The sequence below is a fragment of the Mannheimia bovis genome (assembly GCF_014541205.1).
GTDB classification, from domain to species: domain Bacteria; phylum Pseudomonadota; class Gammaproteobacteria; order Enterobacterales; family Pasteurellaceae; genus Mannheimia; species Mannheimia bovis.
Genome location: NZ_CP061280.1, coordinates 1,777,473 through 1,834,072, shown reverse-complemented (window position 1 = coordinate 1,834,072; position 56,600 = coordinate 1,777,473). Strand labels below are relative to the sequence as shown.

The window sequence follows — 56,600 nt, the reverse complement described above, 5'->3', positions numbered from 1 at the left end:
CCGGATATGTGTACGCCGATTGCACATACAATGGCATACCCAAATCGTATTCACGCCGGTGTGCCGCCGTTGGATTTCTTTAAACTAAAAGAGCTGACTTTTATTGAGCCGGATTTTGCTCGTTATCCGAACTTAAAATTAGCGATTGAGGCTTTTGCCGAGGGGCAGTATGCCACAACAGCAATGAATGCCGCCAATGAAATTGCGGTTGAAGCCTTTTTAAACGAGCAAATTCGTTTTACCGATATTGTAAATGTAAACCGCACCGTGGTGGAAAATATTGCTCCAATCCAAGTGAAAGAAATTGCAGATGTATTGCATATTGATAAGCTCGCCAGAGAATTAGCAAAACAAGCGGTTCTCCAACTCTAATTAGAAAAATGCCTACAAATTTGTAGGCATTTTTTTATCGCTTAGTTTTACATTTTAGTTTGCTTTTTTACTAATAGTTACCCCTGTAAATCCAAAAATTAAGGTGAGGATTAAGCAGAGATAACAAAAGAATGCATAAGGTAAATAGTCTAATACCGGTACATTGAGGACACTGCTGATAAACACACCACACACACTCCAAGGCACTAATGGGTTGATTACCGTACCGGCATCTTCAATAGTGCGAGATAAATTTTTAAGATCTAAACCTAAACGCTCGTAAGTTGAACGGAAGGTATTTCCTGATAATAATAAACTTAAATATTGCTCGCCGATCAAGACGTTAATACCAACTGCGGTACTTGCCACCACAAAAGTAACACGCCCGGTGTTGGTTAAGAAGCCACTAATCCCTTTCAGTAGAGCAGGTAAAATACCTAAAATTTGTAATAAGCCACCTAAACTTAAGGCTAATAACACAATAGTAATCGTAAAGAACATACTATTAATTCCGCCACGAGAGACTAATGATGCTACTTCGCCTAAATCTACACCTTCAACAGGTTTATAACCAGTAAAGAAATAATTGCCTAATTGTTCAAGGGTAGGCGAACTGTGAATATAGGTAATAATCAGGGAGAGCGTTACCGTAGTAACAATAATATAAATGGAATTAACACGCTTAATAGCCATTAAAATTAAAGTAACAAAAGGTAACAAAGAGTAGCCGTGTATTAACCCTGTTTCTTGTAAATTAGTTTTTAAACTTTCAATATTTGCTAAGTTTTGTGCATCGGCAGGTTCGGTTAAAAACCAAAGTAGTAATGCCGTTAAAATCCACGCCGGAATAGTGGTATAAAGCATATTGCGGATATGGGCAAACATATCAATACCTACAACAGAAGCAGCAATGGTGGTAGTGTCTGAAAGTGGGGATGTTTTATCACCAAAAAATGCTCCAGAAACAACCGCACCCGCTACAATGGCAGGATTAGCCCCAAATGCTGAAGCCATACCAATAAAGGCAACACCGATAGTGGCAGTTGTGGTTAAGCTACTGCCTAAAGCAATACCTACCACAGAACTTAAGGCAAAAGCAGAGATGTAAAATAACTCGGGTGAAATAACACTTAGACCATAATACATTAAGGTAGGAATTGCCCCAGACATCATCAATGCGGAAACTAATAATCCGATAAAAAAGAACAAGTAAACTGCACCGATACCGGACATCAGCCCATTTGCCATACCTTCTTGCATATTTTTAAACGGAATTTTATTGAGCAATCCGAAAAGTAACAGAATGACAATAACCGCCAAAATCGAAATTTGTGGCACCCAGCCAAGCCCAATCATCGTAAAACCTAAGATAAAGACTGTTAAAAGTGAAAGTATGATAGCAGTCATCGGTTTTAATTTAAGTAGGTAGTTATTCATTTATACTCCTATATTTATTATTCTTTATGAAAGTGAGCCATTATAGACTAATTTTGTTCATCTAAGTAGTGTGCTCCCAAACTCTTCTCATTGAGCATATTTTTTACCACTAATTGAGCTGTTTTTAGTGCATTGTAAACCTCAATGCCTTGATATGGAGCGTGATAAATTGGGTCGAATTGTTGTTCCAAACAATTTAATTCATTGAGTAGAAGTTGAAGATTGCTTCGAGTGCGGTAAACATTCGCATATAACGCCATTTTCTCTCGAATAGTGGAAAGCACTTGGCTCGCGGTTAGTTCCAGATTAGCATTTGAGTTAGCAAGCTGATTTAATGCTTGTTCTGCCATTGCAAGCGGTGAAATTTCGGTATTTTTTTGTAAATTACCCTGTTTTAGCGAACGGGTAATTTCTGCTACCGCACGTTTGGCAAACACCAAACCACCGCCGACAGAATTTCCGCCCATACGGTTTGCTCCCTCAATGCAATGAGCAATTTCGCCAATCGCAAATAAGCCTTTCACTGCACTTTCTCCCCACTCATTAATTTGAATGCCACCGTTGCAGCTGTGAGCAAAAGGTTTAATCGCAATGCTATCTTTGACTAAATCAATTCCCACTTCATTTTTCAGCCAATTCAAATAAACGGTGTAAAATTCTTCCGTGTCTTCATAGAGTTTCGGGCTGTATTTGAGATAAATACCTTTTCCATTGGGATTTTCCAGTAAATACTTCATCATCACTAAGTCAAATTCCACACACTCAAAATCCAAGCTGAACGGAGCATAGTGGCTTCGTTCAAGCATCATCTTGCTAAATTGCGTTTGGCTTAAATGAGGGAATAAATTATTGCCTTGAGCATCAGTAATTTCTGTTACATATTTCAACGTATGTTCGCCAAATAAGACTTTATATTTTGGTTCGACAAAAGCAGGAATGAATTGGATAAATGCAAGATTGACTAAAGTCGCTCCGGCTTGCTTCGCAACAGAATGGAGCGAGCCTATTACATCAGCAGGGTAGAGGTTATCTTTATAAAGCCCGGCAATCCCACCTGCAGCTAAAATGATGTGATTGGTTTTGCAAAAAATATAAGAAATTTGACCGCTTGTAACGACTGAAAATACCGTCCCTTGTACTTGATTATTGTCTGTTACAATATGTAAAAGGGTAGCATTTTCATAGAAAGAAATCTGCTGCTCTTGTAAAATTTGTTTTGCTTGTAGGGCAGCCTCTCGCCAATCTTTAATTAAATAAATCGGGCGAGCATATTTAGCAAAGCAAGCCGGACGGTTGTCGTTCCGCTTCCAAGCCTTAAAACCAATGCGATCTAATAACTCAATGGCTTTAGGTGAATCTTCAATATAAGCCTGTACTACATTAGGGTTGATTTTGCCTTTGCCGATATGTTCAATATCTTCTCTAAAAAGGGCTTGATCATTTTCATCACCTGTAACCTGAATGCCTAAGGTTGCTTTCAGGGGAAAATAACTTGCACCGGAACCAATGGTAGATTTGCCAATCAGTAACGGATTTAAGCCTTTGCTCTTTGCCTCAACAGCCGCAGAAAGCCCTGCAATGCCAGAGCCGACAATGAGTAAATCTGTATCTATTGTTTGGGTAATTTTGATCATATAAATAAAAACAAGCGGTAAAATTTTCGTCAAATTTTACCGCTTGTAGGACTAAAAGTACAATTACAATAATGATGGAGCTGCGTCTAACAGAATGCGGGTGTATTCATCTTGTGGGCTATCGAAGACTTGTGAGGCTTCACCTTGCTCGATGATTTTACCGCCATTCATTACCACAATGCGGTCAGACACTTGACGAACAGTTTGCAAATCGTGAGAGATAAACACCATTGCAAGGTTTAACTCTTTTTTCAGATCGGCAAGTAAGTTCAGAACTTGAGCTCGAACGGATACATCCAGTGCGGAAGTCGGCTCATCTGCTACTATCAAATTTGGATTAAGAGCCAATGCACGAGCGATTGCCACACGCTGTTTTTGACCACCTGATAAACGAGTTGGCTCAACTAAGGCAGCAGAGCGAGGTAAACCTACACGGTTTAAGAGTTCGTAAACTCTTTTTTCACGCTCGCTTGGCTCTAACACATTGTGGATATCCATCGGATCTTTCAAGATATCCAGTACACGCATACGAGGGTTAAGGGCGGTTGCCGGATCTTGGAAGATAACTGATACTTGGCGACCAAACTGCTTACGGGCTTCAGCACTGCCATATTTCATCTGTAAGCCGTTGAATTTTACCGTACCTGAAGTTGGTTTTTGTAAGCCGATGATGACGCTTGCTAATGTTGATTTACCACAACCGGATTGCCCTACAATGCCGACTGTTTCACCAGCGTGAATATCTAAACTCACGCCATTTACCGCACGGAATTTTTTCGGGTTGAATAGTGTTCCATCGCGGGAGCGAAACTCGACAACAATATCTTTCAGCTCAATAATCGGCTGCTCTTTAATGGGTTTCATACTCATAGTTTAGCTCCCTGATTTTCTTCTAAGTGAGATGCCCAAACGTGTTGTGGGTGTTCTCCAGTTGGAACAAGTTTCAACTGTTGTTTCGGATTCGCATCAGGACGCAATGAGCGGCTGGCGAAACGGTCGCCGTCTGCAAAGTCAAACGGAGAAGGCACACTGCCCGGAATTTGATATAAGCGTTCTGCACGGCATTCGGTTGAAAGTACTGAACCTAATAAGCCTCGTGTATATTCGTGCGTTGGGTGTTTTAGTAAATCGCTGGTTGGCGATGCTTCTACTACTTGACCTGCATACATTACCGTGATGTGATGAGCAATTTGAGCAACCAAGGCTAAATCGTGGCTCACAAACACCATTGCAAAGCCGAGTTTTTCACGCAATTCGTTAAGCAATTTAATTACTTCTGCTTGAACAGTTACGTCTAATGCAGTGGTTGGTTCATCCGCAATTAATAGTTTTGGTTCACGAGCTAATGCCATTGCAATTAACACACGCTGACGCTGACCACCTGAAAGCTCGTGTGGGTAACGGTTGAGTGTTTTTTCAGGATCAAGATGTACCCATTTGAGTAATGTCTCTGCCGATTGTTTACCGCCACGACTGATCAACTGCTCCATTTGCTCACGAATACGCATTGATGGGTTTAAGGCACTTAATGCATCTTGATAAATCATCGAGATTTCGTGACCACGAAGATCATTTAATTTATCTGTTTTTAATAAATCGTATTGATTACCTGCACGGTCAGTAAACAGAATTTCCCCGGTGATTTTGGCTGTTTTTGGTAATAAGCCCATAATTGAGAAGGCAGAAATTGATTTACCACAACCTGATTCACCTACTAAGCCCATTGTTTCGCCTTCGTGTACGGTAAAGCTGATGTTATCCACCAATGGTGTTTCACCATAACGATTTGGGAAGCGGATAGATAAGTTTTTCACTTGCAAAATCGGTTTTGCATTCGGGTTAAGTTGCATACGGTCTGTACGCACTGCTTCTGCTTGATTTAATTTCAGTAAGTAGCGTTTTAATGCTAAACCTTCAGCCATTGCTTCTTGAACATCAGTTGAAAGCGGTTTTGATACATCGCTTTTCGCTGCTGTCGGGCTTTTCTTGGTTTTTGGATTTGCTAACGCATCAGTTAAACCTTCAGAAAGAATATTTAACGATAATACCGTTAAGAGTACGCATAAACCTGAGAAGGTAGTTGCCCACCAGAAGCCGCTTAATACTAAATTACGACCTTCAGATAAGATATTACCCCAAGAAGGATGTGGCGGCTGAACCCCTGCACCTAAGAAAGAAAGTGATGCTTCAAGAATAATTGCATCAGCAACCATTACTGTTGCGAACACTAAAACAGGTGCTGCGGTATTACGCACAACGTGTTTTAATAAGATATAAGTACGGCTACCACCAATTACACGCTCAGCACGCACGTAGTCTTCTTCCCATTGTGAAACTACGTTTGCACGTACCACACGAGCTAACTGTGGTGTGTAAACAATCGCAATTGTTAAGATAATAATCGGTGAAGAGTTACCGAAAGTAGCTAATAATACAGCAGCAAGTGCAATGCCCGGGAATGCCATTAGAATATCCATCAGACGCATAATCACTTCGTTACCGAATTTATCAGCCGTTGCAGCTGTTGCACCTAAAATACTACCAAATACAATCGCACAAGCTACCGCACCTAAGCCGATAAAGAGTGAGGTTCTAGCTCCGTAAACGATTCGAGAGAAAATATCACGTCCTAAACGGTCTGTACCGAACCAATATTCTGAACCCGGAGCTTGCACAGGGCGTAGGGTTTGTAGTGGATCATAAGGTGCAACCAATGGTGCGAAAATTGCCACAAGAGCCATAAAAATCAAGAAGATTAAGGCAATTTTGGAGGCGGTTGATAATGCTTTGAATCTTGCCCCGCCAGAAGCAAGTCTGTCTGCTAATCCTTGACGAAACATTATAGACTCCGAATTTTAGGGTTAATAATCAGATAAAGAATATCAACGATGATGTTCACTAATACGAAAGTTAATGCAATCGTTAGTACCACGCCTTGCACTAAGTTTAAGTCTACATTGGTAATACCGTTGAAAATTAATTTACCCATTCCCGGTAAGTCGAAAATCTGTTCGATAACGACCGCACCACCGAGTAAGTAACCGACACGTAAGCCGAGAACTGTTACCGGTGTAATTAACGCATTACGCAATACATTACGGCGAATAACAGTTGAATATGGTACGCCGTTACCAATTGCTGTACGTACATAGTCTTTGTCCATTTCTTCAACCATTGCTGTACGTACTACACGGATAAGTGATGCACAAACCGGAATAGCCAATGCAAGTGATGGCAGAATCATTGAGATAGCCCACTCTTTCGGACTTTCACTAAATGGCACATAACCACCGGACGGTAACCAATCCAGTTCAAGTGAGAAGTATTGAATTAATAAAATACCGAGCCAGAAAGACGGTGTTGCAACCGCAGCAACCGAGAACAGACGAATAATTTGGTCTGCCAAACGATCACGATGAAGTGCTGCAAATACCCCTAATGTGAATGAGATGATTGCTGCTAAAATTACACCGATAAAAGTTAATTGCAATGTAATTGGGAAGGCTTTAGCAATCATTGATGAAATCGGTAATTCAGGTGGCGTAGTTACCCCTAAATCTAATACGAGAAGGTTTCCGAGAAAACGGAAGTATTGAACCAATAATGGATCATTTAACCCACGTTGCTCACGCCATAAATGTTTAGCCTCATCACTGGCTGCATCACCTAATGCAACCGTTGCGGCATCACCCGGCGTGAATTGCAAAATAATAAAAACTAATGCTGTTACCCCGAGGATCATAATAGGCAATGCCAATAAACGGCGGAATAACAGGCGAAGTACAATTTCCATTTTTATCTCCGACTATAAAACATTAGTGGAAGGTCGAGTGCGAATACACTTGGTTGATTTGTAATAGTGCGTAAAACGCACTCTATGCTATATAGAAAACACGGAAAACTTGGGAATAAATCGAAAGTTGCAAGCGGTCGGTTTCAGTCGATTTTTTGCAAAATTTTCCTAAAAAACCGACCGCTTGTTTAGCCGTGTATCAAGGCTTATTTGCGTCCAACACCTAAGAATGACATACCTGTAGTTGGTAATGGTTGGAAGTCAGTTAATGCTTTATCATCCCACGCAGTTGGTAATTTACGATGGATTAGTGGGTAGAGCGGAACTTGTTCAGCGATAATGTTGAACACTTTAGACCATTCAGCTTTTGCATCACTATGAGATTTCGCAGCAACTGCAGCATCCAAGAGTTTTTGCACTTCTGCGTACTCTGGTGTATCAGACCAACGATAGCGGTTTTTCGCCCAACCGTCACCACGATAGAACCAACTTAATAATAAGTCAACGTCATTACCGAATACAGAAGGGTCGCCCGGTGCTACAACAACTTTGAAGTTACCTGATGCGATAAATTCACCGTATAACGCACTAGATTGTAAGTGGCGTAAAGTTACTTTCACACCCGGAATTGCATTCCAAGATTCAAGAATTAATGGTGCACATTCTTTAACCCAAGAAGTATCTGTTGCCAGTAACTCAAACTCTAGTTTATCTACACCGGCTTCTTTGAGTAATGCCGCTGCTTTTTCTTTATCGAAATCATACTGAGTTGATGCTTTCACATAGTCAGGGTGAGTTTCTTGTAAGTAAGATGTTGCTGCACGAGCATTTCCTAAGAACACCACATCAATCATTTTTTGTGTATCTAATGCATAGTGGAATGCTTGACGCACTTTAACATTGTTAAATGGAGCTTCAGCACAGTTAAACATTAAGAATAGTAAGCCGAATGACTGAACAGATTCAACAGATTGTCTTTTTGATTTTAAGCGTTGAATATCAAGATATGGCACAGATTCAATAGCTTGAACACGTTTAGACTCTTGTGCAGTTACGCGAGCTGCATCATCTGATAAGAGTGACCAAATCATTTTCTCTGCTTTTGGTGGGTAAATACCGTTATAAGCGGTGTTTGCTTCAAAGACGATCTTGTCATCTTTTACCGCAGACACGAATTTATATGGACCTGAACCTACCGGGGTAGCATCAAATGCACTTTCGCCTACAGCTTCAACAACGTGTTTTGGTACAATTCTGATGATAGTTAAACGTTCGGTAAATAACGCAAACGGGTATTTAAGTTTGAATTCAATTACTTTGTCATCAACTGCTTTCACACTTTCAATAAATGGTACGAAACCTGCGAATAGAGATTTGTTCTCCGGGTTTAATACACGCTCAAAAGAGAAAACAACATCCGCACTTGTAACCGGTTTACCATCGTGGAATACCGCACCATCACGCAGTGTTACACGGTAGGTTACATCGTCTAATTTTTCTGGCATTTTTGCTGCTAAACCTAAGTATGGCTCGCGAGTGGCTGGGTGTAAGTCCACGAGTCCTTCAAAAATATGCAGGTTTGCCGCCATTGGTGTTGCACCGGTGGTACGCAAGGGATCGAACCCTGTGGAAAGAGAGTAAGAAATACCCGCTTCAATCACAGAGCCTTTTGCAGGAGCTGTTGCCGCTGCTGCCGGTGCTGAGAATGTGCCTAATGTACTACTGAATGCAAAACCTGCACCCACACCAGCCATCAATTTCATAAAACCACGACGAGATTCGTTGTGTTCAAAATGTTTTGTCATAGTAAGCTCCTTAAGGTCGCTATATTGGATAGTTGGTTTTTAATATGAAGTGAATTTATCAAAACATATTAATTTTTTGAAACGAAACCATCATATCATTAACAACAAAGTGGTAAAGCGGTAATTTTTGAATTTGTGATCTAGTTCACGAAAAAATCTTTGCTTCCCAGCTTGCCTGCTTTTCGTTATCATCTAACACTTTTAAAAACGATACGAAATATTCACAGTGCAACTGATTTTACCTCCTTTAAGCCTTTATATCCATATCCCTTGGTGTGTGCAAAAATGCCCCTATTGTGATTTTAACTCACACGCTCAAAAGGGGATTATTCCTGAACAAGAGTATATCGACCACCTACTTGCAGATTTATCTCAAGATTTAACCGCTTACCAAGCAGCAATCGGTGATCGTAAATTACACTCCATTTTTATTGGCGGCGGTACGCCAAGCCTGTTTTCGGCAGAAGGCATTGCTTATTTACTCAAAGAAGTAGAAAAGCGAATTCCTTTTGAGCCGAATATTGAAATTACGTTGGAAGCTAACCCGGGAACAGCTGAGGTAGAGCGATTTATCGGCTATGCCCAAGGAGGCGTTACCCGTATTTCAATGGGTATTCAAAGTTTTGAGCCGGAAAAGCTACTAAAACTGGGGAGAATTCACGATGCTGACGAGGCAAAACAAGCGGTCAAATTTGCTCAAAATTCTGCAAAATCGGGCTTGCAAAGTTTCAATATTGATTTAATGCACGGTTTGCCGAATCAATCGGTCAAGCAAGCCTTGGCGGATTTAGAAACCGGCATTTCGCTCAATCCACCGCATTTATCGTGGTATCAGCTCACCATTGAGCCAAATACAATGTTTTACTACCGCAAGCCAACCTTGCCCGATGATGATGAATTATGGGATATTTTCGAGCAAGGACACCAACTTTTAACGGCGGCAGGCTATGAGCAATACGAAACTTCCGCCTATGCAAAAAAAGGCTACCAGTGTCGCCATAATCTCAATTACTGGCGGTTTGGCGATTATTTGGCAATAGGCTGTGGGGCTCACGGTAAAATTTCTTACCCAACAGGCGAAATTTACCGCTTTAGCAAAACCAAACACCCAAAAGGTTATATGCGAGGAGAGTATCGTTATAGCCAAGATTTGATTGAGCTAGAAGATCGCCCGTTTGAGTTTTTTATGAACCGCTTTAGATTGCTTGAAGCCACGCCAAAACAAGAGTTTGAATGGTTTACAGGATTAGATCGGGAAATCGTCCGACCAACAATGGATTGGGCGTTAAGCCAAAATTATATTTCCGAAACCCCGACCCATTGGCAAATTACTCAACACGGCAAGCTCTTTTTAAATGAATTGCTGGAAGGATTTTTAGAATAATTTGCAAAAAAATACCCAGAATCGACCGCTTGTAGTAGAATACAAGCGGTTATTTTTTATGGAAAAATTACAAATGAATATCTTAAAAGTTGGCGATAAAGCTCCTCAATTTACCCTTCAAAATCAGGCTGATGAAGCGGTTTCACTTTCCCAATTTACAGGCAAAAAAGTGCTAGTTTATTTTTACCCGAAAGCCTTAACTCCGGGTTGTACTACACAGGCGTGTGGGTTGCGTGATAGTAAATCAGAACTTGATGAACTCAACGTAGTCGTGCTTGGAATTAGTCCTGATCTACCGAAAAAACTGGCTCAATTTGTCGAGAAAAAAGAGCTTAATTTCACTTTGTTATCAGACCCAGACCACCAAGTGGCAGAGGCTTTTGGTGTATGGGGCGAGAAAAAGTTTTTAGGCAAAACCTATGATGGGATTCACCGCATTAGCTTTTTAATCAATGAACAAGGCGTGATTGAGCAGGTGTTTGATAAATTCAAAACAAGCGAGCATCACCAAATGATCGTGGATTATGTGCGGGGGCACTAATGGGCAAAAAAGCGATTTTTTTAGACCGTGATGGCACGCTTAATATTGACCACGGTTATGTGCATAAAATTGATGATTTTCAGTTTATTGAAGGTGTGGGAAAAACGCTCAAGCAGTTGCAAGACAAGGGCTATCTGTTGGTGTTAGTTACTAACCAATCGGGCATCGCTCGAGGTTATTTCAGCGAAGATCAATTTATGCAATTAACCGAGTGGATGGATTGGTCGCTTGATGAAGATTATGGCGTGGTGTTAGACGGCATTTATTACTGTCCGCATCACCCCGAAGGCAAAGGCGAGTACCGTGAAGATTGCGATTGCCGTAAGCCCAAAGCAGGAATGTTTACCCAAGCGATTAAAGATTTAAACATCGACCCTGCTCAATCTTATATGGTGGGCGATAAATTAGAAGATCTCCTTGCTGCTGAGAACGCAGGTGTGAAAATCAAAGTATTAGTAAGAACAGGCAAACAAGTAACCGCAGAGGGTGAAGCTAAAGCTGATTTAGTACTAGACAGCCTTGTTGATTTAGTGAGATATATTAAGTAAAAAATAAAATGAATTACAACGACAAATCTCTTTCCGCCCTCAAACTCGGGCAAAAAACAGAATATAAAAGCGAATACGATCCGACTTTACTGCAAGCGGTGCCACGCAAACTTAACCGTGACGGTTTAGGTATTACTGAAAGCCAGCCATTTAACCAGGGTGCAGATATTTGGACCTGCTACGAACTCTCGTGGCTGAATCAAAACGGCTTACCACAAGTGGCGATAGCAGATGTGGCGGTGGATTTCCAAAGTGAAAATCTGATTGAATCGAAAAGTTTTAAGCTCTATTTAAACAGCTTTAATCAGACGAAATTCAGCTCAATGGAAGAGGTTGAAAAGACGATCCAAACTGATCTCTCAAACTGTGCAAGCGGTCAAGTTTCAGTAAAAATTTACAAATTAGACCATTACACCCAACAGCCGATTGTGGATTTTGCAGGCGAATGTATTGATGAGCAAGATATTCAAATCGATAGCTATGCTTTTTCTACCCATTATTTGGAAAATGTGGCAAGTGGCGAGGTGGTAGAAGAAACATTAGTTAGCCATTTGCTGAAATCCAACTGCTTAATCACTTCTCAGCCGGACTGGGGCAGTGTGCAAATTCGTTATCAAGGCAAGAAATTAGATCGTGAAAAGCTGTTACGTTATCTCGTTTCTTTCCGTGAACACAACGAATTTCACGAACAATGCGTAGAACGAATTTTCTGTGATCTCATGCAATTTGCCCAACCTGAAAAATTAACCGTTTACGCACGCTACACCAGACGAGGCGGATTAGATATTAATCCGTTCAGATCAAATTTTGAAGACGTGCCTGAAAACTTAAGAATGGCAAGGCAATGATGAAAGATTACTATATCGGCGTAATGTCCGGCACCAGCCTTGATGGCGTGGATATCGCCTTATTAGATTTTGCAAAAAATCCGCCCAAAATGACCGCTTGCGATTTCACCCCAATGCCTGAAGATTTACGTTCAGATATTTCTGCCTTGCTGAAAACAGGCGAAACAAGCCTGCAGAAGCTAGGCGAGATCGATCACTGTTTGGGCTTGTTGTATGCCGATAGCATTAATGCTTTTTTAGCGAAAAATCAGCTTAAAGCGGAAGAGATTACAGCCATAGGTTGCCACGGGCAGACTGTATGGCATTCGCCGAATTCGATTTATCCGTTTACGACCCAAATTGGCGATATGAATTTAGTGGCTGCCAAAACAGGTATTACCACGATTGCTGATTTCCGCCGAAAAGATATGGCAGTTGGCGGTCAGGGGGCTCCGCTTGTGCCGGCTTTTCATCAAGCAATTTTTAGCGAGACTAACCGCTTAACGGTTGTGTTGAATATTGGCGGTATCAGTAATATTTCCGTATTGCAACCTAACCATCCAACCATCGGTTACGATGTGGGGGCGGGCAATACCTTGATGGATAGTTGGATCGAGCAACATCAAGGCAAGCGTTATGATAAAAATGCACAATGGGCGATGTCTGGTGAAGTAAATCAAGATTTATTGGCGGAATTATTAAACGAGCCGTTTTTTGCTAAAGCTCCGCCAAAAAGCACAGGGCGAGAGCTATTTAACTTGAGCTGGCTTGCAAAAAAATTAGAAAATTTCACCGCTTGCAAGTCTGAAGATGTGCAACGTACTTTGGCAGAATTTACTGCTCAGAGCATTGCCAATGAATTAGCGAAATTAGAGAGTGATTTACCTAGTTTACTCCTCGTTTGTGGCGGAGGTACAAGAAATCCATTATTAATGGAAAGATTATCCTCACTTTTGCCAAATTGGCGAGTGGCAACGACAACCGAGTTTGGCTTGGATATTGATTATGTCGAAGCTGCAGCATTTGCTTGGCTGGCTTATCAACGAATGCATAGTTTACCAAGTAATATGCCAAGTGTAACAGGGGCAAAAAAATCGGCAAGTTTAGGGGTGATTTACCCGGCGGAATAACGAGAAAAATGACAGAAAAGAATTTACTCAATGCCTTAGGGCAGATGATCACAGAGCAGCGTAATCCAAACTCAATGAATATTGATGAACTTTCTGCATTAGAGATTGTGCAGATTATCAATAATGAAGACAAGCAAGTGCCTATTGCAGTAGAAAAATGCTTACCGCAAATTGCTTTAGCAGTAGAAAAAATCGTGGTTGCCTTTCAGCAAGGTGGACGATTGGTTTATGTGGGAGCTGGAACGAGCGGGCGTTTAGGTGTACTAGATGCTTCAGAATGCCCTCCAACCTATGGTGTCAAACCTGAAATGGTCGTGGGCTTAATTGCCGGTGGTGAGAGGGCTTTACGTTTCCCGATCGAAGGTGCTGAAGATAACCGAGTGCAAGGCAAACTAGACTTACAAGCGGTCAATTTTTCGCAAAAAGATGTATTAGTCGGTATTGCAGCAAGTGGCAGAACACCGTATGTACTAGGAGCAATGGAATATGCTAATTCACTTGGTGCAACAACAGTTTCGATTGCCAGCAACCCTCATTCGGCGATGGCACAAATTGCGGATATTGCGATTGATACGGTTGTAGGGGCGGAAGTGCTAACAGGCTCAAGCCGTATGAAATCAGGTACTGCACAGAAATTGGTGCTGAATATGCTGACAACAACCTCTATGATTTTGATCGGCAAATGTTACCAAAATTTAATGGTGGACGTGCAAGCTACTAATGAAAAATTAAAAGCCCGAGCTATCCGTATTGTTATGCAAGCGACTGAATGTGAGCAAGAATTGGCTGAAAGTACGCTAAAAGTAGCAGAAAATAACGCCAAATTGGCGATTATGATGATTTTAGGGGGATTGGATAAGCAAGCCGCTGAGGTGTTATTGGCACAAAATCAAGGCAGATTGCAACAAGCACTACAAGTCTAAAAGTAGGGACGCACACAGCGTCCCTACAGGTAAGAAAACATTAAACAAATAAATTGCGGTGTTTCACTAATTCTTCTTTCGTTAAACTAAACACGCCTAATCCGCCGTGTTCAAATTCAAGCCAGTTAAACGGTACAGTTGGGAATTGTTCGATTAAATGTACCATACTGTTGCCTACTTCACATACCAAAACGCCGTTATCGTTTAGATAATCTGCTGCTTCTGCGAGAATACGTTTGGTTAAATCTAATCCATCTTCTCCGGAGCCTAATGCCAATTCAGGCTCGTGATGAAATTCTTCCGGCATATCACCTAAGTCTTCGGCATCCACATAAGGTGGGTTGGTCACAATCAAATCATATTTATCTTGTGGAATATCATTAAATAAATCTGAGCTAATCGGGAAAACTCGGTGCGAAACTTGGTGACGCTCAATATTGATTTGAGCTACATCCAACGCATCAAGCGATAAATCTACTGCATCGACTTCCGCATCAGGAAAACGTTCTGCACAAGCAATTGCAATGCAACCGCTGCCGGTGCACATATCTAAAATACGGCGAGGTTCGTTCTTAATAATGCCTTTAAAGCCCTTTTTAATCAGCTCACCGATTGGGGAGCGTGGCACAATGACACGCTCGTCTACATAATATTCACTTCCACAGAACCAAGCCGAATGAGTTAAATAAGCCACAGGTTTACGAGAACCTAAACGCTCGCAAATTAAATGGATAACACGTTCTTTTTCCGCTCGTGTTAATCGGGAAGAGTAAAGTGCTTCCGGCACATCAAAAGGCAGATAAAGCCCGGCTAATACTAATTGTTGGGCTTCGTCCCACGCGTTGTCATAACCGTGCCCGTAGTAAAGATCGGAAGCATTGAAATAGCTATACGCCCAACGCATCATATCTTGAATGGTGGCTAAATCATTCACAACGGGCAGGGCTGCAATTTCATCAAGAAGTTCGATATTATATTTAAACATTTTTAGTGCCTTTTGCATAATTATAGAATTGCTGTTTTATACCATATTTTGCTTTGTGTTAGAATGTAAAAATTATAGAGAAGGAAAAGATTATGTCAGAGAATATGTTAGAAGACGAATTTGCATTATTTAGAGAAGCGGCTAAAGGCACGAAAAAAATAACACAAAATACTTATGTACCCAAATCAGAACCTCGTAAAAAATTACAGGAACTGCGAGAGCTAAAAGAAAAAGCGGATATTGAGTTCTATTTTTCCGATGAATACGAACCGTTGCTCAAAGAAGAAAATGAAAAAGTGAAATATCTGCGAGAAGATGTTGATCCTTACATTTTAAAGCAACTCAGACGAGGTGATTTTCAGCCGGAACTGTTTTTAGATTTACACGGTTTAAGCCGAGAAAAAGCGAAAAAAGAGTTAGCTGCGTTGATTTTGGCTTGCGAGCGAGAGAAAGTTTATTGTGCCAGCATTATGACAGGTTTTGGCACTCGCACATTGAAAGATCAAATTCCTCGTTGGCTTGTACAACACCCCAAAATTATGGCATTGCACCAAGCTCCAAAAGAATGGGGCGGTGATGCCTCGATTTTAATTTTGGTGGAACAGCCTGAAAATCCGGAAAAGATGTTTGGAAGGTGATTTTTCTTATAAAGTGGTAGGGGCAGATTGTCAATTTGCCCCTATGGCTTTTGAGAGTTAGTAAGATTTAGCCTTACGGAGCTAAAAACTCCACAATCTTTCCAATCGCCATATCCATTAATTTGGGGTTGGAGAAAGCGTGATCTGCCCCTTCAACTGCAACCAGCTCAATTACGTTATTTTCGGCAAATTGTTGCGAAACCCTTAAGGGGACCATTTCATCTTCTGTGCCGTGCAAAATGAAAATCTGATCGGCTACTTCCAAATAATCATTTTGAAAAATATCGGCTGCTGCCAGCTCGTCAAAGAAGGCTTTGCTGATTTTCATTTGACGATCAAATCCCCACAAAATTTCCCTGCCTTTTGTCAATTTTTGCTGCTCTTCCTCACTCATTCGGTTCATCAATGAATGATAAATTTGTACCGCCGGGGCTCTTAATGCGATTTTACGAAACGGATTGCCCTGTTCTGCAATATATTTTAATGTCAAATACCCACCGAAACTTGTGCCGTAAGCATAGATATTTTTCGCATTTAGTGTGTTTTTGGCGTAATCGATCACGAGTTGCAAATAGGTTTGGCACTCGGCAACCGATAATTTTTTCCGAGCATCAGCTCCGTGGCAAGGGAAGTCAAAGGCAATTGCCGCATAACCTTTATATTTTGAACTCAAACGCTCGCCAAATTTAGTGTTCGACTTTAAATCTTTTGATGAGCCAAAACCGTGTAAAATGAGCACTACATTTTCGATGTTATGTAGCTCTTTTTCATAAAAGAGCTTGCAACGAATGCTAAAACCTTGTTCGTTAATATCAAAGAGCTTTTCCATATTTATTCAATCTTGTATAGCTTGTATGGAATTATTTTAGCATTTTTCTCTTGCAAGCGGTTGGTTCTTACTACTTTTTTGCAAATTTTCAGCAAAATTTACCCGCTTGCTACTAGCGAAAAATTGAACATATTTATAGAATACAGCCTTCATTTTTAAAAGGAGAAAACAAAAGTGTTACAACTCATTTTAGCTATTTTATGTAGCGTTACGGTAGGCGTATTGATTAAATATGCTCGCCAAAAAGGAATTCGGATCGATCAAAGCATCGCAGTAAACTATATCGTAACGACTACGATGACATTCTTGTTACTTAAACCTGATTTTCAAGGGCAATCTATTACCGAAATTATGGCCACAAATCCGTCTGCCTATATTTTTGTGATTTTAAGCATCACCTTGCCGACTATTTTCTTAGTGCAAGCCAAAGCACTAGAATTTGCCGGCATTATTCGCACCGATGCGGCACAGCGTTTATCGCTATTTCTGCCGATTTTGGCAGCGTTCACCATTTTTGGCGAGCAAGTAACCAATAATAAATTAATCGCACTTCTGCTTGCGTTTGTGGCGTTAGGCTGCTTACTGTGGAAAGGCAATCAAGGCATGGAAAAAGGGGGCAAAATTGCGATTATCAGCCTTGCCTTGGTTTGGATCGGCTATGGCGTGAACGATATTTTATTTAAACAAATCGCAAAATCCGGCTCAGCGTTCCCGGTTACACTTGCTATTGCCTTTATCGGTGCCGGCTGTTTTATGTTTATCTACTTACTGCTAAAACGCACCCAATGGCACGTTCCCAGCGTTTTAACCGGCTTATTATTAGGTGTGCTGAATTTCGGTAATATTTTATTCTACATTCAAGCCCACCAAGCAATGAAAGACGACCCAACGCTGGTCTTCACGGGAATGAACTTAGGGGTTATCTGTCTCGGTACTTTCGTGGGGGCATTCTTCTTTAAAGAAAAAATCCACCGTGTCAATTATTTAGGCGTGGCGATTGCAATTGTGGCGATTATTTGCTTGTTTTATTGGCGGTAATTTTTTATTTTGGGGCGAACATCGGTTCGCCCTTAATTTTATCTCAAAATAGTGTAAAATTTTGAACAAATTTAACCGCTTGTAAGTCTTATAGACATATATTTCAAAAGAGAAAAAGAATGAAACTGAAAGCCTTATCTGTATTTGTTATCTCTAGCATTTTTGCATCTCAAACATTTGCAAATACCACAGAAAAATCATCAGATCCTGCTCCTTTCTTTAACAAAACCAACTCAGGTTATGATTTAACCTTTAGCAACCAAAACGCTCGTTCTATTGAAGCAGAAGTGAATGGTGAGAAAATCCAATTCCGTGCTTTGGAGCGAATTGTCTATGTGAACAATCCGATTGATCCTGAATATCAAACTATCAATCTTTATGTGCCTGAAGCCTATTATAATGAAGGTGAAATTAATGGTTATAAAGCAGATACCGCACCGATTTTCTTGTCAAACTCGATAGGTGGTTATATGCCTGCTAAAGCTGCAGACTATGATAAAAAAGGGCGTGATGGTTCACCAAGTTCAATTTTAGTTGCTTTATCAAAAGGCTATGTGGTGGCAAGTGTTGGGGCTCGTGGGCGTACGCTACAAAAAGACGGAAAATTTATCGGTAAAGCTCCGGCTGCAATTATCGATTTAAAATCAGCAGTGCGTTATCTCCACGCTAATGATGAAAAAATGCCGGGTGATGCCAATAAAATTATCGCAAACGGTACCAGTGCGGGAGGGGCGTTATCTGCCTTGTTAGGGGCTTCAGCCGATCATTTTGATTATGAGCCTTATTTCAATGAAATTGGAGCATTAAAAGCAAGTGATAAGATCTTTGCTGTTTCGGCTTATGCACCTATTACTAATCTTGAAAATGCAGACATAGCGTATGAGTGGCAATTTAATGGCGTGAATGAATTTAGCCGTATTGATATGAGTAAATTGAATGCTCAAGAATTTAATGACCGCTCAAAACCAAAACCTAAAATTGAAGGAGCGTTAAATGAGGCTGAAATTAAGCTCTCCAACGAATTGGCTGAACGTTTCCCAATCTATCTAAACAGCTTAAATTTGATAGATGAAGCAGGTAATTCATTAACCCTTGATCCAAAAGGTAACGGTTCTTTTAAAGATTATCTAGCCAATGTTATTAAGCATTCTGCAAATAAAGCCTATGGTCAATTAGCGGAAAATAGTGAGGAACAAAAATCCTTTCAAGAAATTAGCTGGTTATCTTTTGAAAAGGGTAAAATCAGCAATGTAGATTGGTTCGGCTATGTGTTTTCAGATAAACGAATGAAATCACCACCTGCGTTTGATGCGTTGAATGCGACTTCTGGAGAAAATAATTTATTTGGTACAGTAACAGAAAACAATCGCCATTTCACGCTTTATAGTGCAGAACGTTCATCAAATCAGAGCATCAACTTAGCCGATCCGCAAATAGTGAAACGAATGAACCCAATGTATTATTTGGATAATCCAAATGCGGCAGAGCATTGGCGAATTCGAGTGGGTACGGCGGATCGTGATACCTCTCTCGCCATTTCAGCTATTCTAGCGATTAAACTACAAATGGCAGGTAAAAACGTGAACTATGAAACCCCGTGGGGTGTGCCACATTCAGGCGATTATGACTTAGAAGAGCTATTCCAATGGGTTGATGAAATCGTCAAAGGCAAACCATAAAAAATAGAGTAGAATAAGCAGATCGAAAGATCTGCTTTTTTATGGATTGAAGATTATGCAAGTTAAAAAATTTAGTCAAAAATATGTAAATTGGGTATTAAGACTAGGGCGATTAAGAGCCTCTTTACTCGGTTTTTTTGTGGTCGCTGTTTCCGCAATTTTAATTCAAAGTGGATTAACCTATCTATTTATAGGCAGAGTAGTTGTGGTGGATATCTTACGTTCCATCGCATTTGGCTTAATTTCTGCCCCTTTTGTGCTCTACTTTTTTACACTTTTAGTCGAAAAGTTGGAGCGTTCTCGTTTACGCTTAGAAAAAGCAGTAAAAGATCTGGAAGAGCTTCGAGAGCAAGATGCTTATCTCCACGCTAAATTAGAGAAAAACAACCGTGATAAAACGATCTTAATGGCAACTATTAGCCACGAATTACGCACGCCGCTGAATGGAATTATCGGCTTAAGCCAAATTTTGCTTGATGAACAACAAAGCGAAAAGCAGCAAGAATATCTCAAAACCATCAATATGAGTGCAACGGCATTGGCTCATATTTTTGGCGATATTATCGACTTAGAAAAAATTGACAGTAGCCGCATTGAGTTGTTTAGAAAAGAGGTTGAATTTGAGCAATTACTTCAAGATATCGCCAATTTCGGCAACTTTATGGCAGGCAATAAAAATATTGATTTTAAATTAACATATCCACCGAATTTACCTAAATATATTTATACAGACTATGCACGTCTAAGCCAAATTTTATGGAATTTAATCAGCAATGCAGTGAAGTTTACCCCAACAAGCGGTCAAATTTTGCTGGAAATTTGCCAATTAGAGAAAGAGCAATTTAGTTTTAGTGTGGCGGACTCGGGTATTGGTATTCCCGAAAAAGATCAACGCAAAATTTTCGATATGTTCTACCAAGCCGAAAACTCAAAAGAGAAAAAAGCACAAGGGAGCGGCATTGGTTTATCCGTCTCAAAACGTATTGCGAAACTGATGGGCGGCGATTTAACGGTGAGAAGCCAAGAAAATCAAGGCTCAACCTTCACTCTCACCATTCACGCAGAAAGTACAGAAACCAAACCTGAATTAGACATTCAAAAGCACGGATTAAAAGTGCTTTTAGTTGAAGATATTGAAATGAATGTGGTAGTGGCTCAAGCGATGTTAGAAAAAGTCGGTTGCGAGGTTGATGTCGCAATGACGGGAGAAGAAGCATTTAGATGCTTTAATCAAAATAGCTACGACTTAATTTTGTTAGATATTCAATTGCCTGATATGACAGGTTTTGATATTGCACAAACGCTAAGAAACCGCTATGAAAACGAGGAAATTGACTATTTACCGCTACTTATCGCTTTAACGGCGAATGTCATTCAAAGCCAAAAGGATTACCAAGCACAGGGTATGGACGATGTACTTCGCAAGCCGCTTTCTTTAGAAGCCTTAGTGAATTGTCTAAATCACTATTTTGACAATGACTTTTTACAAAAAAATGAACAAAAACAACCGCTTGTAGCTAATAATTCTGATGATTTACCTTATAACCTCACAATACTCAATGAATTAATTGAAGTAATGGGGAAAGAGAATGTCCTTGCCAATATGGATTTATTTGCAGACTTAATGCCAACTTATTTAGAAAATTTACAACATTATTTAACCGATTGGCAAATAATAAACTCTCCCGAAAACCGTAAATTAATAGTGGAAGAAGCTCATAAAATCAAAGGAGCGTTAGCATCGGTTGGGTTACACCAGCTACAACAAATTGCTCAACTTGCTCAATCAGATAATGGCGTGCAGTGGGAGCAAAATATTGCACAATGGGTAAAAATTATTCATTCAAAATGGCAGACAGATTTACGATTAGCTAAGGAATATGTAGGGGGGCACTAAGTGCGTCCCTACGCTACCATTTCTTTATTTTCGGATTAACAAATTCAATTCCTTTATCTTGATAGGCTATGCCTTCCAATTGCAGTAGAAAACGTTTATTTGGCAAGCCACCACCAAAACCTGTTAATGCTTCATTTTTTCCTAATACACGGTGGCAAGGCACTAAAATCGAAATTGGGTTTCGTCCAACTGCTCCGCCAACAGCTCGCATTGCATTCGGTTTACCTAATTTTTGGGCAATTTCACCGTAGGTTGTGGTTTCACCGTAAGGAATTTCACGCAAAATTTCCCACACAGATTGTTGAAATTCCGTGCCTTGTGGAGCAAGAAAATCTAACTGTTGAAAAGGGATTTTTTCCCCTGCGAAATAGCGGTCTAAAATCTCTTTTGTTTTGCAAAAAATTTCTAAAATTGCACCGCTTGTAGAGTTCGCTTTTGTAAATTGTTCAACAGAAGTTGTGCGTTGCTCTTGTTCAAATTCAATATAAACTAAGCCTTCGCTTTGGGCGAGTAAAAGCAATCTACCCACAGGGCTTTGATAATAATCGTAGTAAATTTGTGATTTCATTTTGTATCGATAATAAAAAAGAGGTGTAATTTAGTTTACACCTCTTTTCACATTAATTCATTAAATTAGAATTTATAGTTTAGGTTTAAGCCGTAAAGGTTTGCACGAGCTTTGCTTTTAAATGTAGCTAAACCATCTTCGCTAAATGTTAAGTGACTACCACGAAGGTGTGAATAACCAACATCTGCAGATAAATTAGGTGTGAAACGCACGGTAGCACCTAAAGAATACCAAGCACGATCTGTGTCTGGAATAGAGATTGATGGGTGAGTTACACTTGCACTTTCATCAAATGCGACACCTGTACGCAATGTTAGCATTTCATTTACATCATAAGATAAACCTAATGCTAAACGTTGTGAATCGTTGAAGTTCTCTGTTTTGTGCAATAGGCGATTACCTTGCATATCATAAGCATCTAGACTGTTGAATTTGCTCCAGTCGGTACGTTTGTAGCTGTACTGTGCCGCAAGTTTATCGGTTAGTTTGTGGTAACCTGACACTTCCCAGAATGCCGGTAGGCGTAATCTTAGTGTACCATCAATCTCTGCACCGCTGGTAATGGTATCTACCATCTTAGGAATAACTACAGGAACGGTATTAGAATATTTACCTTTAAATTTAAGATCAACTTCAGAGTGGTAAGCAAAACCTAAACGGTTTCTTTCATTGATATTATAAACCAAGCCAACATTCCAACCCAATGCCCATTTATCGCCTTTAAGTTTATGGATTGTTGAACTTGCATTGGTATTTTGAATGCCATTAACCAAACGTTCTAATTGAGCAGAATTCGTGATGGTTTGGTTTAAATTTTGAGATTTTAATAAACCGTTTACTTGAGCTAATACTTGTGTTTTTTGAGCTTCAAGAGCGGTATTACCTGCTGCAATACCTGCCTCAAGAGCTTTTAAGCCTTGAATTGCACTTTGTACTTGTACTTTCTTGTCTCCCAAAAATTGTTTAGCTGGAGCAAAACGTGCCGCACCGGCACCTAAGAAACGTTCTAATTCTGCTTTTGCGTGTACTGCATTCAAACCTGCACCTAATACAAAACCATAACCTAAATCATAAGCGGCACTAAAATTAACATTCACAGCACTTAATGATGTGCGACCACCTAAGAAACCGGCAGAATAGTTAGGGTCAAATTCAGATTTCAAACCATAATTTACATTTACGCCACCACCAAGAGAAAGACGATCATTGATAGGTGAAACAATGTAAGCATTTGGAACAATAGCGGTAGGAATAACATTTTTATGTGAGGCATCTGTACCTGTAGCGTTAAGTTTTCCTTCAATATTTACATCAGCATCAACCAAAATACCACCGGCAGAAATTTCAGTTTTTTTGAATAATGTCATTAAGGCAGGATTGGTTGCAACGACAGAAGCGTTATCCGCTACAGCAGCATCACCTGCGTAAGCTCTACCTAAACCGGATGTTGAAACTTCAGCTAATTGGAAAGCAGCTGCGTGAGCAGCACCTGCTGAACAAAGTGTAACTAATGATGCAAGTAATGTTTTTGAAAAAATTTTCATAATAAGTCTCTTAATAATATGAAAAATAGTTAATTTTAATAATGAATTACGATTGTTAAAAGTATAACGTATTGATTTTAGAGACCAAGGCATATGCTATCAATAAAATTTTACGAAATTTCAACTGTTCCGATCAGTTTAGAGACAATAGTGATGAAATTATGTAGTCTGTTCGACAGTTTATTTGGTATTTTTGTCTATTTTTTCGTATAATTAAGCTCATTATTTTTCATTTTTTAATATATAAAACCTTTCACACTAATTAGTACTAAATGATTGACTAAATTGGTGGGGTATATCAAAATTTACATATTACTCCAGAGATTTTCTGGATAAATTATGAGGATATTTTATGAAACTTACCTCAAAAGGGCGTTATGCAGTAACAGCGATTATAGATATTGCCTTACACGGTAAATCAGAGCCTGTGAGTTTAGCGGATATTTCAGATCGTCAAGCGATTTCTCTTTCTTATTTAGAGCAGCTTTTTGCACAGCTTCGCCGTGATGGTATTGTGCAGAGCGTTCGCGGTCCGGGTGGTGGTTATCAATTAGGTAAAAAGCCGGAAGAGATTAGTGTAGGAATGATTATTTCTGCGGTAAATGAAAATATTGATGTTACCAAATGTAAGGGTAGCGGTAACTGCCGTAAAGATTCTCAATGTTTAACGCATTCTTTGTGGGAGCGATTAGAAGAACAAATTGAGCAGTTTTTAGGGACAATTTCAGTGGCAGATTTAGCCGCAGAACACGCTGATCACGATTGTGAAAAAGAGCATTGTCACGAACATCCTCATCATCACTAATTGCAAAATTTTTAATAAAAACAACCGCTTGTGAGTTGTTTTAACTAGGAGTAACAATGAAATTACCAATTTATTTGGACTATGCAGCAACCACACCAATGGACGAACGTGTTGCGAAAAAAATGATGGAATATATGACCAAAGACGGTATCTTTGGTAATCCGGCTTCTCGCTCTCACAAATTTGGTTGGGAAGCAGAAGAAGCGGTTGATGTCGCTCGTAACCAAATTGCTGACTTAATCGGTGCAGACAGCCGTGAAATCGTTTTCACCTCTGGTGCAACCGAGTCTGATAACCTTGCAATTAAAGGTGCTGCACACTTCTATCAAACAAAAGGTAAACACATCATCACAGTTAAAACTGAACACAAAGCAGTATTAGATACTTGCCGTCAGTTAGAGCGTGAAGGTTTTGAAGTGACTTATTTAGATCCTGAAGAAGATGGTTTATTAGATTTAGCAAAATTTGAAGCTGCAATTCGTCCGGATACCATTTTAGTGTCAGTAATGCACGTAAATAACGAAATGGGCGTAATTCAACCAATTAAAGAGATCGGTGCAATCTGCCGTGCGAAAAAAATCATTTTCCACGTAGATGCAACACAGTCTGTTGGTAAAATTGAAGTGAATGTACAAGACTTAAATGTTGATTTAATGTCTTTCTCAAGCCACAAATTATACGGCCCAAAAGGTATCGGCGGTTTATATGTTTGCCGTAAACCACGTGTTCGCTTAGAAGCGATCATTCATGGTGGTGGGCACGAGCGTGGTATGCGTTCAGGCACATTACCTGTTCACCAAATCGTAGGTATGGGCGAAGCATACCGTATTGCGAAAGAGGAAATGGCAAGCGAAATGGCTCGTTTAACCGTATTGCGTGATCGTTTATACAACGGCTTCAAAGATATCGAAGAAGTGTATGTAAACGGCTCAATGGAAGAAGGCAAACGTGTAGGTTCAAACTTAAACATCAGCTTTAACTTTGTTGAAGGTGAGTCATTAATGATGTCATTACGTGATATCGCAGTATCATCAGGCTCAGCTTGTACTTCTGCAAGTTTAGAGCCATCTTATGTATTGCGTGCTATCGGTCGTGATGATGAATTAGCTCACAGCTCAATCCGTTTCACATTAGGTCGTTGGACAACAGAAGAAGAGATCGATCACACTATCGAAATCGTGAAAAAAGCGATTGTGAAATTGCGTGAACTTTCTCCACTTTGGGAAATGTTTAAAGAAGGTATTGATTTAAGCACAATCGAGTGGAATCACCATTAATTCAGAAAAATTTTGCTATGTGCTTGCTGTGTTATTTTGTTTCGCCGTGTATTTGCACTGTCTTCAACGAAACGCCTTGCAATCACAGGCAAAATTTCCCTGAACGGATCAATGAATTATATTAAGAAGGAATACAAAAATGGCATATAGCGAGAAAGTAATTGATCATTACGAAAATCCACGTAATGTGGGTACATTTGATAAAGAAGCATCAGATGTAGGTACAGGTATGGTAGGTGCACCTGCGTGTGGTGATATTTTACGTTTACAAATTAAAGTAAACGAGCAAGGTATCATTGAAGATGCACGTTTTAAAGCGTACGGTTGCGGTTCTGCAATCGCATCAAGTTCGTTAATTACCGAGTGGGTAAAAGGTAAATCTTTAGATGAAGCAGGTGCAATTAAAAACAGCGACATCGCAGAAGAGTTAGAATTACCGCCGGTAAAAGTTCACTGTTCAATTCTTGCAGAAGATGCGATTAAAGCAGCAATCGCAGACTATAAAGAAAAACAAGCGAAGTAATATGATACAATAAATGCAAGTGGTCGATTTTTGCAAAAAATTTGCAAAATTTTACCGCTTGCATTTGCTATTTCTATCTTGATTTAATCCATTCACATAAGGACACCTATGAGTATTACCTTAACAGAAGCCGCCGCAAACCGAGTTCGTACATTCTTAGAAAACAGAGGCAAAGGCATAGGCTTAAGGCTTGGCGTAAAAACGTCGGGTTGTTCGGGCTTAGCCTATGTACTGGAATTTGTTGATGTATTAAATGAAGACGATAACGTATTTGAGCAACACGGCGTAAAAGTGATTGTGGACGAAAAAAGCCTCACTTACCTTAACGGCACGCAATTAGACTTTGTAAAAGAAGGTTTAAACGAAGGCTTTAAATATACCAACCCAAATGTAAAAAATGAATGTGGTTGTGGCGAAAGCTTTAGTGTGTAAGGAGAACAAATGAGTAACCCATTTACACTTTTTGATCTGCCTGTTCAATTCCAACTTGATAACGCCCAGCTTTCGGAGCGTTATCTTGCTTTACAAAAACAGCTTCATCCGGATAATTTTGCAAGCCACTCAAGTACAGAACAGCTTGCTGCCGTTCAAAAATCGGCAGACGTGAACGATGCGTTAAATATTCTTAAAGATCCGATTTTACGAGCGGAAGCCATTATTGAAATTCACACAGGTGAAGCCAAAAATCTCGAAGAAAAGAGTATGCGAGATGTGGATTTCTTAATGCAGCAGTTAGAATGGCACGAAAAGCTCGAAACGATTGAGCATAGCAGAGATGAAACTGAATTAACTGCTTTTTTAAAACAAATTAAAACAGAACAAAAATCTGTACTTCAACAGCTTGAAACAGAATTAAATGCACAGCAATGGCAAATAGCCAATGCCCTAACCGATAAATTACGCTATTTCAAAAAATTGATTATTCAAATTGAGAAAGTAGAAGAAAAGTTTTTTGAGCTATAGTAACAAGCGGGTTAATTTTGAGGAAATTTTGCAATGAAAGCATTAGAAGAATTATTAGATAAGCAATCCGCTTGGTTAATTTTGAGAGATTGGTTTACCCAAGCAAAAAACCATTATCAGATTTTGGCAAGTTACCCTGAAGATGCCGGTTCAGCATTAGTCGGAATGCAGCTTTCCACTCGCTCTCCGCTTGGAGCAATGCTTTATGAAACAGGCGGGGTACTAATTGATCACGGTTGGCTACGTATTTTAGGCTCAGGTAACGAAAAATTACCGAGAGGTTTATTTGATTGGAACTTCGGCAAAACTTTTAAGCAATCAGGTGAACAACCAAGCCATTTGCTGATTGCGGATGATGCGATTGGTGGTTATTTTGCTATTAATGCAGGTGGAATTGGAGCTGATATCGGCAAAGTGTATTACCATCACCCGAAAACGCATAAATGGGAAAATTTAAATTTCGGCTATTCTGAATTTTTAGGCTGGGCATTAGCGGGCGATGTAAACGATTTCTATAAAGCATTACGCTGGGAAAACTGGCAAGCTGATGTTGATAAATTGCAAGGTCATCAAATTTTAGATTTAAACAGTAAAATTGCCGTGCCGATTGAACGCCACTACCAAAGTGTCTTTGCACCTGAAAATATGGGGTATTCGGTGGCTTAGTTTTTACTCTCCCACAAGGGAAAGGGTAATAGAATTTAGAGAGATAAAAGTATAATGGCATTATTACAAATTTCTGAACCGGGTCAAACCGCTGCACCACATCAACATAGATTAGCAGTGGGGATTGATTTAGGCACAACAAATTCATTGGTTGCAACTGTTCGTAGCGGGCAGGTGCAAGTGTTGTTAGATGAACAAGAAAGAGCATTAGTGCCATCGGTAGTGCATTACAGCGAGGTGGAAAAAACAGTAGGCGTTGAGGCTTTTGCTAAAGCAGCACTTGATCCGCAAAATACAGTTATTTCAGCTAAGCGTTTAATTGGTCGTTCGCTTGCTGATGTTGAGCAACGTTATACCAATTTACCTTATCAATTTAATGCGAGTGAAAACGGCTTGCCGCTCATTCAAACAGCACAAGGGAATAAAAGCCCGATTGAAGTTTCAGCAGATATTTTAAGCCACTTAACACAATTCGCAGAAAAACGTTTGGGAGGAGAATTATCGGGAGTAGTTATTACTGTTCCTGCATATTTTGATGATGCTCAACGCCAAAGCACGAAAGATGCAGCACGGCTTGCAGGCTTAAATGTATTACGCTTACTAAATGAACCGACAGCGGCTGCGATTGCTTATGGTTTAGACAGTGGTCAAGAAGGTGTCATTGCCGTTTATGATTTAGGCGGTGGAACTTTCGATTTATCTATTTTACGTTTACGCAAAGGCGTATTTGAAGTACTGGCAACCGCAGGTGATACCGCTCTCGGTGGTGATGATTTCGACCATTTATTAGCTGATTGGATCTCCGAACAAGCTAGTTATAAACCGCAAACTGCAAGCGAACAGCGTGAATTATTAACCTTAGCAACTCAAACAAAAGTTGCCCTTTCACAAGCGGTCGAGTTTGAGGTGAAATTTGCAAATTGGACTGGAAAAGTCAGTCGTTTGCAATTTAATGAGTTAATTCAACCGCTTGTAAAACGCTCATTACTTACTTGTCGCCGTGCATTAAAAGATGCAGGAGTGGAAGCAGAAGAGGTATTGGAAGTGGTAATGGTGGGCGGTTCAACCCGTGTGCCGTTTGTACGTGAAAGTGTCGGCGAATTTTTTGGTAAAACGCCATTAACTTCAATTGACCCGGATAAAGTGGTAGCGATTGGTGCTGCGGTGCAAGCAGATATTTTAGTCGGCAACAAACCTGATGCCGATATGTTGTTGCTGGATGTTGTGCCGTTATCACTCGGTATTGAAACAATGGGCGGTTTGGTGGAAAAAATTATTCCACGTAATACCACCATTCCTGTTGCTCGAGCACAAGAATTTACCACCGCAAAAGACGGTCAAACTGCAATGACAATCCACGTCTTACAAGGCGAGCGTGAATTAGTGGAAGATTGCCGTTCGTTAGGTAAAATTACTCTACGTGGTATTCCCGCAATGGCAGCAGGTGTGGCACAAGTTCGAGTAACTTATCAAGTTGATGCAGACGGTTTATTGAATGTAACAGCAATGGAAAAATCTACGAAGGTTCAGGCATCTATTCAAATTAAGCCATCTTATGGCTTAACTGATGAAGAAGTTACGCAGATGATCAAATCTTCTATGACAAATGCGAAAGATGATATGGAAGCTCGCCAGCTTGTTGAACAAAGGGTAGAAGCAGACCGTGTGATTGATAGCGTTGTAGTGGCTTTGAAAGAAGATGGCTCAGAAGTATTAAGCATTGAAGAATTTAAAGCGATTGAAGCAGAATTAGCTCGTTTAATTGAGCTAAAATCAGGTACTGATCGTCTAGCCATTCAGCAAGGGATTAAAGATTTAGATTTAGCTACACAAGAGTTTGCTGCACGCCGTATGAATTTATCCATTCAAAAAGCGTTAGCAGGGAAAAAGATGGACGATCTTGCATAAGGAGCCTGTTATGTCTAATTATGTAAAAATCGAGCTCTCAGAGCAGTTTAGAACGGTTGCAGTGGAGTTTGATTTAGAAGATAACCGTATTTTTGAATTGGGCGAGCGGATTAATGATGAATATGACGTTGCTTATATGAATGGCTATAATTGGGCAGCATTTTTAAGAGCTTATCTCAGTATTTATCGACCAAGCCTATTAGAGTTATTAGAGGAAGATCCTGAAGCAGGGTGCTATTATGTAACTTATCCGCTTTCGGAAAAAAACAAAGAAAAAGCGAGAGAATTGAAAAATATTATTGTCTATTTGGTTGAGAATGAAGACGAAGTTCTTAACTTCATTGGTGAGCATATAGATAATATTGAATGGGATTAATTAAAGGAAAATTAAGATGCCAAAAATTGTATTTCTTCCACACGAAGAGTTCTGCCCAGAAGGTATGGTTGTTGAAGCTAAAGCTGGGGATAATTTATTAGAAGTTGCACACGATGCCGGTGTTGAAATTCATCACGCTTGCGACTGTTCTTGTGCTTGTACCACTTGCCACGTAGTAATTCGTGAGGGCTTTGACTCTTTAAACGACACAACAGATCAAGAAGAAGATATGTTAGACAAGGCTTGGGGCTTGGAAATGGATAGCCGTTTAAGTTGCCAATGTGTTGTTGGCGAGGAAGACCTTGTTGTGGAAATTCCAAAATATAACTTAAACCACGCAAATGAGGCGGCACACTAATGAAATGGACAGACACCCGAATGATCGCAGAAAATCTGTATGATATGAATCCAGATTTAGATCCAACCACCGTACGTTTTACCGATATGCACAAATGGATCTGCGAAATGGAAGATTTCGATGATGATCCTGAAGCATCAAATGAGCATATTTTAGAAGCGATTTTAACCATTTGGTTAGAAGAGTACGAGTAAAAAAGAAAACCTAAAGCATTGGCTTTAGGTTTTTTATATTCAATACATTAACAATGTGCTTGTTTTTAGTTTTTTCACAGCATAAGCTCTACGCTTATTCATCTCTTCTTTAATACCCTGCTTTTCAAAACCGTCTTGAATGACTTGTTGTGCATCAACTTGCATTGCGGCTTGGTAATATTTTTTTGCAAGTTCAGCTTGGGAGTACTCGCGGTTTTCAAAGCCTAATCGTCCTTTTGCATCGGCTTCGCAGGCTAATAAGAAATCGAAAAAGCGTTGTGGTTTTCGCCAAACATCAAGGGCATTAAACAACTTGATCACGGTTTCTGGACGAAGTTCTGCCATTTTGTGGCAATGGGTATGGTATTCAGTTACTAAAAGAGCAAAATCTTTAACCTCTGTTGGAATTTTGAGTCGATTGGCTAAATTTCGAGTGGGTTGAATGCCTTTTACCTCGTGTCCGTAATGATGCGGGAGAATATCTGAAGAGGTTAGCCCTTTTCCTAAGTCGTGGCACAGGGCAGAGAAGAGTAAAGCGGTCGGATTTTCCGCATTTTTTGCAAGTTGCTTAGCCTGCTTTAATACCATTAAAGTATGTATGCCGGAATCAATCTCTGGGTGGTGTTGAGGGGGTTGTGGCACACCAAAAAGTTTATCAATTTCGGGGAAAAGCACTTTTAACGCCCCAACTTGGCGTAAAACATTAAAATAAACTTGAGGACTTTCTTCTGCGAAGGCTTTCGCTGTCTCAAGCCATATTCGTTCAGCAGTGAGGTTTTCTAGCTCACCGCTGCTAGAAAGCTCTTGCATTAAGGCTAAGGTTTCATCTGCAATGGTAAATCCAAAGGTGTGAAAGCGAGCAGCAAAGCGGGCGACACGTAATACACGCAACGGGTCTTCACTAAAAGCAGGGGAGATATGGCGTAAAATTCTGTTTTCTAGGTCTTGAACACCACCATAGGGGTCGAAAATCTTTCCAGCTTCATCTTGTGCAATGGCATTAATGGTTAAATCTCGGCGGATTAAGTCTTGCTCAAGGGTTACAGTTGGTGAGAAATCGCAGATGAAGCCATTGTAACCTTTACCCTGCTTACGCTCTTGGCGGGCTAGAGCATACTCTTCTTTAGTTTCGGGGTGGAGGAAAACAGGAAAATCTGCTCCCACTTGTTGAAAGTCTTGGGCTAATAATTGTTCAGCAGTTGCCCCCACCACTAAAAAATCTCGGTCTTTCACGGGTAAGCCGAGAAGCTGATCTCGCACCGCACCGCCCACTAAATAAATATCCATTTGCAAAAAATCTCAAAAAAGCAACCGCTTGTTACTACATATCCGTTTTTTCTTTAAACTCACATAAATCTTCAATAATACACGAACCGCAACGTGGCTTACGGGCAACGCAAGTGTAACGACCGTGTAAAATCAGCCAATGGTGAACATCCACTTTAAATTCATCTGGCACAACTTTAAGTAATTTTTCTTCAACTTGTACCACATTTTTGCCGGGAGCGAAATTGGTGCGGTTAGACACTCGGAAAATATGGGTATCCACCGCAATGGTTGGGTGTCCGAAAGCAGTATTCATTACCACATTCGCTGTTTTTCTACCTACACCGGCAAGAGCTTCGAGAGCATCACGATCTTCCGGCACTTCGCCATTATGTTTTTCAATCAGATCCCGACAAGTTTTGATAATATTTTCCGCTTTGCTATTAAATAAGCCGATGGTTTTGATGTATTCTTTTAGCCCATCAACTCCTAAATCTAAAATTGCTTGTGGTGTATTGGCTATAGGGAATAATTTATCGGTCGCTTTGTTTACCCCTTTATCGGTTGCTTGTGCAGAGAGAATAACCGCAATGAGTAATTCAAATGGATTACTATAATTGAGTTCAGTGGTTGGCTTTGGGTTTTCATTGCGTAAGCGGGTTAAAATTTCAATGCGTTTTGCTTTATTCATTGTTAATTAAAAATTCCTTGTTCGTAGAGCATTTTGGCAACCATAATAAAGGACATTGTTACCAGCATTGGGCGGATTAATTTTTTGCCTTTAGTCATTACCATTTTAGCACCGAGTGTGCCACCAATAAATTGCCCGACCATCATTATTAAGCCGACTTTCCAGATAACTGCACCACCAATGGTAAAGAAAATAAGTGAGGCGAAGTTAGAGGTAAAATTAATCACTTTTGCGTGTGCGACTGCTTTCGGGAGATTAAAACCTAGTAACAAAATAAAGGCTAATGTAATAAAAGAGCCTGTTGCAGGTCCAAACATACCGTCATAGAAACCGAGTGCAACGGAAGCGGTAAATGCAAATACAGTAAAGCTAATTCGTTGTTTGCGATCTTCATCGCCTACACTTGGGCTGACTAAAAAATAGATGCCAATAATCAAAATTAAAAATGGGAGTAACGTTTTCAGAAATTCCACATCAATGCTTTGAACAAAAATAGTGCCGGCAGCCGAGCCAATAAATGTACATAAAATTAGTAGCCAAATTTGTTTTAAATTGACCGCTTTTTTGCGAATAAAATAAAATGAAGCAGAAAATGATCCACCACAGGCTTGTAATTTATTTGTACCTAAAGCCATTGCCGGTGGCAACCCTGCCGCCATCAATGCCGGAATAGTGAGTAAACCGCCACCGCCGGCAATTGCATCAATAAAGCCGGCAAGTATAGCAACACCAAATAAAATAGCTAAAATATCAATTCCCAGTTCCATTAATACACCACCATTTCATCACTGTGAACGGCAACCGAGCCAAATTCATAACCGAGTAGCGATTCAATCTCTTTCGATTTTTTACCTTTAATGCGAAGTAGTGCCTCACTGCTATAACGGGCAATACCAAGTGCAATTGGTTTCCCATCTTGGTTGAAGATTTTAATCACTTCCCCCCGTGTAAACTCGCCTTTAATGTGTGAAACGCCCACAGGCAGTAGTGATTTGTGTTCAAGCAAGGCTTTTTCTGCTCCGAGATCGACCACAATTTCACCCACTTGTGGAGCGGCAAATAACCAACGTTTTCTGCCTTCCAAGCGGTCAGATTGCACTAAAAATTTACTGCCGATATTTTCTCCATTAGCTAAATCCACCAACACATTTGGGCGAGAACCTGATGCTATGATGGTTTCTACGCCTGAACGAGTAGCAATATCAGCTGCGGTAATTTTGGTACTCATTCCGCCTGTGCCTAATCCGGTTGAACTACCACCTGCAATTTGTCGGATTTCAGGCGTGATTTTTTCAACTATCGAGAGCAATTTAGCATCAGGGGTTGAGCGAGGATCGGCACTGAATAACCCTTCTTGATCGGTCAATAAATAGAGCTGATCTGCCTGAGCAAGGATAGCAACTAATGCAGATAAATTATCGTTATCGCCTACTTTAAACTCTTCGGTGGCAACGGCATCATTTTCATTGATCACTGGAATGATTTTCTGAGCAAGCAAGGCATCAAGCGTATCACGGGCATTTAGAAAACGTTCACGATCGTCCAGATCTGCTCGAGTTAATAGCATCTGCCCGATATGAATATTGTAAATATCAAATAAATTTTCCCATACACGAATGAGCTGGCTTTGCCCAACTGCGGCTAACATTTGCTTGGATGCTAATGTTTTGGGTAACTCAGGGTGTCCTAAGTAATCACGCCCTGCTGCGGCTGCACCGGAAGTTACTACTATTACTCGGTGATTTTGGTGTAACTGTGCAATTTGTTTCACCAATTCCAGCATATAGGGACGGCTTAAACTTTTTGTGCCGTGGGTGAGAGTGCTTGTTCCAAATTTAATGACGATAGTTTTTGACATAACGGCTTCACTTTATATTAAAAATTATGTGAATAAAATTATCACTTTTAAGGTGTAAAATCACGCTTAATTTGATATAAAATCAAACCAAATTGCATAAAAGGATAGAAAATGAAAATTAGCGTCATCGTTGCCAGAACAAAGAATAAAGTTATCGGTAAAAATAACCAAATGCCGTGGTATTTACCTGTAGATTTAGCCTGGTTTCGCCAAAATACGGTGGGAAAACCGGTAATTATGGGGCGGAAAACCTATGAATCTATCGGGCGGTTATTGCCAAAACGCCCGAATGTTATTCTTTCTCGTTCAGGTTTTGAGGTGGAAGGGGCTTATTCGGCAACATCGTTGGAACAAGCGGTCGAATTAGCCAAAAGTTTTGCAAATAGCGATGAAATTATGATTATCGGTGGCGGAGAGTTATTTAAACAAGCCTTACCAACGGCAGATACGCTTTATTTAACCGAAATTCAGGCAGAAATTGAGGGCGATACCTTCTTTGAATTTGATGAAGAAAATTGGCAGTTAGTTGAAGAAAAATGGTCAGAAATTGATGAAAATAATCTATATCGTTGCCATTTTATGGTGCTTGAACGTTGCTAATGATGAATAAATAATCAATTAGAAATAAAAAATGTGAACGCAAACCTTTGCTATTTTTAGCCTTAGATACAAATAATCGCAGACATTTTAGAATATAGGTGTTTATTTTAATTTGAGGAGACTTCAATGAACTATGTTGAAATTTTAGGCTATGTTGCAATGGTATTAGTTGCTAGTTCGTTTTTATTAAAAGATGTAATTAAACTTCGTTTAGTCAATTCATTAGGTTGTGCCTGTTTTGTGGTTTATGGTTTGCTGATTGGCTCAATTCCGGTAACAGGTTTGAATGCTTTGGTGGTTTGTATTAATTTGTATTATATTTTTAAAGGTAATAAATCCGAAGTCGCACAGGCGTAAAATTTTAGTGAAAAAAGACCGCTTATAGCCTAGCTTTAAGCGGTATTGTTATTTTATAGATTGCCAAGAATATCTAACGCATCGCTGAGTTTTTTCACGGTAAATACCTCCATATCTTTAATCGCTTTTTTGGGAGCGTTTCCGTGTGGAATAATCGCTCGCCTAAAGCCGTGTTTAGCGGCTTCGCTGATACGTTCTTGTCCGCTGGTAACAGGGCGGATTTCACCAGCTAATCCTACTTCGCCAAATACCACCAAATCTTGCGGCAAAGGGCGATTTCGGAAACTTGAAATTAACGCTAAGATCAAGGCGAGATCGGCACTGGTTTCTGTTACTTTCACGCCACCAACCACGTTCACAAAAACATCTTGATCCGACATTTGTAATCCGCCGTGTCGATGCAAAACGGCAAGTAATAGCGATAAACGGTTATGATCTAAACCAACTGCTACACGGCGAGGGTTAGCCAGCATCGAGTGATCCACCAATGCTTGAATTTCCACCAGCAATGGACGTGTTCCTTCCCAAAGCACCATTACCGAGCTACCCGGTGTTTGCTCTTCGCTACGGCTCAAGAAAATGGCAGAAGGGTTTTTAACTTCTTTCAAGCCCAGCTCTGTCATTGCAAATACGCCTAATTCATTGACCGCACCAAAGCGGTTTTTTTGGCTACGTAAGGTTCTAAAACGAGAGTCAGATTCACCTTCCAGTAATAATGAGGCATCAATCGCGTGTTCTAATACTTTTGGACCGGCAAGCGTACCATCTTTAGTAACGTGCCCAACCATAATAATTGCCACTTGGCGGGTTTTGGCATAACGAGTTAAAAACGAGGCACATTCTCGAACCTGTGAAACACTGCCGGGAGAAGATTGAATATCTGACAAGTGCATTACTTGTATAGAGTCGATCACCATAATTTTCGGCTTTTCTTGGTCGGCAATATTGCAAATATGCTCTACAGAAGTTTCAGAGAGCATTTTTAGATTTTGCGTAGGTAAACCCAAACGATTAGCACGCATTGCAACTTGTTGTAATGATTCTTCCCCTGTTACGTAGAGAGTTGGGATATGTTGAGCCAATCCGCACATTACTTGTAGCAATAATGTACTTTTCCCGGCACCGGGGTGTCCACCAATCAAAATAGCCGAACCCGGCACAACACCACCACCTAGCACACGATCCAGCTCATTAAAGCCACTACTAAAACGAGGTACTTCTTGTAGGCTAATATCGGAAAGTGCCTGTACTTTGCCTGAGGTTTCGCCTGCATAGCCACTGAAGCGGTCAGATTTTGCAGCTTCTTTACTCGAAATTAATCGTACTTCGCTAATCGTATTCCAAGCCTTACATTCTTTGCATTGCCCCATCCAACGGGAATATTCTGCACCGCAATCATTACAAACATAGGCGGTTTTTGGTGCTTTTGCCATTTTTTATCCTCAATCCTCAAATTTATGGAATTCTAGCAAAAAACTGTATAGATAAACAGATGGAAATTTTATTTTTTCGATCTGCATCGAAAAATTGAAATTTGTTTATCGCAAAAATGGTAAAAAATTTGCACACTTTCATCGCCAAGCTGTTTTGGCGTTTTATTCATAAGGAATTTATATGCAAAAAATTGTCCATTTTCGACCGCTTTACACTCGTCAATTACACAAGGCGTTTACCTTAATTGAGTTGATGATCGTGATTGCGATCATTGCCATTCTTGCAACCATTGCAATTCCGTCCTACAACTCTTATACGCAAAAAGCAGCGTTATCGGAGCTGTTGCGGGCTTCGGCTTCTTATAAATCAGATGTTGAGCTGTGTATTTATAATAGTAATGGGCTGGATAATTGCTCCGGTGGTACAAATGGTATTCAAGCCAATAAAACGAGTGGTAATGAAACCAAATATCTTAATTCGATTACCGTAACTAAAGGCATTATTACCGTAACAGGCAAAGGCTCGCTTGAAGGTTATAGTTATACGTTAACACCAAAATTTGCAAACAATACGATTAGTTGGTCATCGAGTTGTAGCGGTAAAGATACCAGCCTTTTCCCTGCAGGCTTTTGTAATACCGCATCAGCTGCATCAAACGACTAATTCATCTTGAGGAAATCAAAATGTCGTATTCAGTTACCGATTTAGCCAACCAAGAAATGATTGAAATTTCGAGCGAGCAGTGGCAGAAAAATTGCAATGAAAAACAGATTTTATTGCGATATTTGGCTGTGCCACTTCAAGAAACACAATCTCAATTATGGTTGGCGGTAGACGATATGCAAAATATCAGTGCTTGTGAGATTTTTGCCTTTATCTACCATAAGCAAATTGAACCTGTTTTGATTTCCTCCGATGAATTGAAGTTTCTGCTCAATGCCCTTTCACCCGAACAGAGTAGTTTGCAGAGTGAAATTTATGAGGATAATGTAGCGTATTCATTAGCACATTCGGAGCAAATAGACAGAAATGATCCGATTATCCAAATTTTAGATAATCTGTTTAAATTCTGTTTAAAAAATAACGCTTCAGATATTCATCTTGAACCGCAAAAAGAGAAATTACTCATTCGGCTGAGAATTGATGGCGTGCTGCATATTTATAAAACACTCCCACAAAGTTTATCGAGTAGACTGATTTCTCGCATTAAATTATTGGCTAAATTAGATATTAGTGAAACCCGTTTACCACAAGATGGGCAATTTCACTTCAAAACAATTTTAGCGGAAATCTTAGATTTCCGAGTTTCAACTTTACCTACCCATTTGGGTGAAAAAGTCGTCCTTCGGCTTCAAAAGAATAAACCGACTAATTTGGATTTTCTGGAGTTAGGTTTTAACCAAAACCAAAAAGAAACATTACTCAATGCACTCAACCAACCTCAAGGATTAATTTTAGTAACAGGTCCAACAGGTAGCGGAAAAAGTATCACTTTATATAGTGCATTAAGCCATCTTAATACTAGCGAAAAGCATATATTAACGGTAGAAGATCCGATTGAAATTGAGATAGAAGGTATTATTCAAACCCAAGTAAACAGGGGCATTAATCTTGATTTCAGCCAACTGTTGAGAACCTTTCTCCGTCAAGATCCAGACATCATTATGCTTGGGGAAATTCGTGATGAAGAGAGTGCGGAAATTGCCTTGAGAGCGGCTCAAACAGGGCATTTAGTGCTTTCAACATTGCATACCAATGATGCTCCTTCTGCAATTGAGCGATTGTTGCAACTCGGGATAAAAGAATTCGAGCTGAAAAATGCGTTATTGCTTGTGGTGGCTCAACGTTTATTAAGACGAACTTGCACAAAATGTGGTGGCATTAGTTGTGAGCATTGTTATCAGGGTTATAAAGGCAGAATTGGGGTGTATCAACTATTCAGTCGATCTGCAAAAAATTTTGAAAAAACGACCGCTTGTTTAGATTTTGAAACCTTAGCTGAAAGTGCGAAAGAAAAATTAGCGGAAGGAAAAACCAATCAGGCAGAAATTTTTAGGGTGTTAGGTAATGGTTAAAATTTATGAATTTCATTGGAAAGCGATAGATCGTTTTCAACAAAAGCGTAAAGGTAGGCTGTTATCTTTAAGCCGAGAAGAGCTTGAAAGCACATTACTTGCAAAAGGTTATGAACAAATTCGAGTTAGCCGAAATTTTGTCTTTTCGCAAAATCCGAAAAAAGAGGAGATCAGCCAATTTTTATCTCAACTGGCATTGTTAGTGAATTCTGCCGTTCCATTAAAGCAAGCTCTCTTTTTGATTTTACAAAATTGCCGAAATATTAGGTTATATCAATGGCTAAGTGAATTAATTCAGTTAATTGAAAGCGGTTACTCTTTTTCGCAATCTTTAGAAAAACTCAATAAATTTATTACTAACCAAGAAATTCAACTGATTAAAATGGGCGAGCAGAGTGGAAAACTCGGTTTTATTTTAACCAATTTAGCGGAAAGCAGAGTTAAGGCAGATAAATTGGCTAAAAAGGTTAAGAAAATCCTGTTTTATCCTGTAATAGTACTGTTTATCTCACTCTCTCTTTCTATCGGGCTTTTAGTATTTATCGTGCCACAATTTGCCGAGCTTTATGGTACAAAAGCACAAGCTTTACCACTGATTACCGACATTTTATTTTCTCTTTCTCGATGTTTGATTGAGCAGAAAAACCTTTTATTCACTTTATTATTACTAGCGGTCATTTTTTTCTTATTTTTTGCAAAAAGAGGGAATTGGAGGACGAAATTGAAACTTAGGTTATTGTCTAAACTCCCTATTTTTAGGCAAATTATAGAACAAGCACGAATAGTCTTTTTTAGCCAAAATATTGCATTAATGTTGAATGCTCATATTCCGTTAGATATCGCATTAAAATCGTTTTTATCCGAAAAAAGCGATGATCCTATCTTACAAAAAGAGGTTGAGTTTATGCTTAATCTTTTGCAGCAAGGCTATAAATTTTCGCAAGGCATTAACCCAAATGTATTTGGCTTAGAGATGCCACAAATGATCGAAATAGGCGAGCGGAGCGGCAATGTTGCTAAAATGTGTGAGCATATTAGCGAGATATACCAACAAAAACTGGATTATCAAATTGATATTCTCTCCCAGTTATTAGAGCCAATGTTGATGCTACTAATGGGCGTGATTGTCGGCACGATTATTGTCGGGCTATACTTACCGATTTTTGATATGGGAAGTTTAGTGGAGTAATTTATGTGGCTTTTACTTTCCATTTTATCCGCATTTTGGTTTAAAGCGGAAATCCCAAGATTTGCGACACGAATAAACCAGCAAATTTATCAAGAAGTGAGCTCAATCCATCAGTTTGAGTTAAGCGAACAGGAATTTATTGCACAATCTGCGTTAAAACCTCAACAAACAAGATGGGCAAACCTCTTTTTTTTGCTTTTTCCACTTATTATGTATTGTTCGGAAAATCTGACTATTGGCGTAATTTTTATTCTACTTTGTTTTCTCTCCCTTTTAGATATTTGCTACTACCTGACAGATACTCGCTATATCGGGCTTATTTTTCTACTTGTTTTATGGAAAGGATTAAATAATTTCCATAATGAGACTTTATTGTTTACCTCATTATTTTGCCTATTCATAGCTCTTTTCTCTTCTATTATTTTTAAAAAAGAAACATTTGGTTCTGGCGATATGTTGTTATTACTAGCTTTATCTCCCTTATTTGATGTAGAAAAAATGTTATTGCTGATATTAATTGCCTGTTTGCTAGGTATTTTTTACTATTTTGCTTATTGGTGGATAAAAAAGCAAAACTTAGAAAAGTTGGCATTTATTCCGTTTATTAGTTTGGCGATGAGTGCTGTTGTAACGCTTGAAAGCAGAGGGATTAATTACTAGAATTGAGAAACTTTAATTTTGAGGAATTTTTATGACTTACGTTGTCGGCTTAACAGGCGGAATTGGCAGTGGTAAAACAACAGTGTCTAATTTATTTGCCGAGCTAGGCGTGGAAATTATTGATGCGGATATTGTCGCCCGCCAAGTAGTGGAAAAAGGCTCGCCGTTATTAGAAAAAATTGTCGAGCATTTCGGACAACAGATTTTAACCGACGAAAAAGAGCTAGACCGTACCGCACTTCGCCAAATTGTGTTTAATAATGAGGCAGAAAAAACGTGGTTAAATAATTTGCTCCACCCAGCTATTCGAGCAGAAATGGTAAAAAAATTGCAAGAATCGACCGCTTGTTATGTGATTTGGGTTGTTCCGTTATTAATTGAAAATAAATTAACCGAGCTTTGCGATAGAGTATTAGTGGTTGATGTTAGCCCGGAAATTCAATTGGAACGAGCTACTCGGCGGGATAAAAGCAAAGTTGAAACCATTAAAAATATAATGGCTGCTCAAGTGAGCCATGCGGAAAGATTAAGCTACGCTGATGATGTGATTGAAAATAATCTGCTACTTGAGCAAGGATTACCTTTAATTAAAGAACAGGTTCAAGCGTTACATCATAAATACTTGGTATTAGCAAAAAAGGAGAAAGAATGCCAGAAACCATCGTAAATTGTCCAACTTGTGAAAAAGAAGTGGTTTGGAATAAGGAAAGTAAATACCGCCCATTTTGTAGTGAGCGTTGTCAGATCATTGATTTAGGCGATTGGGCGGCGGAAAAGCACGCCATAGCGAGTGAAGAGGCGGAGCTTTTCAGTGAAGATTTGGAGAAATATTAGTTATGCAAATTGAGCAGAGAAACGCTCTAGCTCTAGCCAAATATCATCGCTAAATTCTTGTTTTATTTTACGCTCTAATTCAGCAAGCTGTTGGATTAAGGCGTAAAGTTTTTTATAGGTTAAACGTTGTACCACTTGGCTGTAGAATGGTCTGCGATTTTGCCAGATCTTCAATCGGTCAAATTCTGTTCGTAAATTACCATTAAAGAGAGCTTGCTCACTTAATACTGGTGTTGGAGAGCGGGTAATTTCAAGTAAAATCATTAGCTCTTTTTGTACAATGCGTAATAAAACAACCGCTTGCACTTCTTCATTTTGGAGATGATGTAAAATGCGTTGAGCTCGCCCTATTTTCCCTTCGAAAAGGGCATCAATCCATTGGAATGGGGTAAATTGAGCTGAATTCTCTACCATTTCTTTGACTTTATTAAGGGTAATTTTGCTATCATTGCATTGAAGCTGTAGCAGCTGTAATGCTTGTTTTAATGCAAGTAAGTTGCCCTCGTAGCTATAGCAGAGTAGCTGATTTGCTTCAGCCTCAATCTGTAAATTCATCTCTTTGACTCGATTATTTAACCATTGCGGTAGTTTGCTAATTTCGGGCGTTTGGCAATTAATTTGCACTAATTGAGGTTCAATTTGGCTAAACCAAGCCTGCTTTTCCATCGTTTTGGAAAATTTTGGTAAATGCAAAATAAAGAGTAGATCAGAATGAATTAAAGCACAAAGCTCAGCAAGTTTTTTTAATTGTGTAGCCGTTGGCGAATCGGGAAAATTGAGAATAAGAATTTGGCGTGTAAAAAATAACCCCATCTCTTGAGTTGCTTCAAAAAGAGTTTCCCAGTTTGTGTCATTCTTAATTTCAATCTCTTTCTTTTCATCAAAGCCGTCTGAGCGGGCAATTTGAATAATTAAATCTTTGGTTTCATTAACCAAAAGTAAATCGTTCCCTGTTAATAGATAAAAGGGTTGTAATCCTTTGCTTAAAGAGTGCTGAAGTGTTTCCGGGAAGATTTTTTGCATAGAGATAACAATGGGCGAAAAAGGCTTCGCCCTTATAATAATTATTTTGAAAGTTCTTTTTTCAATGTTGCCATTTTAATAATAAGCTGACGAGAAGCCTGCTCATACATATCTTTCATAATCATCTCTTGTTCTGCTGATTTTGCAAGGGCTGCACGAGAGTCATCAAAGAAAGTGCGGTGAACCGAAACTTCTAGTGGATATTGCCCTTTATTTGGAATATCAGCAATGGCTTCAACATTTAAGGTTAAGATTTTTTCTGCTTCACGGGCTTGTTTAAAAACAGAAACAACTTTGCTATCTGCTGATGTTGAAACAAGGCGAAGTTTTGTAACATTCGCATTACTTGGCACTAATTTTACATCGCTTAATTGCAATTGGTTACGCAAAATGCGAGACATTTCACTATGTTGATCTGCACTTTCGAAGGTTAATGTTCTGAGTGATTCAGGTAATATTTCGTTGTTTTTGAAATGCCAACCGCAAGCTGTTAGAGCAAATACAGCAAGGAGAGAGAGTTTTTTAAGCATAATTAGATTTCCTTGTTGGTTTCCCCATCTCCCCTTGTGGGGGAGGGATAGATTTTTCTTCGTTTAGAAGAAAAAGCAGGGAGAGAGGATTTTTGCAGAAATGTCAGTAAAAATGACCGCTTGTTATTTACCCCTCTCTCTGAAAAATACACCTAAATGGTGCATTTTTCGGTCTCTCTCCCACAAGGGGAGAGAAGGATTTAGCTTTTAACCACAAAGCTCAACATTTTAAACGGAATGTAGATTTCTTTGATGATCTCCTGACCATCTAAGAATTTAGCAACGTTTGGGTCAGCTTTTGCAATCGCTTTAACTTCATCTTCGGTTGCTGTTGCAGAAACCGTGATTTTACCACGCACTTTACCGTTTACTTGCACCACAACGAGTTTTTCATCTTCCACCATTGCGGTTTCATCTGCTTGAACCCAAGGAGCGAAGTCGATAGTTTTTTCATTACCTAAAGCTTGCCATAATTCAAAACAGATATGCGGTGTGATTGGGTAGAGCATACGCACCACTGCACTTAATGCTTCAGCCATTACCGCTTTGTCTTGTTCAGACTCAAGTGGGGCTTTGGTTAGCTTATTCATTAATTCCATTACCGCCGCAATCGCGGTATTGAAAGTTTGGCGGCGACCAATATCATCAGATACTTTCGCAATGGTTTTATGTACATCACGGCGTAGCTCTTTTTGTGCTTTGTTTAACCCATTCACATCTAAACCAGCAGTTGCCGGGTTTTGAACATATTCATAGACTAAATTCCACACACGACCTAAGAAACGCTTAGCCCCTTCTACGCCGGATTCTTGCCATTCAAGGGTCATTTCTGCAGGCGATGCGAACATCATAAATAAGCGAACAGTGTCTGCACCATATTTTTCCACCATTTCTTGTGGGTCGATACCGTTATTTTTCGATTTCGACATTTTGGTCATACCACTGTGAACCAATTCCCGTCCTTCAGGATCGGTTGCTTTAATGATTCTGCCTTTCTCATCACGCTCCAAGGTGACTTGCGTTGGGCTTACCCAAATCCGCTCGTTAGTTGGGCTGGTGTAGTAGAACGCATCGGCAAGCACCATACCTTGACATAAAAGTTTAGTTGCCGGCTCGTCTGAATTTAGAATACCCGCATCACGCAATAATTTATGGAAGAAACGGAAGTAGAGCAAGTGCATTGTAGCGTGCTCAATACCGCCGATATATTGATCCACCGGTAACCAGTAGTTTGCCTCATCAGAATCTAACATTCCCTCAGAATATTGCGGACAAGTGTAGCGTGCATAATACCACGATGATTCCATAAAGGTATCGAAAGTGTCTGTTTCACGCAATGCAGGTTTGCCGTTGTAAGTGGTTTTTGCCCATTCAGGATCAGCTTTAATCGGGCTTTTCACACCGTCCATTACCACATCTTCAGGCAGAATAACCGGTAAATCGTTTAATGGAACGGTTACCACTTTGCCATCTTCAGTTGTCATCATTGGAATTGGTGCACCCCAATAACGTTGGCGGGAAACCCCCCAGTCACGCAGACGGAAATTCACTTGGCGTTTGCCCACGCCCATTGATTCTAATTTATCGGCAATCGCATTAAACGCTGCATCGAACTCTAAACCGTCAAATTCAGCAGAATTCACTAATTTACCATGTTCAGTATAGGCTGCTTTGCTGAAGTCCCATTCTGAACCATCAAGCGGTTGAATTACTTGATTAATTTGCAAATCGTATTTTTGAGCAAATTCAAAATCACGCTCATCGTGAGCCGGCACAGCCATTACCGCACCTGTTCCGTAGTGCATTAACACAAAGTTAGCGACCCAAACCGGCACTTCTTTGCCTGTTAATGGGTGAATAGCGAACAAGCCTGTCGCCATTCCTTTTTTCTCCATTGTGGCAAGTTCAGCTTCTGCGACTTTGGTGTTTTTTGCCTCACGGATAAATTCGGCTAATTCAGGGTTATTCTCCGCTGCCAGTTCTGCTAATGGGTGAGCCGCTGCTACTGCCACATAGCTCACGCCAAAGAAAGTATCAGGGCGAGTGGTGTAAACAGGCAAGGTGGCATTTGAACCGGCAATTTTGAAGGTGATTTCCACACCTTCTGAACGACCAATCCAGTTGCGTTGCATTGTTTTTACTTGATCCGGCCATTGCGGTAAGTTATCTAAGCAGTTTAATAATTCTTCTGCATAGTCGGTAATTTTGATAAACCATTGTGGAATTTCACGTTGTTCAACAGGGGTGTCGCAACGCCAGCAGCAGCCTTCGTGAACCTGCTCATTGGCAAGCACGGTTTCATCGTTCGGACACCAGTTTACGGTTGAGGTTTTTTTATAGACCAAGCCTTTTTTATAAAGCTCAGTAAAGAACCATTGTTCCCATTTATAATATTCAGGGCGGCAAGTGGTTACTTCACGATCCCAATCGTAAGAAAAGCCCAACATTTTGAGCTGACCTTTCATATATTCGATATTTTCGTACGTCCACTTAGCCGGAGCAGTGTTGTTTTTCACCGCAGCCCCTTCCGCCGGTAAGCCGAAAGCGTCCCAACCCATTGGCTGGAGTACGTTTTTGCCGATCATACGTTGGTAGCGTGAAACCACATCGCCAATCGTATAGTTACGCACGTGTCCCATATGTAATTTGCCAGATGGATAAGGCAACATTGAAAGGCAATAATATTTCTCTTTAGTAATGTCTTTAACGGCTTTAAAAACTTTGTTTTCTGCCCAATAGTGCTGAACCTTTGGTTCAATTTCACTTGGGTTGTATTGTTGTTGCATAAAATCTAACCTTGCGTTGAATTAGTTAAAAAATTGCTGTGATGATACCGCAAAACAGGGCTTTTTTGAATGGCAAGCGGTGGGATTTGGACGGTTTTTTGCAAAATAAATAAAAAACCAACCTCATTTCTGAGATTGGTTTTATCGAATTCAAAACATTAAGCCGTAATCACTTCCAAACCACCCATATAAGGTCTTAACACCTCAGGCACGGTGATTGAGCCATCTGCATTTTGGTAGTTTTCAAGCACTGCAACGAGCGTACGACCTACCGCTAAACCTGAACCGTTTAGCGTATGTACCAAGCGGGTTTTCTTATCGCTTTTCGCTTTGCAACGGGCTGCCATACGGCGAGCTTGGAAATCCCACATATTTGAGCAAGATGAAATTTCACGGTAAGTATTTTGAGCCGGTAGCCACACTTCTAAATCGTAAGTTTTAGCTGAACCAAAGCCCATATCGCCTGTGCAGAGTAGCACTTTGCGGTATGGCAAGCCTAAAAGTTGTAATACTTTTTCCGCATGGCCGGTTAATTCTTCTAAAGCTTCCATTGATTTTTCAGGGGCAACAATTTGCACCATTTCCACTTTCTCGAATTGGTGCATACGGATTAAACCACGGGTGTCACGACCATAAGAACCGGCTTCAGAACGGAAGCACGGAGTATGTGCGGTATAACGTAATGGAAGTGTCTCTTCATCAATAATTACATCACGCACTAAGTTAGTTACCGGTACTTCAGCCGTTGGAATTAAGCTATAAGAACGCTGAACTTCATTTGGATCTTGTCCGGTCAATGGCTGGGTGTGGAATAAATCTTCACCGAATTTTGGTAGCTGACCTGTACCGTAAAGAGTGTCGTGGTTCACTAAAAACGGTACGTTAGTTTCTACATAGCCATGTTGTTCGGTGTGTAGGTCTAACATAAATTGCGATAATGCACGGTGTAAACGGGCTAATTTGCCTTTCATTACCACAAAACGGCTTGCAGTCAATTTTACGCCGGATTCAAAGTCTAACCCGCCTAAGTTTTCACCTAAAGCTACGTGATCTTTCACTTCAAAATCAAATTGACGAGGTTCACCCCAACGAGAAACTTCAAGGTTTTCGTTATCATCTTTACCTAATGGTACTTCTTCTGCCGGTAAGTTTGGTACAGACAAAAGCAATTCACGGATTTCATTTTGTACTTTATCGAGCTCTACTTTTGCGGTATCTAACTCGTTACCCATTGAATCGACTTCTGCTAAAAGTGCTGAAATATCTTCACCACGAGCTTTCGCTGCCCCGATATTTTTCGAGCGGGTGTTACGCTCTGCTTGCAAGGTTTCCGTTTTCACTTGCAAGGTTTTACGTTGTTCTTCAAGGGTTTTTACACGTTCTACGTCTAAAATGAAATTACGTTTAATTTTAAGTGCTTGTGCAATTTCATCTAGGTTGGTACGAAGTAGATTTTGGTCGATCATATTAATTTCCTATTTTTGTAAAGACGTACTGAGCACGTCAGTTTATTTTTGAATGTTGTATTGGTTAGCCACGATTTGCATTTTTCATAATGCGTTGTTTTGCGACCTGCCATTCACGGTCTTTAATGTCTTCACGTTTATCGTGTAGTTTTTTACCTTTTGCCAAGCCGATTTTCACTTTCGCCCAGGCATTCTTCCAATACATTGAGGTTGCTACAATGGTGTAGCCTTCACGGTTTACTTTACCAAAAAGCGAATCTAACTCACGTTTATTGAGCAATAATTTTCGTGTACGGGTTGGGTCTGACACAATATGAGTTGATGCCATATTCAACGGGGTAATCATCGCCCCGAATAAAAAGGCTTCACCGTTTCGGAAGATAACATAACTGTCGCTGATATTGCCTTTTCCTGCTCGAAGTGCTTTTACTTCCCAGCCTTGTAGCTCAATACCCGCTTCAATTTCATCTTCAATAAAGTATTCGTGTCTGGCACGTTTGTTGAGTGCAATCGTATTTGATGCAGCTTTTGGTTTTTTTGCCATAATTTTAAAAGTGTTATAAAAATTCTTTAAATTCTACCTTAAACGAGCTCAACAGTGAACAGCGAAAACCTTTGCAAGCGGTCAAATTTTCGGAAAAATTTGCAAGAAATTGAGAAAAAAGCACCGCTTGTGATTACTCGAACCTATCTGCTAGTAAAAACTGCAACACGGAATCCATTCTCAAATGGGGGATAGGTTGATCATAGTCAATTTGTTTCGGTTCAAATTGGTCGAACTCAAAACGGTTAAATTGCCAATAGTTTTTATCAGGCAAGCGGCTTGGCACAGTGCCAGGGTAGAGCGTAACTTGTTTTTTATCGCTTGAGCGAATGCCTCGAATGGCTCTGATGGTTTTATCGTTTTGAGTTACTTTTACTGCATCAGTTGCTTGAATGGCGGAAATGGCTAAATAGCCTGTTTCAATGCCATCAAATTCAGCGTGTCTGCCGCCTTCTTGCACAAGTTGTCGCATCAGGCTTTCTAAGTTAGGTACTTGATCACTGGTGATATGGTCTGCTTTGGTGGCAATAAAGAGCAACTTGTCGATGTTTGAGGAAAACAGGCGACTAAACAATGAGCGATTGCCATAATGGAAGTGTTTAAAAAGCTGTTGTAGCCCTAATTTCATTTCCATAAATTCATTGTAGCCATAGTTTAATGGTGTGAGGCAGTCCGCCAAAATCACTTGGCGGTCAAATTGAGAGAAATAATCCTCATAAAACGGCTTCACAATTTTTTTCTGGTAATGTTCGTAGCGTTTTTTTAACGTATAGAAAAAACTGTTTTTATCGCTTTGTTCTAATTTTTCCCAATCCGCCTCGCTTAAATCTAACAATGGGAAGAATTGGAAAACAGGTGCACCTTTAGTATTTTCGGTTGGCAATACAAATCTACCCGGCTGAATATATTGCATTCCCTGTGCTTTACACGCGAGTAAATAATCGGTGTATTGCTGGCTCAAATCCGCCAGTAAGTTTTCATCGGCTTTTGCAAAAAGATCGAGTTTTTTGACCGCTTGTAACCAAGATTGAGCCAGTTCCGCACGTTCATCTTTATGTACAGCTTGTTGCGTTTGCGACCACTCTTTATAGGAAAGAGAGAGAAGTGGTAAATCCAATAACCATTCACCCGGATAATCAAAAATATCTAAATAAAGCGTACCGGTTTCTTTAATATGGCGGAGTAGCGAGTTCTGCCTTTGATAGCGAATCGCAAGGCGAATTTCGCTAATTCCCGTCGTGGAATTTGACCAACGAGGCGGATTAGCTTCAAAGCATTGGCGGTTTTTGTCATATTCAAAACGAGGAATGGTTAAATCCCCCTGTTCTACTCGCTTAACAGACAAAATTTGTCCGTTACGGGCTGGAGCAAATAAATTCAAATGGGTATTGCCTGATTTGTTGATATGTAAAAGTTGATCAACAAAGCTGGTAATAAATGCAGTTTTTCCGCTACGGCTTAAGCCTGTAACGGCAAGGCGTAAGTGGTTATCCAAACCACGTTGAACAAAGTTATTGAGTTTATGCTGAATTTTAGAAAACATTTTGCAAAATTTATTGATAAAATGACCGCTTGATTATACAACGTTGCAGAGTAGTGTGAAATGGAAAACAAAAATCAAGCGGAAATTGAGCTGAAAATAATGCTCGACCCACAAAATGTGCCGACGCTCGAAACTTGGCTGAACAATCAAGAAGCTCAATTATTGGCTCGTGAAACGGTAGAACTAGGTAATTCCTATTACGATACGCCGGAGCAGTTTTTTGCTTCACAGCAGATGGGACTACGGGTTCGTTCGCAAAACCATCAATTTGAAATCACGCTTAAAACCAAAGGAGAGATTATAGGTGGATTACACATTCGCCCTGAATATAATTTGCCTCTTTCCAGCCCTAAGCCTGATTTTGCCGTTTTAGTGGAAAAATTCCAGTTGCCATTTGAGAATGCAGCGGAAATTAACCATTGTTTGCAGGCTACATTTAGTACTGATTTCACCCGTCAAACGTGGTTGTTGAAAGTTGGGATGTCTGAAATTGAAGTTGCGTTAGATCACGGTGTGATAAAAAATACCTACGGTGAAGAAGCTATTTGTGAGCTGGAGTTTGAAATTAAGAAGGGAGAGCTTGCAGACCTCTTTGTGTTGGTAGAGCAAATACCAAAAACAGACGGAATGTGGCTCAGTGGTTTAAGCAAGGCTCAGCGTGGTTATTTGCTGGGGCAAGCGGCTAAATTTGAGCAAGAAATTACAAAAGTTATGCAACGAGAAAACAGCTATCAACTTGAGCAGAAACTGGCTGACTTTATTCGGGTAAGTAATGAAAATAAAGCAGTATTAGCACGATTTAATCAATGTACAAATCAGCAATTAGATACTTGGGAAAATGCGAAAGCGTTTGTGAAAAGTCGAGATTATTTGATTGCAAATTTAGCTACCTTGAAAGAATTATAGTAGAAAGCCACAGAAATTATTCTGTGGCTTTTATTTATTTTACAATTTCAAATTCTAAACCTTTGAATACTTGGTCGTTGATTTGAATCTCCATTTTATATTTACCGATAGGGTCGGTTTTGTCAAAACCCCAGCATCGGCTTAATGGATGACTATTAACTAAGTTTGCTTCTGTTATGACTGTATGATTTTTACCATCTTCAGATGAGTCAACTCTAGAACCTGGTGAAACTAATTTCATTTTAGCTGGTGCATAGAATGCTTCAGCTATCATCACTTTATTTTGTGTTGGCACATTAATACTATGCCAACATAGTTGAGTTTGTTTTTTGCTGATAGAAAGCTTATTTCCCTTAATCGGTCTTGCAACTTTACCATTTAAATCTAATACTTGTAATACAACCGTAGGTTTACCTTCAAATGGAACTTTTGGGGTAATCACTTTTTCTGCTGCTGCAAAACTGTATTGTGTAGTAACAATTAATGCAAGAGTTGTTAATAATTTATTCATTTTTCATTTTCTCCGATTTTTGGTGTTTTTCTCGCAACTGATTAGCAATAATTTGAATAGCCTCTCCGGCACTAACGCCTTCTGCCATTAGTTTTTGAATTTCTTCCACCGCAGCTTGTTGCTGCTCGTGGGTGAGTGATAAAAGTGAATTATCCATATAATTGTCCTGTTAGTTTAACGGAATTGAGTAAAGTTCCAGTCAAAAAATGTAAAGAGTGTTTTCCATTGTTCATCAAGCGGTGCAATTATCTCTATTTTTTGCAAATTTTTAGGGTGAGAAAAACAAAGTGAGCGGGCGTGCAGCATTAAACGATCAACCCCCGATTTTTCTGCTAATGCCCGATTTTGGTGTAGATCGCCATATTTACTATCCCCCATAATCGGGTGGAAAAGATGTTTCAGATGGCGGCGAAGTTGATGTTTTCGACCTGTTTGAGGGGAAAGTTCAACCAAACTATAACGTGCAGTCGAATGTTTTCCTACAGGGTAAGGCATTTCAACTGTTGCTAAACCTCTATAATCGGTAATGGCTTCTTGAGCCTCTTTTTCCTGCGAAAATTTATCGGCGATTTTATCTAAAATCACTTTGAGCGGATAATCAATCCGAGCCTCGCCCTGCATGTAGCCTCGCACTACCGCTAAATAGCCTTTTTGTATCTGATGTTGTTCAAATTGTTCACTCATCAGCCGTGCTGTATCGCTATTTAGAGCAAAAAGCAAAACACCCGAAGTTGGGCGATCGAGACGATGAATCGGAAAAACGTGTTGCCCGATTTGGTCTCGCAAGGTTTGCATTGCAAATACAGTTTCGTGTTTATCAAGCCAGGAGCGATGAACGAGCATTCCCGCCGGTTTATTGATGGCGATGAGGTCGTCATCACGATATAAGATTTCAAGTTCCATAAATGGGGCTAATCTTTCAGCAAATTTTCTAACTTCAATAACGGCTCGCAAATTGCCTTTAGGTAGTCTTCGGTTTTCAAGGCTTCGTCCAAATAAGGCGTAATCGCAAAATTGCGAGGCAAATCGGCACCAGCATCTAAAATCGCTTGCATTCTGGGGATAAAAATCCATTGTAGCCATTGAGTAGGGGTGAGCGTTTCTACGCAAAACGGCTGCGGATTTGCCATTGCTTCAAGGCTAGGTGGTGTAGCTTCCCAAAGATTGTGTAAACGCATTGCAATCTGTAAATCGGATAAATGTTGTTTAACTTTTGCTTTCATTTGTTGAGTTTCAGCTTGTTAAATTGAGCTTTTTCGGGTAAAAATAGGTATGAATTTTACCACTCAATCTGATTTCTCTCTAGGAATTTATATGCAACCTCACAACAACCAACCTACAATTCTGCAAAAAATCGTACAAGATAAAGCAGTTTGGGTTGAACAAAAGCAAAATGCTTTTCCGTTAAGCGAATTTCAACACAAGATCGTCAAAAGTGATCGGGATTTCTATGCCGCTCTCGCTAAAGGTACTCACCGAGAGCCTGCCTATATTTTGGAATGTAAAAAAGCCTCACCGTCAAAGGGGTTAATTCGGGCGGAATTTGATTTAGATGCGATTGCTCAAGTCTATAAAAATTACGCTACCGCCATCTCGGTGCTAACGGACGAGCAATATTTCCAAGGCGATTTTCGTTATATCGACCAAGTCAAACAGCAAACCACCCAGCCGATTTTGTGCAAAGATTTTATGATTTCGGCGTATCAGGTTTACCTCGCTCGCTTCTACAATGCCGATGCGATTTTATTGATGCTTTCAGTGGTGGATGATGAAACTTACCGTGAGCTGGCGGATTTGGCTCATTCACTCGGAATGGGAGTGCTAACCGAAACCAGCAACGAAGCAGAATTTGAGCGAGCTTTGGCGTTGGGGGCAAAAGTGATTGGAGTGAACAATCGTGATTTGCATACTCTCACTATTGATATGAACCGCATTGTGGATTTGGTGGAGAAATATCAAGGGCAAATCCCGTCAGATGTTTGTTTGATTTCCGAATCGGGCATTAATGATCACAACCAAGTCAAACGTATTAAGCCTTATGTTCACGCTTTTTTGATCGGCAGCAGCTTGATGGGGAATATAGATCTGAATAATGCCGTGCGTGCGGTGGTTTTCGGTGAAAATAAAGTATGCGGATTAACTCGAGTGCAAGATGTTAAAGCAGTGTATGAACTTGGATCATTGTACGGCGGTTTGATTTTCGCTGAAGGCTCGCCACGACAGCTTTCGCTTCGCCAAGCTCAAGAGTTGATAGTGAACGCTCCGCTTCGTTATGTGGGCGTGTTCCAAAATCAAGCGGTCGAATTTGTGGAAAAAATTGCAAAACAGCTGGAATTATTTGCGGTACAGCTACACGGCTCGGAAGATGAAAATTATATTGCCGCACTTGCCGAAAAATTGGCTGGGAAAACGCAAATTTGGAAAGCGTTATCGGTGGATATTGATGCAGAAAGTATTGCGTTTCAAGATAATCCGCAAATTGCTCGCTATGTATTAGACAGCAAAATTGGTTCACAACAAGGCGGTACGGGCAAAACCTTTAATTGGGCGTTAATTCCAGAAACTCTGAAGCAGAAATCATTATTAGCAGGCGGTATTAATGCAGAGAATATTGAAGCGGCGTTGGCTCAAGGTTGTTTAGGCTTGGATTTAAACTCAGGGGTTGAAAGTGCCAAAGGTGTAAAAGATTTGGAAAAATTGACCGCTTGTTTGACAAAGATCATTCAACATTAACGAATTTGTGGTAAAATGCAAGCGAATTAAACAACTATAAAGAGGATTTCACTATGGGTACTTTCGGTTATTCAATGATGACGGTTATTGGTGCATTAAGTATGATCGTATTTATGGCTTATAATATTTTCTAACATCATCATTTTAGTTTAAAGCACGGAAAATCTTAGGGTTTTCCGTGTTTTCTTTTGGTAGAAAAAAATGGATAAACTTACCTTTGCTTCGCTCTTTTTTAATGCTGCGAACACGCCGGTTTCCGCACAGTTTGATGATATTTATTTTTCCACCCAAGACGGCTTGGCGGAAAGCCAGTATGTTTTCCAAGAAGGTAATCAACTTTGGGAAAAATGGCTATCGCATAGCAGAGAGGCATTCGTGATTGCAGAAACCGGCTTTGGCACAGGATTAAATTTTTTAGCGGTTGCTGATAAATTCCAACAATTTCAAGTGGAATTTCCACAAAGTAAACTCAAACGGCTTTATTTTATTTCATTTGAAAAATTTCCTCTAACTTCAAGCCAACTAAGCGAAATTCATCAACATTACCCGCAATTTGCAACATTATCTGAAAATTTGACCGCTTGTTGGCAACCACGCCAGAACGGCTGTCAGCGTTATCACTTTAAAAATATTTATTTGGACTTATGGTTTGGCGATATTGCGGAGAACTTACCTCAGTTAGGCGATCTTTATAATGGAATAGTCGATGCGTGGTTTTTAGATGGCTTTTCACCGGACAAAAATCCGGAAATGTGGAATGAGCATCTATATCAACAAATGTTCCGTTTAAGTACGAATGGCGGCAGCTTTGCAACTTTCACTGCTTCAAGTCGTGTCAGACGAGGTTTGCAAACAGCGGGTTTTGACGTGAAAAAACGTAAAGGTTTCGGCAAAAAACGGGAAATGTTGTGGGGTGAGAAATCATTAGATGCTGAAAATCAGTCGCCACGTTACCCCTATTTTTATGCAAAAAATGAAAATGTGGAAGATATTGCGATTATTGGTGGTGGTGTGGCAAGTTTGTTTGTTGCTTTATCGCTATTAGAAAAAGGCAAGCAAGTTACGCTTTATTGTAAAGACGAAAATGTCGCAATGAATGCCTCCGGTAATTTACAGGGGGCGATTTATCCACAATTGAGTGATGACGATGAGCGAAATGTGCGGTTTTATATCCACAGTTTTGATTATGCCTTGCAACGATTAGCTCAGCTTAAAACGGAAGTAGAATTTGAACATAATCTAAATGGAGTGGTGCTTTATGCCTATAATGATAAAACTGCGAAAAAATTGGAAAAAATGGCAGAGCAGACCGATGACGAAACACTATTTAAATTATGTTCTGCTGATGAATTAAGCGAGAAATTAGGTTTAAATGTACCAAAAGGCGGGGCTTTTATTCCGCAAGGAGGTTGGCTTTCACCAATACAATTCGTGAGAAATGGTTTTGCGTGGCTTGTAACCAAAGGGCTGAAAATAGTGCTTAATCATAACGTTGAGAATTTGCAGTTTTCAAACGGAAACTGGCAATGGCAGACAGATGGCAAGATGTATCAACACCAAGCTGTTGTGCTGGCAAATGGGCATACATTGAATGAATTTAGCCAAGCCAACGGCATTCCGCTTTATCCTGTGCGAGGTCAAGTGAGCCAAATTCCTACTACAACGCAATTACAAAAGTTAAAATGTGTGGTCTGTTATGATGGTTATTTAACGCCGATGGCGAAATCGGGGACACATTGCATTGGGGCAAGCCATATTCGAGATAATGCAGAAATAGATTTTAGCGAAGCAGAACACGCTGAAAATATTGCGAAACTTCAGCAAAATTTAACCGCTTGTGAGTGGACAAACGACATTGACTGTTCGCAAAATTTAGCGAAAGTTGGTATTCGGGCTGCGTTTAGAGATCGTGTTCCAATGGTGGGGGCAGTTCATCATTTTACTCGCCAAAAAGAGCAGTATGCCAATTTATACAATCAGCTACGACGCAAACAAGCGGTCGAAAATGCGGAAATTTTTGCAAATTTATATATGGTGAATGGCCTGGCTTCTCGTGGTTTAACAACCGCTCCATTATTGGGGGAGCTATTGGCAAGTTTGATTGCAAACGAACCTGTGCCAATCAGCGAAGATATTTGGCATAATTTAAGCCCAAATAGAACCTGGTTACGCAAGTTGCTAAAAGGCTCTACGGTTGAATAAAAATAAACCCCAGAAATGTAATTTTCTGGGGTTTATTTTAATTTAGCGAATAATGCCTCGTGTTGAGCGTTTGAAGAACGCTTTGAAAATAGCAACAGCCGGTTCGCTTTCTGCCAGTTGTTCAATTTCTACAAGGCTTTCTTCTAATGTTTTTCCGCTTGAGTAAATCAATTTATACACTTTGCGGATGGCGTGCATTGTCGCTTTGTCAAAACCACGACGTTTTAAACCTTCAAGGTTTATACCAAACGGACGAGCGTGGTTGCCTTGTGCCATCACATAAGGTGGTACGTCTTGGCTTACCATTGAGCCGCCACCGAGCATAACGTGCGAGCCAATTACCACAAACTGATGGATTGCAGACATTCCGCCTACAATCACGAAATCGTCAAGCGTGACGTGTCCGGCAAGTGTACCGTTATTAGCAATAATACAGCGGTTGCCGATAGAGCAGTCGTGGGCAATGTGGGTGTTGATCATAAATAGGTTATCATCACCGATTTTTGTCACGCCGCCGCCTTGAATTGTACCACGGTGAATAGTCACGCTTTCACGAATACGGTTACGATTGCCAATGATGACTTTGGTTGGTTCACCTTGATATTTTAAATCTTGGTTGATTTCACCAATGCTGGCAAATTGGAAAATATGGTTGTCTTCGCCAATTTCAGTTACCCCGTTGATCACAACGTGGGAATGGATTTTTGTTCTTGCACCAATTTTTACATCTTTGCCGATCACAGAGTATGG

The 56,600-nt window shown here is 40.0% G+C and carries 58 protein-coding genes (2 of these 58 cut by a window edge); 32 read left to right on the top strand and 26 right to left on the bottom strand.

The genetic code is table 11. The features are described 5' to 3' along the window. Positions 1-372: the end of a 1-deoxy-D-xylulose-5-phosphate reductoisomerase gene (gene ispC, locus ICJ55_RS09070; protein ID WP_188156506.1), read on the top strand. Its footprint begins 819 nt before the window's first position; only the last 372 of its 1,191 coding nucleotides appear in the window; its start codon lies off the left edge, out of view; the stop codon is at positions 370-372. Positions 373-426: 54 nt separating this feature from the next. Here the strand turns inward: ispC and nhaC are convergent, their stop codons facing one another. The 6 genes from nhaC to ICJ55_RS09040 all read right to left on the bottom strand — a co-directional run bounded on the left by nhaC (position 427) and on the right by ICJ55_RS09040 (position 9,041). After that, positions 427-1,809, bottom strand: a complete 1,383-nt coding sequence (nhaC, locus tag ICJ55_RS09065) for a Na+/H+ antiporter NhaC (protein ID WP_188156505.1) — start codon at positions 1,807-1,809, stop codon at positions 427-429. Positions 1,810-1,856: 47 nt separating this feature from the next. Further along, positions 1,857-3,449: an FAD-binding protein gene (locus ICJ55_RS09060; RefSeq protein WP_188157726.1), complete on the bottom strand. Its 1,593-nt coding sequence runs from the start codon at positions 3,447-3,449 to the stop codon at positions 1,857-1,859. A 57-nt stretch (positions 3,450-3,506) separates the two neighbouring features. After that, the gene (locus ICJ55_RS09055; RefSeq protein ID WP_188156504.1) at positions 3,507-4,313 is read right to left on the bottom strand and encodes an ABC transporter ATP-binding protein; all 807 of its coding nucleotides are present in this window, start codon (positions 4,311-4,313) and stop codon (positions 3,507-3,509) included. Further along, a complete protein-coding gene (locus ICJ55_RS09050) occupies positions 4,310-6,283 on the bottom strand; it encodes a dipeptide/oligopeptide/nickel ABC transporter permease/ATP-binding protein (RefSeq protein ID WP_188156503.1) in 1,974 nt (657 codons plus the stop codon). Before ICJ55_RS09050 ends, ICJ55_RS09055 begins: the two co-directional genes overlap by 4 nt. Then, complete coding sequence (locus tag ICJ55_RS09045) at positions 6,283-7,236, bottom strand: ABC transporter permease (RefSeq protein WP_025236239.1); 954 nt, start codon at positions 7,234-7,236, stop codon at positions 6,283-6,285. Before ICJ55_RS09045 ends, ICJ55_RS09050 begins: the two co-directional genes overlap by 1 nt. Positions 7,237-7,442: 206 nt before the next feature. Beyond that, positions 7,443-9,041 carry an ABC transporter substrate-binding protein gene (locus ICJ55_RS09040; RefSeq protein ID WP_025236238.1) on the bottom strand — a complete coding sequence of 533 codons (1,599 nt, stop codon included), beginning with the start codon at positions 9,039-9,041 and terminating at the stop codon, positions 7,443-7,445. 226 nt (positions 9,042-9,267) lie between these two features. Here ICJ55_RS09040 and hemW point away from each other — a divergent pair, with 226 nt between their 5' ends. The 6 genes from hemW to murQ all read left to right on the top strand — a co-directional run bounded on the left by hemW (position 9,268) and on the right by murQ (position 14,394). Beyond that, positions 9,268-10,425: a radical SAM family heme chaperone HemW gene (hemW, locus tag ICJ55_RS09035; protein ID WP_188156502.1), complete on the top strand. Its 1,158-nt coding sequence runs from the start codon at positions 9,268-9,270 to the stop codon at positions 10,423-10,425. A 73-nt stretch (positions 10,426-10,498) separates the two neighbouring features. Beyond that, positions 10,499-10,966 carry a thioredoxin-dependent thiol peroxidase gene (bcp, locus tag ICJ55_RS09030; protein WP_188157725.1) on the top strand — a complete coding sequence of 156 codons (468 nt, stop codon included), beginning with the start codon at positions 10,499-10,501 and terminating at the stop codon, positions 10,964-10,966. Then, positions 10,966-11,514, top strand: a complete 549-nt coding sequence (gene gmhB / locus ICJ55_RS09025; RefSeq protein WP_188156501.1) for a D-glycero-beta-D-manno-heptose 1,7-bisphosphate 7-phosphatase — start codon at positions 10,966-10,968, stop codon at positions 11,512-11,514. The genes bcp and gmhB overlap by 1 nt, the downstream gene beginning before the upstream one ends. 8 nt (positions 11,515-11,522) lie before the next feature. After that, positions 11,523-12,362, top strand: coding sequence for an NADPH-dependent 7-cyano-7-deazaguanine reductase QueF (queF, locus tag ICJ55_RS09020; RefSeq protein ID WP_188156500.1), 840 nt, complete (start codon positions 11,523-11,525; stop codon positions 12,360-12,362). Then, complete coding sequence (locus ICJ55_RS09015) at positions 12,359-13,471, top strand: anhydro-N-acetylmuramic acid kinase (protein ID WP_188156499.1); 1,113 nt, start codon at positions 12,359-12,361, stop codon at positions 13,469-13,471. The genes queF and ICJ55_RS09015 overlap by 4 nt, the downstream gene beginning before the upstream one ends. A gap of 8 nt (positions 13,472-13,479) precedes the next feature. Then, on the top strand, positions 13,480-14,394 hold the full coding sequence (gene murQ, locus ICJ55_RS09010; protein WP_188156498.1) for an N-acetylmuramic acid 6-phosphate etherase: 915 nt from the start codon (positions 13,480-13,482) through the stop codon (positions 14,392-14,394). A 40-nt stretch (positions 14,395-14,434) separates the two neighbouring features. On the opposite strand, the gene prmB is transcribed toward murQ, so the two are convergent. Beyond that, entirely contained in the window at positions 14,435-15,379 is a 945-nt protein-coding gene (gene prmB, locus ICJ55_RS09005) for a 50S ribosomal protein L3 N(5)-glutamine methyltransferase (protein ID WP_188156497.1), read from the bottom strand. Between the two features lie 104 nt (positions 15,380-15,483). Between prmB and smrB the strand changes: the two genes are divergently transcribed. Continuing rightward, positions 15,484-16,017 carry an endonuclease SmrB gene (gene smrB, locus ICJ55_RS09000; protein ID WP_188157724.1) on the top strand — a complete coding sequence of 178 codons (534 nt, stop codon included), beginning with the start codon at positions 15,484-15,486 and terminating at the stop codon, positions 16,015-16,017. A gap of 73 nt (positions 16,018-16,090) precedes the next feature. On the opposite strand, the gene ICJ55_RS08995 is transcribed toward smrB, so the two are convergent. After that, positions 16,091-16,846: an alpha/beta hydrolase gene (locus ICJ55_RS08995; protein WP_188156496.1), complete on the bottom strand. Its 756-nt coding sequence runs from the start codon at positions 16,844-16,846 to the stop codon at positions 16,091-16,093. 174 nt (positions 16,847-17,020) lie between these two features. Between ICJ55_RS08995 and ICJ55_RS08990 the strand changes: the two genes are divergently transcribed. From ICJ55_RS08990 to ICJ55_RS08980, 3 genes are all read left to right on the top strand, one after another. Beyond that, positions 17,021-17,884, top strand: coding sequence for an EamA/RhaT family transporter (locus ICJ55_RS08990; protein ID WP_188156495.1), 864 nt, complete (start codon positions 17,021-17,023; stop codon positions 17,882-17,884). A 119-nt stretch (positions 17,885-18,003) separates the two neighbouring features. Next, on the top strand, positions 18,004-19,563 hold the full coding sequence (locus ICJ55_RS10680) for a subtype B tannase (protein WP_208455128.1): 1,560 nt from the start codon (positions 18,004-18,006) through the stop codon (positions 19,561-19,563). A gap of 55 nt (positions 19,564-19,618) precedes the next feature. Further along, positions 19,619-21,460: an ATP-binding protein gene (locus ICJ55_RS08980; protein WP_188156494.1), complete on the top strand. Its 1,842-nt coding sequence runs from the start codon at positions 19,619-19,621 to the stop codon at positions 21,458-21,460. Between the two features lie 13 nt (positions 21,461-21,473). On the opposite strand, the gene ICJ55_RS08975 is transcribed toward ICJ55_RS08980, so the two are convergent. Together ICJ55_RS08975 and ICJ55_RS08970 are read right to left on the bottom strand one after the other, a co-directional pair. After that, on the bottom strand, positions 21,474-22,028 hold the full coding sequence (locus ICJ55_RS08975; RefSeq protein WP_188156493.1) for a methylated-DNA--[protein]-cysteine S-methyltransferase: 555 nt from the start codon (positions 22,026-22,028) through the stop codon (positions 21,474-21,476). Positions 22,029-22,093: 65 nt separating this feature from the next. After that, positions 22,094-23,572 (bottom strand): outer membrane protein transport protein, encoded by a 1,479-nt coding sequence (locus ICJ55_RS08970; protein WP_188156492.1) that lies wholly within the window; start codon positions 23,570-23,572, stop codon positions 22,094-22,096. Between the two features lie 352 nt (positions 23,573-23,924). Here ICJ55_RS08970 and iscR point away from each other — a divergent pair, with 352 nt between their 5' ends. The 10 genes from iscR to iscX all read left to right on the top strand — a co-directional run bounded on the left by iscR (position 23,925) and on the right by iscX (position 30,642). Beyond that, the gene (gene iscR / locus ICJ55_RS08965; protein ID WP_188156491.1) at positions 23,925-24,377 is read left to right on the top strand and encodes a Fe-S cluster assembly transcriptional regulator IscR; all 453 of its coding nucleotides are present in this window, start codon (positions 23,925-23,927) and stop codon (positions 24,375-24,377) included. A gap of 56 nt (positions 24,378-24,433) precedes the next feature. Next, positions 24,434-25,654, top strand: a complete 1,221-nt coding sequence (locus tag ICJ55_RS08960) for an IscS subfamily cysteine desulfurase (protein WP_188156490.1) — start codon at positions 24,434-24,436, stop codon at positions 25,652-25,654. Between the two features lie 139 nt (positions 25,655-25,793). Beyond that, entirely contained in the window at positions 25,794-26,177 is a 384-nt protein-coding gene (iscU, locus tag ICJ55_RS08955) for a Fe-S cluster assembly scaffold IscU (protein ID WP_188156489.1), read from the top strand. Positions 26,178-26,285: 108 nt separating this feature from the next. After that, complete coding sequence (gene iscA, locus ICJ55_RS08950; RefSeq protein WP_025236218.1) at positions 26,286-26,609, top strand: iron-sulfur cluster assembly protein IscA; 324 nt, start codon at positions 26,286-26,288, stop codon at positions 26,607-26,609. Between the two features lie 9 nt (positions 26,610-26,618). Next, positions 26,619-27,140: a Fe-S protein assembly co-chaperone HscB gene (gene hscB / locus ICJ55_RS08945; protein WP_188156488.1), complete on the top strand. Its 522-nt coding sequence runs from the start codon at positions 26,619-26,621 to the stop codon at positions 27,138-27,140. Between the two features lie 33 nt (positions 27,141-27,173). Further along, complete coding sequence (locus ICJ55_RS08940) at positions 27,174-27,806, top strand: DUF2625 family protein (RefSeq protein ID WP_188156487.1); 633 nt, start codon at positions 27,174-27,176, stop codon at positions 27,804-27,806. 54 nt (positions 27,807-27,860) lie between these two features. Beyond that, the gene (hscA, locus tag ICJ55_RS08935; protein WP_188156486.1) at positions 27,861-29,714 is read left to right on the top strand and encodes a Fe-S protein assembly chaperone HscA; all 1,854 of its coding nucleotides are present in this window, start codon (positions 27,861-27,863) and stop codon (positions 29,712-29,714) included. Between the two features lie 10 nt (positions 29,715-29,724). Then, complete coding sequence (locus ICJ55_RS08930; RefSeq protein WP_188156485.1) at positions 29,725-30,090, top strand: Imm51 family immunity protein; 366 nt, start codon at positions 29,725-29,727, stop codon at positions 30,088-30,090. Between the two features lie 16 nt (positions 30,091-30,106). Continuing rightward, positions 30,107-30,448 (top strand): ISC system 2Fe-2S type ferredoxin, encoded by a 342-nt coding sequence (gene fdx, locus ICJ55_RS08925; protein ID WP_188156484.1) that lies wholly within the window; start codon positions 30,107-30,109, stop codon positions 30,446-30,448. Then, positions 30,448-30,642 carry a Fe-S cluster assembly protein IscX gene (iscX, locus tag ICJ55_RS08920; protein ID WP_006248391.1) on the top strand — a complete coding sequence of 65 codons (195 nt, stop codon included), beginning with the start codon at positions 30,448-30,450 and terminating at the stop codon, positions 30,640-30,642. Before fdx ends, iscX begins: the two co-directional genes overlap by 1 nt. Positions 30,643-30,681: 39 nt before the next feature. On the opposite strand, the gene ICJ55_RS08915 is transcribed toward iscX, so the two are convergent. The 4 genes from ICJ55_RS08915 to proB are packed head-to-tail and all read right to left on the bottom strand — an operon-like array spanning position 30,682 to position 34,457. Continuing rightward, the gene (locus ICJ55_RS08915; protein ID WP_188156483.1) at positions 30,682-31,929 is read right to left on the bottom strand and encodes a multifunctional CCA addition/repair protein; all 1,248 of its coding nucleotides are present in this window, start codon (positions 31,927-31,929) and stop codon (positions 30,682-30,684) included. A 34-nt stretch (positions 31,930-31,963) separates the two neighbouring features. Further along, complete coding sequence (gene nth, locus ICJ55_RS08910) at positions 31,964-32,599, bottom strand: endonuclease III (RefSeq protein ID WP_188156482.1); 636 nt, start codon at positions 32,597-32,599, stop codon at positions 31,964-31,966. 2 nt (positions 32,600-32,601) lie between these two features. Continuing rightward, a complete protein-coding gene (locus tag ICJ55_RS08905; RefSeq protein WP_188156481.1) occupies positions 32,602-33,366 on the bottom strand; it encodes a TSUP family transporter in 765 nt (254 codons plus the stop codon). After that, complete coding sequence (proB, locus tag ICJ55_RS08900) at positions 33,366-34,457, bottom strand: glutamate 5-kinase (protein ID WP_188156480.1); 1,092 nt, start codon at positions 34,455-34,457, stop codon at positions 33,366-33,368. Before proB ends, ICJ55_RS08905 begins: the two co-directional genes overlap by 1 nt. Positions 34,458-34,568: 111 nt before the next feature. Here proB and ICJ55_RS08895 point away from each other — a divergent pair, with 111 nt between their 5' ends. Both ICJ55_RS08895 and ICJ55_RS08890 read left to right on the top strand, forming a co-directional pair. Beyond that, positions 34,569-35,057, top strand: a complete 489-nt coding sequence (locus tag ICJ55_RS08895) for a dihydrofolate reductase (RefSeq protein WP_188156479.1) — start codon at positions 34,569-34,571, stop codon at positions 35,055-35,057. 126 nt (positions 35,058-35,183) lie between these two features. Then, the gene (locus ICJ55_RS08890) at positions 35,184-35,414 is read left to right on the top strand and encodes a YgjV family protein (protein ID WP_025236204.1); all 231 of its coding nucleotides are present in this window, start codon (positions 35,184-35,186) and stop codon (positions 35,412-35,414) included. A 53-nt stretch (positions 35,415-35,467) separates the two neighbouring features. Here the strand turns inward: ICJ55_RS08890 and radA are convergent, their stop codons facing one another. Next, the gene (gene radA, locus ICJ55_RS08885; protein ID WP_188156478.1) at positions 35,468-36,847 is read right to left on the bottom strand and encodes a DNA repair protein RadA; all 1,380 of its coding nucleotides are present in this window, start codon (positions 36,845-36,847) and stop codon (positions 35,468-35,470) included. 181 nt (positions 36,848-37,028) lie between these two features. On the opposite strand from radA, the gene ppdD reads away from it, so the two are divergent. From ppdD to yacG, 6 genes are read left to right on the top strand one after another with little or no spacing between them, the layout of a single operon-like run. Beyond that, a complete protein-coding gene (gene ppdD, locus ICJ55_RS08880) occupies positions 37,029-37,511 on the top strand; it encodes a prepilin peptidase-dependent pilin (protein ID WP_188156477.1) in 483 nt (160 codons plus the stop codon). Between the two features lie 20 nt (positions 37,512-37,531). Next, complete coding sequence (locus ICJ55_RS08875) at positions 37,532-38,923, top strand: GspE/PulE family protein (protein WP_188156476.1); 1,392 nt, start codon at positions 37,532-37,534, stop codon at positions 38,921-38,923. Beyond that, complete coding sequence (locus tag ICJ55_RS08870; RefSeq protein ID WP_188156475.1) at positions 38,916-40,112, top strand: type II secretion system F family protein; 1,197 nt, start codon at positions 38,916-38,918, stop codon at positions 40,110-40,112. The genes ICJ55_RS08875 and ICJ55_RS08870 overlap by 8 nt, the downstream gene beginning before the upstream one ends. A 3-nt stretch (positions 40,113-40,115) precedes the next feature. Further along, positions 40,116-40,772 carry a prepilin peptidase gene (locus tag ICJ55_RS08865; RefSeq protein ID WP_188156474.1) on the top strand — a complete coding sequence of 219 codons (657 nt, stop codon included), beginning with the start codon at positions 40,116-40,118 and terminating at the stop codon, positions 40,770-40,772. Positions 40,773-40,803: 31 nt separating this feature from the next. After that, positions 40,804-41,439, top strand: a complete 636-nt coding sequence (gene coaE, locus ICJ55_RS08860) for a dephospho-CoA kinase (RefSeq protein ID WP_188156473.1) — start codon at positions 40,804-40,806, stop codon at positions 41,437-41,439. Then, complete coding sequence (gene yacG, locus ICJ55_RS08855) at positions 41,421-41,606, top strand: DNA gyrase inhibitor YacG (RefSeq protein WP_025236197.1); 186 nt, start codon at positions 41,421-41,423, stop codon at positions 41,604-41,606. The genes coaE and yacG overlap by 19 nt, the downstream gene beginning before the upstream one ends. Here yacG and holA read toward each other — a convergent pair whose 3' ends face one another. The 6 genes from holA to ICJ55_RS08825 form a co-directional block, all read right to left on the bottom strand. Continuing rightward, entirely contained in the window at positions 41,607-42,629 is a 1,023-nt protein-coding gene (gene holA / locus ICJ55_RS08850; protein ID WP_188156472.1) for a DNA polymerase III subunit delta, read from the bottom strand. It abuts the gene before it with no gap. Positions 42,630-42,670: 41 nt separating this feature from the next. Continuing rightward, complete coding sequence (locus ICJ55_RS08845; protein ID WP_188156471.1) at positions 42,671-43,159, bottom strand: LPS-assembly lipoprotein LptE; 489 nt, start codon at positions 43,157-43,159, stop codon at positions 42,671-42,673. Positions 43,160-43,359: 200 nt separating this feature from the next. Beyond that, positions 43,360-45,945, bottom strand: coding sequence for a leucine--tRNA ligase (gene leuS / locus ICJ55_RS08840; RefSeq protein WP_188156470.1), 2,586 nt, complete (start codon positions 45,943-45,945; stop codon positions 43,360-43,362). Positions 45,946-46,103: 158 nt separating this feature from the next. Next, the gene (gene serS, locus ICJ55_RS08835) at positions 46,104-47,411 is read right to left on the bottom strand and encodes a serine--tRNA ligase (protein ID WP_188156469.1); all 1,308 of its coding nucleotides are present in this window, start codon (positions 47,409-47,411) and stop codon (positions 46,104-46,106) included. A 64-nt stretch (positions 47,412-47,475) separates the two neighbouring features. Next, positions 47,476-47,955 carry an SsrA-binding protein SmpB gene (smpB, locus tag ICJ55_RS08830; RefSeq protein WP_188156468.1) on the bottom strand — a complete coding sequence of 160 codons (480 nt, stop codon included), beginning with the start codon at positions 47,953-47,955 and terminating at the stop codon, positions 47,476-47,478. A 133-nt stretch (positions 47,956-48,088) separates the two neighbouring features. After that, positions 48,089-49,498 (bottom strand): YcjX family GTP-binding protein, encoded by a 1,410-nt coding sequence (locus ICJ55_RS08825; protein ID WP_188156467.1) that lies wholly within the window; start codon positions 49,496-49,498, stop codon positions 48,089-48,091. 60 nt (positions 49,499-49,558) lie between these two features. Here ICJ55_RS08825 and ICJ55_RS08820 point away from each other — a divergent pair, with 60 nt between their 5' ends. After that, complete coding sequence (locus ICJ55_RS08820; RefSeq protein WP_188156466.1) at positions 49,559-50,404, top strand: CYTH domain-containing protein; 846 nt, start codon at positions 49,559-49,561, stop codon at positions 50,402-50,404. Positions 50,405-50,438: 34 nt separating this feature from the next. Here the strand turns inward: ICJ55_RS08820 and ICJ55_RS08815 are convergent, their stop codons facing one another. From ICJ55_RS08815 to ICJ55_RS08800, 4 genes are read right to left on the bottom strand one after another with little or no spacing between them, the layout of a single operon-like run. Next, positions 50,439-50,915 carry a hypothetical protein gene (locus tag ICJ55_RS08815; protein WP_188156465.1) on the bottom strand — a complete coding sequence of 159 codons (477 nt, stop codon included), beginning with the start codon at positions 50,913-50,915 and terminating at the stop codon, positions 50,439-50,441. After that, positions 50,908-51,072: a YoaH family protein gene (locus ICJ55_RS08810; protein ID WP_188156464.1), complete on the bottom strand. Its 165-nt coding sequence runs from the start codon at positions 51,070-51,072 to the stop codon at positions 50,908-50,910. Before ICJ55_RS08810 ends, ICJ55_RS08815 begins: the two co-directional genes overlap by 8 nt. A 17-nt stretch (positions 51,073-51,089) precedes the next feature. After that, positions 51,090-51,818 (bottom strand): tRNA pseudouridine(65) synthase TruC, encoded by a 729-nt coding sequence (gene truC, locus ICJ55_RS08805; protein ID WP_188156463.1) that lies wholly within the window; start codon positions 51,816-51,818, stop codon positions 51,090-51,092. Between the two features lie 8 nt (positions 51,819-51,826). Further along, entirely contained in the window at positions 51,827-52,138 is a 312-nt protein-coding gene (locus ICJ55_RS08800) for a YqcC family protein (protein ID WP_188156462.1), read from the bottom strand. Positions 52,139-52,229: 91 nt separating this feature from the next. Between ICJ55_RS08800 and trpCF the strand changes: the two genes are divergently transcribed. Further along, complete coding sequence (gene trpCF / locus ICJ55_RS08795; protein ID WP_425168884.1) at positions 52,230-53,648, top strand: bifunctional indole-3-glycerol-phosphate synthase TrpC/phosphoribosylanthranilate isomerase TrpF; 1,419 nt, start codon at positions 52,230-52,232, stop codon at positions 53,646-53,648. A 201-nt stretch (positions 53,649-53,849) separates the two neighbouring features. Continuing rightward, positions 53,850-55,850: a bifunctional tRNA (5-methylaminomethyl-2-thiouridine)(34)-methyltransferase MnmC2/FAD-dependent 5-carboxymethylaminomethyl-2-thiouridine(34) oxidoreductase MnmC1 gene (gene mnmC / locus ICJ55_RS08790; protein WP_188156460.1), complete on the top strand. Its 2,001-nt coding sequence runs from the start codon at positions 53,850-53,852 to the stop codon at positions 55,848-55,850. Positions 55,851-55,892: 42 nt separating this feature from the next. Here mnmC and lpxA read toward each other — a convergent pair whose 3' ends face one another. After that, positions 55,893-56,600, bottom strand: partial view of an acyl-ACP--UDP-N-acetylglucosamine O-acyltransferase gene (gene lpxA / locus ICJ55_RS08785; RefSeq protein WP_188156459.1) — the 3' portion only. It continues 87 nt past the right edge of the window; only the last 708 of its 795 coding nucleotides appear in the window; the start codon falls outside the window, past its right edge; the stop codon is at positions 55,893-55,895.

What these genes read in the sequence shown, in the direction of transcription:
- mnmC (WP_188156460.1), top strand. Translation starts at nt 53,850, where the DNA reads ATGGATAAACTTACCTTTGCTTCGCTCTTTTTTAATGCTGCGAACACG.
- ICJ55_RS08815 (WP_188156465.1), bottom strand. Translation starts at nt 50,915, where the DNA reads ATGAATAAATTATTAACAACTCTTGCATTAATTGTTACTACACAATAC.
- nth (WP_188156482.1), bottom strand. Translation starts at nt 32,599, where the DNA reads ATGAATAAAGCAAAACGCATTGAAATTTTAACCCGCTTACGCAATGAA.
- murQ (WP_188156498.1), top strand. Translation starts at nt 13,480, where the DNA reads ATGACAGAAAAGAATTTACTCAATGCCTTAGGGCAGATGATCACAGAG.
- ppdD (WP_188156477.1), top strand. Translation starts at nt 37,029, where the DNA reads ATGCAAAAAATTGTCCATTTTCGACCGCTTTACACTCGTCAATTACAC.
- ICJ55_RS08970 (WP_188156492.1), bottom strand. Translation starts at nt 23,572, where the DNA reads ATGAAAATTTTTTCAAAAACATTACTTGCATCATTAGTTACACTTTGT.
- ICJ55_RS09045 (WP_025236239.1), bottom strand. Translation starts at nt 7,236, where the DNA reads ATGGAAATTGTACTTCGCCTGTTATTCCGCCGTTTATTGGCATTGCCT.
- iscX (WP_006248391.1), top strand. Translation starts at nt 30,448, where the DNA reads ATGAAATGGACAGACACCCGAATGATCGCAGAAAATCTGTATGATATG.
- ICJ55_RS08960 (WP_188156490.1), top strand. Translation starts at nt 24,434, where the DNA reads ATGAAATTACCAATTTATTTGGACTATGCAGCAACCACACCAATGGAC.
- radA (WP_188156478.1), bottom strand. Translation starts at nt 36,847, where the DNA reads ATGGCAAAAGCACCAAAAACCGCCTATGTTTGTAATGATTGCGGTGCA.
- fdx (WP_188156484.1), top strand. Translation starts at nt 30,107, where the DNA reads ATGCCAAAAATTGTATTTCTTCCACACGAAGAGTTCTGCCCAGAAGGT.
- ICJ55_RS08905 (WP_188156481.1), bottom strand. Translation starts at nt 33,366, where the DNA reads ATGGAACTGGGAATTGATATTTTAGCTATTTTATTTGGTGTTGCTATA.
- ICJ55_RS08810 (WP_188156464.1), bottom strand. Translation starts at nt 51,072, where the DNA reads ATGGATAATTCACTTTTATCACTCACCCACGAGCAGCAACAAGCTGCG.
- ICJ55_RS10680 (WP_208455128.1), top strand. Translation starts at nt 18,004, where the DNA reads ATGAAACTGAAAGCCTTATCTGTATTTGTTATCTCTAGCATTTTTGCA.
- prmB (WP_188156497.1), bottom strand. Translation starts at nt 15,379, where the DNA reads ATGTTTAAATATAATATCGAACTTCTTGATGAAATTGCAGCCCTGCCC.
- iscR (WP_188156491.1), top strand. Translation starts at nt 23,925, where the DNA reads ATGAAACTTACCTCAAAAGGGCGTTATGCAGTAACAGCGATTATAGAT.
- ICJ55_RS08895 (WP_188156479.1), top strand. Translation starts at nt 34,569, where the DNA reads ATGAAAATTAGCGTCATCGTTGCCAGAACAAAGAATAAAGTTATCGGT.
- serS (WP_188156469.1), bottom strand. Translation starts at nt 47,411, where the DNA reads ATGATCGACCAAAATCTACTTCGTACCAACCTAGATGAAATTGCACAA.
- smrB (WP_188157724.1), top strand. Translation starts at nt 15,484, where the DNA reads ATGTTAGAAGACGAATTTGCATTATTTAGAGAAGCGGCTAAAGGCACG.
- ICJ55_RS08915 (WP_188156483.1), bottom strand. Translation starts at nt 31,929, where the DNA reads ATGGATATTTATTTAGTGGGCGGTGCGGTGCGAGATCAGCTTCTCGGC.
- ICJ55_RS08800 (WP_188156462.1), bottom strand. Translation starts at nt 52,138, where the DNA reads ATGAAAGCAAAAGTTAAACAACATTTATCCGATTTACAGATTGCAATG.
- ICJ55_RS08865 (WP_188156474.1), top strand. Translation starts at nt 40,116, where the DNA reads ATGTGGCTTTTACTTTCCATTTTATCCGCATTTTGGTTTAAAGCGGAA.
- queF (WP_188156500.1), top strand. Translation starts at nt 11,523, where the DNA reads ATGAATTACAACGACAAATCTCTTTCCGCCCTCAAACTCGGGCAAAAA.
- smpB (WP_188156468.1), bottom strand. Translation starts at nt 47,955, where the DNA reads ATGGCAAAAAAACCAAAAGCTGCATCAAATACGATTGCACTCAACAAA.
- ICJ55_RS08875 (WP_188156476.1), top strand. Translation starts at nt 37,532, where the DNA reads ATGTCGTATTCAGTTACCGATTTAGCCAACCAAGAAATGATTGAAATT.
- ICJ55_RS08890 (WP_025236204.1), top strand. Translation starts at nt 35,184, where the DNA reads ATGAACTATGTTGAAATTTTAGGCTATGTTGCAATGGTATTAGTTGCT.
- leuS (WP_188156470.1), bottom strand. Translation starts at nt 45,945, where the DNA reads ATGCAACAACAATACAACCCAAGTGAAATTGAACCAAAGGTTCAGCAC.
- yacG (WP_025236197.1), top strand. Translation starts at nt 41,421, where the DNA reads ATGCCAGAAACCATCGTAAATTGTCCAACTTGTGAAAAAGAAGTGGTT.
- holA (WP_188156472.1), bottom strand. Translation starts at nt 42,629, where the DNA reads ATGCAAAAAATCTTCCCGGAAACACTTCAGCACTCTTTAAGCAAAGGA.
- ICJ55_RS08845 (WP_188156471.1), bottom strand. Translation starts at nt 43,159, where the DNA reads ATGCTTAAAAAACTCTCTCTCCTTGCTGTATTTGCTCTAACAGCTTGC.
- ICJ55_RS09050 (WP_188156503.1), bottom strand. Translation starts at nt 6,283, where the DNA reads ATGTTTCGTCAAGGATTAGCAGACAGACTTGCTTCTGGCGGGGCAAGA.
- ICJ55_RS09055 (WP_188156504.1), bottom strand. Translation starts at nt 4,313, where the DNA reads ATGAGTATGAAACCCATTAAAGAGCAGCCGATTATTGAGCTGAAAGAT.
- ICJ55_RS08870 (WP_188156475.1), top strand. Translation starts at nt 38,916, where the DNA reads ATGGTTAAAATTTATGAATTTCATTGGAAAGCGATAGATCGTTTTCAA.
- coaE (WP_188156473.1), top strand. Translation starts at nt 40,804, where the DNA reads ATGACTTACGTTGTCGGCTTAACAGGCGGAATTGGCAGTGGTAAAACA.
- ICJ55_RS08980 (WP_188156494.1), top strand. Translation starts at nt 19,619, where the DNA reads ATGCAAGTTAAAAAATTTAGTCAAAAATATGTAAATTGGGTATTAAGA.
- ICJ55_RS08975 (WP_188156493.1), bottom strand. Translation starts at nt 22,028, where the DNA reads ATGAAATCACAAATTTACTACGATTATTATCAAAGCCCTGTGGGTAGA.
- ICJ55_RS08930 (WP_188156485.1), top strand. Translation starts at nt 29,725, where the DNA reads ATGTCTAATTATGTAAAAATCGAGCTCTCAGAGCAGTTTAGAACGGTT.
- ICJ55_RS08995 (WP_188156496.1), bottom strand. Translation starts at nt 16,846, where the DNA reads ATGGAAAAGCTCTTTGATATTAACGAACAAGGTTTTAGCATTCGTTGC.
- iscA (WP_025236218.1), top strand. Translation starts at nt 26,286, where the DNA reads ATGAGTATTACCTTAACAGAAGCCGCCGCAAACCGAGTTCGTACATTC.
- nhaC (WP_188156505.1), bottom strand. Translation starts at nt 1,809, where the DNA reads ATGAATAACTACCTACTTAAATTAAAACCGATGACTGCTATCATACTT.
- hscA (WP_188156486.1), top strand. Translation starts at nt 27,861, where the DNA reads ATGGCATTATTACAAATTTCTGAACCGGGTCAAACCGCTGCACCACAT.
- ICJ55_RS08940 (WP_188156487.1), top strand. Translation starts at nt 27,174, where the DNA reads ATGAAAGCATTAGAAGAATTATTAGATAAGCAATCCGCTTGGTTAATT.
- iscU (WP_188156489.1), top strand. Translation starts at nt 25,794, where the DNA reads ATGGCATATAGCGAGAAAGTAATTGATCATTACGAAAATCCACGTAAT.
- proB (WP_188156480.1), bottom strand. Translation starts at nt 34,457, where the DNA reads ATGTCAAAAACTATCGTCATTAAATTTGGAACAAGCACTCTCACCCAC.
- truC (WP_188156463.1), bottom strand. Translation starts at nt 51,818, where the DNA reads ATGGAACTTGAAATCTTATATCGTGATGACGACCTCATCGCCATCAAT.
- ICJ55_RS08825 (WP_188156467.1), bottom strand. Translation starts at nt 49,498, where the DNA reads ATGTTTTCTAAAATTCAGCATAAACTCAATAACTTTGTTCAACGTGGT.
- bcp (WP_188157725.1), top strand. Translation starts at nt 10,499, where the DNA reads ATGAATATCTTAAAAGTTGGCGATAAAGCTCCTCAATTTACCCTTCAA.
- gmhB (WP_188156501.1), top strand. Translation starts at nt 10,966, where the DNA reads ATGGGCAAAAAAGCGATTTTTTTAGACCGTGATGGCACGCTTAATATT.
- hscB (WP_188156488.1), top strand. Translation starts at nt 26,619, where the DNA reads ATGAGTAACCCATTTACACTTTTTGATCTGCCTGTTCAATTCCAACTT.
- ICJ55_RS09015 (WP_188156499.1), top strand. Translation starts at nt 12,359, where the DNA reads ATGATGAAAGATTACTATATCGGCGTAATGTCCGGCACCAGCCTTGAT.
- ICJ55_RS09040 (WP_025236238.1), bottom strand. Translation starts at nt 9,041, where the DNA reads ATGACAAAACATTTTGAACACAACGAATCTCGTCGTGGTTTTATGAAA.
- trpCF (WP_425168884.1), top strand. Translation starts at nt 52,230, where the DNA reads ATGCAACCTCACAACAACCAACCTACAATTCTGCAAAAAATCGTACAA.
- ICJ55_RS08820 (WP_188156466.1), top strand. Translation starts at nt 49,559, where the DNA reads ATGGAAAACAAAAATCAAGCGGAAATTGAGCTGAAAATAATGCTCGAC.